The 49,812-nt window shown below is 69.8% G+C and carries 52 protein-coding genes and 1 pseudogene (1 of these 53 running past the window's edge); 39 read left to right on the forward strand and 14 right to left on the reverse strand.

What is annotated here, in order from left to right; translation table 11 throughout:
• Nucleotides 1–12, reverse strand: partial view of an HNH endonuclease gene (locus BIV23_RS33955; protein WP_071377809.1) — the beginning only. The gene continues 525 nt to the left of window position 1, outside the view; 12 of the gene's 537 nt are visible here — the first part of the coding sequence; it begins with the start codon at nucleotides 10–12; its stop codon lies beyond the left edge, outside the window.
• Between the two features lie 334 nt (nucleotides 13–346).
• Here BIV23_RS33955 and BIV23_RS33960 point away from each other — a divergent pair, with 334 nt between their 5' ends.
• The 11 genes from BIV23_RS33960 to BIV23_RS34010 all read left to right on the forward strand — a co-directional run bounded on the left by BIV23_RS33960 (nucleotide 347) and on the right by BIV23_RS34010 (nucleotide 13,095).
• A complete protein-coding gene (locus tag BIV23_RS33960; protein WP_071384825.1) occupies nucleotides 347–1,453 on the forward strand; it encodes a mechanosensitive ion channel family protein in 1,107 nt (368 codons plus the stop codon).
• Between the two features lie 138 nt (nucleotides 1,454–1,591).
• Nucleotides 1,592–2,212: a Uma2 family endonuclease gene (locus BIV23_RS33965; RefSeq protein WP_071384826.1), complete on the forward strand. Its 621-nt coding sequence runs from the start codon at nucleotides 1,592–1,594 to the stop codon at nucleotides 2,210–2,212.
• 203 nt (nucleotides 2,213–2,415) lie between these two features.
• Nucleotides 2,416–3,627 (forward strand): ROK family transcriptional regulator, encoded by a 1,212-nt coding sequence (locus BIV23_RS33970; protein WP_071384827.1) that lies wholly within the window; start codon nucleotides 2,416–2,418, stop codon nucleotides 3,625–3,627.
• A gap of 49 nt (nucleotides 3,628–3,676) precedes the next feature.
• Nucleotides 3,677–5,020, forward strand: a complete 1,344-nt coding sequence (locus tag BIV23_RS33975) for an extracellular solute-binding protein (protein WP_079173581.1) — start codon at nucleotides 3,677–3,679, stop codon at nucleotides 5,018–5,020.
• A gap of 12 nt (nucleotides 5,021–5,032) precedes the next feature.
• Entirely contained in the window at nucleotides 5,033–5,974 is a 942-nt protein-coding gene (locus BIV23_RS33980; protein ID WP_071384828.1) for a carbohydrate ABC transporter permease, read from the forward strand.
• Between the two features lie 2 nt (nucleotides 5,975–5,976).
• Nucleotides 5,977–6,870 carry a carbohydrate ABC transporter permease gene (locus tag BIV23_RS33985; protein WP_071384829.1) on the forward strand — a complete coding sequence of 298 codons (894 nt, stop codon included), beginning with the start codon at nucleotides 5,977–5,979 and terminating at the stop codon, nucleotides 6,868–6,870.
• Between the two features lie 7 nt (nucleotides 6,871–6,877).
• Nucleotides 6,878–8,143, forward strand: coding sequence for a 6-phospho-beta-glucosidase (locus tag BIV23_RS33990; RefSeq protein WP_071384830.1), 1,266 nt, complete (start codon nucleotides 6,878–6,880; stop codon nucleotides 8,141–8,143).
• Entirely contained in the window at nucleotides 8,134–9,117 is a 984-nt protein-coding gene (locus tag BIV23_RS33995) for an N-acetylglucosamine kinase (RefSeq protein WP_071384831.1), read from the forward strand. The genes BIV23_RS33990 and BIV23_RS33995 overlap by 10 nt, the downstream gene beginning before the upstream one ends.
• Before the next feature lie 222 nt (nucleotides 9,118–9,339).
• Nucleotides 9,340–10,722: a hypothetical protein gene (locus BIV23_RS34000; protein WP_245790776.1), complete on the forward strand. Its 1,383-nt coding sequence runs from the start codon at nucleotides 9,340–9,342 to the stop codon at nucleotides 10,720–10,722.
• 14 nt (nucleotides 10,723–10,736) lie between these two features.
• Nucleotides 10,737–11,768: a glutamate ABC transporter substrate-binding protein gene (locus tag BIV23_RS34005; RefSeq protein ID WP_071384832.1), complete on the forward strand. Its 1,032-nt coding sequence runs from the start codon at nucleotides 10,737–10,739 to the stop codon at nucleotides 11,766–11,768.
• Between the two features lie 52 nt (nucleotides 11,769–11,820).
• Entirely contained in the window at nucleotides 11,821–13,095 is a 1,275-nt protein-coding gene (locus BIV23_RS34010; protein ID WP_071384833.1) for a coiled-coil domain-containing protein, read from the forward strand.
• A 19-nt stretch (nucleotides 13,096–13,114) separates the two neighbouring features.
• Here the strand turns inward: BIV23_RS34010 and BIV23_RS54120 are convergent, their stop codons facing one another.
• Nucleotides 13,115–13,501, reverse strand: a complete 387-nt coding sequence (locus tag BIV23_RS54120; RefSeq protein ID WP_425443553.1) for a hypothetical protein — start codon at nucleotides 13,499–13,501, stop codon at nucleotides 13,115–13,117.
• Between BIV23_RS54120 and BIV23_RS34015 the strand changes: the two genes are divergently transcribed.
• From BIV23_RS34015 to BIV23_RS34030, 4 genes are all read left to right on the forward strand, one after another.
• The gene (locus tag BIV23_RS34015; RefSeq protein WP_425443554.1) at nucleotides 13,464–15,569 is read left to right on the forward strand and encodes a serine/threonine-protein kinase; all 2,106 of its coding nucleotides are present in this window, start codon (nucleotides 13,464–13,466) and stop codon (nucleotides 15,567–15,569) included. The genes BIV23_RS54120 and BIV23_RS34015 overlap by 38 nt on opposite strands.
• 3 nt (nucleotides 15,570–15,572) lie before the next feature.
• Nucleotides 15,573–16,904: a PP2C family protein-serine/threonine phosphatase gene (locus tag BIV23_RS34020; RefSeq protein ID WP_071384879.1), complete on the forward strand. Its 1,332-nt coding sequence runs from the start codon at nucleotides 15,573–15,575 to the stop codon at nucleotides 16,902–16,904.
• Between the two features lie 121 nt (nucleotides 16,905–17,025).
• Complete coding sequence (locus BIV23_RS34025) at nucleotides 17,026–18,366, forward strand: vWA domain-containing protein (protein WP_071384835.1); 1,341 nt, start codon at nucleotides 17,026–17,028, stop codon at nucleotides 18,364–18,366.
• 68 nt (nucleotides 18,367–18,434) lie between these two features.
• Nucleotides 18,435–20,039 carry an FHA domain-containing protein gene (locus tag BIV23_RS34030; protein WP_071384836.1) on the forward strand — a complete coding sequence of 535 codons (1,605 nt, stop codon included), beginning with the start codon at nucleotides 18,435–18,437 and terminating at the stop codon, nucleotides 20,037–20,039.
• 21 nt (nucleotides 20,040–20,060) lie between these two features.
• On the opposite strand, the gene BIV23_RS34035 is transcribed toward BIV23_RS34030, so the two are convergent.
• Entirely contained in the window at nucleotides 20,061–21,038 is a 978-nt protein-coding gene (locus BIV23_RS34035; RefSeq protein WP_071384837.1) for a methyltransferase domain-containing protein, read from the reverse strand.
• Between the two features lie 79 nt (nucleotides 21,039–21,117).
• Here BIV23_RS34035 and BIV23_RS34040 point away from each other — a divergent pair, with 79 nt between their 5' ends.
• The gene (locus BIV23_RS34040; protein WP_071384838.1) at nucleotides 21,118–21,522 is read left to right on the forward strand and encodes a globin; all 405 of its coding nucleotides are present in this window, start codon (nucleotides 21,118–21,120) and stop codon (nucleotides 21,520–21,522) included.
• A 19-nt stretch (nucleotides 21,523–21,541) separates the two neighbouring features.
• Here the strand turns inward: BIV23_RS34040 and BIV23_RS34045 are convergent, their stop codons facing one another.
• The 3 genes from BIV23_RS34045 to ettA are packed head-to-tail and all read right to left on the reverse strand — an operon-like array spanning nucleotide 21,542 to nucleotide 24,315.
• Nucleotides 21,542–22,219, reverse strand: a complete 678-nt coding sequence (locus BIV23_RS34045; RefSeq protein WP_071384839.1) for a DUF8185 domain-containing protein — start codon at nucleotides 22,217–22,219, stop codon at nucleotides 21,542–21,544.
• Nucleotides 22,216–22,644, reverse strand: a complete 429-nt coding sequence (locus tag BIV23_RS34050; RefSeq protein WP_071384840.1) for an acyl-CoA thioesterase — start codon at nucleotides 22,642–22,644, stop codon at nucleotides 22,216–22,218. The genes BIV23_RS34045 and BIV23_RS34050 overlap by 4 nt, the downstream gene beginning before the upstream one ends.
• 6 nt (nucleotides 22,645–22,650) lie before the next feature.
• Nucleotides 22,651–24,315, reverse strand: coding sequence for an energy-dependent translational throttle protein EttA (gene ettA / locus BIV23_RS34055; RefSeq protein WP_071384841.1), 1,665 nt, complete (start codon nucleotides 24,313–24,315; stop codon nucleotides 22,651–22,653).
• 241 nt (nucleotides 24,316–24,556) lie between these two features.
• Here ettA and BIV23_RS34060 point away from each other — a divergent pair, with 241 nt between their 5' ends.
• The gene (locus tag BIV23_RS34060; protein ID WP_071384842.1) at nucleotides 24,557–25,051 is read left to right on the forward strand and encodes an HAD domain-containing protein; all 495 of its coding nucleotides are present in this window, start codon (nucleotides 24,557–24,559) and stop codon (nucleotides 25,049–25,051) included.
• Here the strand turns inward: BIV23_RS34060 and BIV23_RS34065 are convergent.
• Complete coding sequence (locus BIV23_RS34065; protein WP_071384843.1) at nucleotides 25,048–25,803, reverse strand: GntR family transcriptional regulator; 756 nt, start codon at nucleotides 25,801–25,803, stop codon at nucleotides 25,048–25,050. The two genes, BIV23_RS34060 and BIV23_RS34065, sit on opposite strands and share 4 nt — an antisense overlap.
• Before the next feature lie 79 nt (nucleotides 25,804–25,882).
• On the opposite strand from BIV23_RS34065, the gene BIV23_RS34070 reads away from it, so the two are divergent.
• From BIV23_RS34070 to BIV23_RS49835, 7 genes are all read left to right on the forward strand, one after another.
• Complete coding sequence (locus BIV23_RS34070) at nucleotides 25,883–26,167, forward strand: hypothetical protein (RefSeq protein ID WP_071384844.1); 285 nt, start codon at nucleotides 25,883–25,885, stop codon at nucleotides 26,165–26,167.
• 516 nt (nucleotides 26,168–26,683) lie between these two features.
• Entirely contained in the window at nucleotides 26,684–26,908 is a 225-nt protein-coding gene (locus tag BIV23_RS34075) for a hypothetical protein (RefSeq protein WP_071384845.1), read from the forward strand.
• A gap of 8 nt (nucleotides 26,909–26,916) precedes the next feature.
• Nucleotides 26,917–27,648, forward strand: a complete 732-nt coding sequence (locus tag BIV23_RS34080; protein WP_071384880.1) for a GntR family transcriptional regulator — start codon at nucleotides 26,917–26,919, stop codon at nucleotides 27,646–27,648.
• Nucleotides 27,645–27,947 carry a hypothetical protein gene (locus tag BIV23_RS52525; RefSeq protein WP_071384846.1) on the forward strand — a complete coding sequence of 101 codons (303 nt, stop codon included), beginning with the start codon at nucleotides 27,645–27,647 and terminating at the stop codon, nucleotides 27,945–27,947. Before BIV23_RS34080 ends, BIV23_RS52525 begins: the two co-directional genes overlap by 4 nt.
• Before the next feature lie 556 nt (nucleotides 27,948–28,503).
• Nucleotides 28,504–29,769 (forward strand): DNA sulfur modification protein DndB, encoded by a 1,266-nt coding sequence (locus BIV23_RS34090; protein ID WP_071384847.1) that lies wholly within the window; start codon nucleotides 28,504–28,506, stop codon nucleotides 29,767–29,769.
• A gap of 349 nt (nucleotides 29,770–30,118) precedes the next feature.
• Nucleotides 30,119–30,721 carry a hypothetical protein gene (locus tag BIV23_RS34095; protein ID WP_071384881.1) on the forward strand — a complete coding sequence of 201 codons (603 nt, stop codon included), beginning with the start codon at nucleotides 30,119–30,121 and terminating at the stop codon, nucleotides 30,719–30,721.
• Nucleotides 30,722–30,932: 211 nt separating this feature from the next.
• Nucleotides 30,933–31,991, forward strand: coding sequence for a HEPN domain-containing protein (locus BIV23_RS49835; protein ID WP_143079165.1), 1,059 nt, complete (start codon nucleotides 30,933–30,935; stop codon nucleotides 31,989–31,991).
• 11 nt (nucleotides 31,992–32,002) lie between these two features.
• On the opposite strand, the gene BIV23_RS49840 is transcribed toward BIV23_RS49835, so the two are convergent.
• Together BIV23_RS49840 and BIV23_RS34100 are read right to left on the reverse strand one after the other, a co-directional pair.
• A complete protein-coding gene (locus BIV23_RS49840) occupies nucleotides 32,003–32,848 on the reverse strand; it encodes a hypothetical protein (RefSeq protein ID WP_143079166.1) in 846 nt (281 codons plus the stop codon).
• 620 nt (nucleotides 32,849–33,468) lie between these two features.
• Nucleotides 33,469–33,933, reverse strand: coding sequence for an NUDIX hydrolase (locus BIV23_RS34100; RefSeq protein WP_071384848.1), 465 nt, complete (start codon nucleotides 33,931–33,933; stop codon nucleotides 33,469–33,471).
• A gap of 18 nt (nucleotides 33,934–33,951) precedes the next feature.
• Between BIV23_RS34100 and BIV23_RS34105 the strand changes: the two genes are divergently transcribed.
• The 13 genes from BIV23_RS34105 (at nucleotide 33,952) to BIV23_RS34160 (ending at nucleotide 42,178) form a co-directional block, all read left to right on the forward strand.
• Nucleotides 33,952–34,731, forward strand: a complete 780-nt coding sequence (locus BIV23_RS34105) for a GntR family transcriptional regulator (RefSeq protein ID WP_071384849.1) — start codon at nucleotides 33,952–33,954, stop codon at nucleotides 34,729–34,731.
• A gap of 138 nt (nucleotides 34,732–34,869) precedes the next feature.
• A complete protein-coding gene (locus tag BIV23_RS34110) occupies nucleotides 34,870–35,226 on the forward strand; it encodes an SCO3933 family regulatory protein (RefSeq protein WP_067121081.1) in 357 nt (118 codons plus the stop codon).
• A 2-nt stretch (nucleotides 35,227–35,228) separates the two neighbouring features.
• Entirely contained in the window at nucleotides 35,229–36,584 is a 1,356-nt protein-coding gene (locus BIV23_RS34115; protein ID WP_071384850.1) for an FtsK/SpoIIIE domain-containing protein, read from the forward strand.
• A gap of 85 nt (nucleotides 36,585–36,669) precedes the next feature.
• Complete coding sequence (locus BIV23_RS34120) at nucleotides 36,670–36,873, forward strand: hypothetical protein (RefSeq protein ID WP_071384851.1); 204 nt, start codon at nucleotides 36,670–36,672, stop codon at nucleotides 36,871–36,873.
• On the forward strand, nucleotides 36,873–37,547 hold the full coding sequence (locus tag BIV23_RS34125; protein ID WP_071384852.1) for a DUF2637 domain-containing protein: 675 nt from the start codon (nucleotides 36,873–36,875) through the stop codon (nucleotides 37,545–37,547). Before BIV23_RS34120 ends, BIV23_RS34125 begins: the two co-directional genes overlap by 1 nt.
• Before the next feature lie 20 nt (nucleotides 37,548–37,567).
• Nucleotides 37,568–37,762 carry a hypothetical protein gene (locus BIV23_RS34130; RefSeq protein WP_071384853.1) on the forward strand — a complete coding sequence of 65 codons (195 nt, stop codon included), beginning with the start codon at nucleotides 37,568–37,570 and terminating at the stop codon, nucleotides 37,760–37,762.
• Nucleotide 37,763: 1 nt separating this feature from the next.
• Entirely contained in the window at nucleotides 37,764–37,955 is a 192-nt protein-coding gene (locus tag BIV23_RS34135; protein WP_071384854.1) for a mobile element transfer protein, read from the forward strand.
• 12 nt (nucleotides 37,956–37,967) lie between these two features.
• Nucleotides 37,968–38,123 carry a hypothetical protein gene (locus BIV23_RS49135; protein ID WP_107069211.1) on the forward strand — a complete coding sequence of 52 codons (156 nt, stop codon included), beginning with the start codon at nucleotides 37,968–37,970 and terminating at the stop codon, nucleotides 38,121–38,123.
• Nucleotides 38,124–38,147: 24 nt separating this feature from the next.
• Nucleotides 38,148–38,465, forward strand: a complete 318-nt coding sequence (locus BIV23_RS34140; protein ID WP_071384855.1) for a SpdD-like protein — start codon at nucleotides 38,148–38,150, stop codon at nucleotides 38,463–38,465.
• A gap of 127 nt (nucleotides 38,466–38,592) precedes the next feature.
• On the forward strand, nucleotides 38,593–39,969 hold the full coding sequence (gene repSA / locus BIV23_RS34145; protein WP_177240134.1) for a replication initiator protein RepSA: 1,377 nt from the start codon (nucleotides 38,593–38,595) through the stop codon (nucleotides 39,967–39,969).
• 2 nt (nucleotides 39,970–39,971) lie between these two features.
• Nucleotides 39,972–40,169, forward strand: coding sequence for a helix-turn-helix transcriptional regulator (locus BIV23_RS34150; protein WP_071384857.1), 198 nt, complete (start codon nucleotides 39,972–39,974; stop codon nucleotides 40,167–40,169).
• A complete protein-coding gene (locus BIV23_RS34155; protein WP_071384858.1) occupies nucleotides 40,169–41,431 on the forward strand; it encodes a tyrosine-type recombinase/integrase in 1,263 nt (420 codons plus the stop codon). The genes BIV23_RS34150 and BIV23_RS34155 overlap by 1 nt, the downstream gene beginning before the upstream one ends.
• A gap of 171 nt (nucleotides 41,432–41,602) precedes the next feature.
• Nucleotides 41,603–42,178, forward strand: a complete 576-nt coding sequence (locus tag BIV23_RS34160; protein ID WP_143079167.1) for a hypothetical protein — start codon at nucleotides 41,603–41,605, stop codon at nucleotides 42,176–42,178.
• 307 nt (nucleotides 42,179–42,485) lie between these two features.
• Here the strand turns inward: BIV23_RS34160 and BIV23_RS34165 are convergent.
• Nucleotides 42,486–42,854 (reverse strand): annotated as a pseudogene (locus tag BIV23_RS34165) (UTRA domain-containing protein); the annotation flags it as partial.
• Between the two features lie 278 nt (nucleotides 42,855–43,132).
• Nucleotides 43,133–43,696: a hypothetical protein gene (locus BIV23_RS49845; protein ID WP_071384860.1), complete on the reverse strand. Its 564-nt coding sequence runs from the start codon at nucleotides 43,694–43,696 to the stop codon at nucleotides 43,133–43,135.
• A gap of 383 nt (nucleotides 43,697–44,079) precedes the next feature.
• On the opposite strand from BIV23_RS49845, the gene BIV23_RS34175 reads away from it, so the two are divergent.
• Nucleotides 44,080–44,565: a hypothetical protein gene (locus tag BIV23_RS34175; RefSeq protein WP_071384861.1), complete on the forward strand. Its 486-nt coding sequence runs from the start codon at nucleotides 44,080–44,082 to the stop codon at nucleotides 44,563–44,565.
• 264 nt (nucleotides 44,566–44,829) lie between these two features.
• Here the strand turns inward: BIV23_RS34175 and BIV23_RS34180 are convergent, their stop codons facing one another.
• Entirely contained in the window at nucleotides 44,830–45,120 is a 291-nt protein-coding gene (locus BIV23_RS34180) for a ribosomal protein L7/L12 (protein WP_071384862.1), read from the reverse strand.
• 138 nt (nucleotides 45,121–45,258) lie between these two features.
• Between BIV23_RS34180 and BIV23_RS34185 the strand changes: the two genes are divergently transcribed.
• The gene (locus tag BIV23_RS34185) at nucleotides 45,259–47,271 is read left to right on the forward strand and encodes a multicopper oxidase family protein (protein ID WP_079173584.1); all 2,013 of its coding nucleotides are present in this window, start codon (nucleotides 45,259–45,261) and stop codon (nucleotides 47,269–47,271) included.
• Here the strand turns inward: BIV23_RS34185 and BIV23_RS34190 are convergent.
• Both BIV23_RS34190 and BIV23_RS34195 read right to left on the reverse strand, forming a co-directional pair.
• Nucleotides 47,266–48,672 carry a Cys-Gln thioester bond-forming surface protein gene (locus tag BIV23_RS34190; protein ID WP_245790777.1) on the reverse strand — a complete coding sequence of 469 codons (1,407 nt, stop codon included), beginning with the start codon at nucleotides 48,670–48,672 and terminating at the stop codon, nucleotides 47,266–47,268. The two genes, BIV23_RS34185 and BIV23_RS34190, sit on opposite strands and share 6 nt — an antisense overlap.
• A 261-nt stretch (nucleotides 48,673–48,933) precedes the next feature.
• Entirely contained in the window at nucleotides 48,934–49,419 is a 486-nt protein-coding gene (locus BIV23_RS34195) for a single-stranded DNA-binding protein (protein ID WP_071384863.1), read from the reverse strand.
• Nucleotides 49,420–49,812: the final 393 nt, after the last annotated feature.

Raw genomic sequence — 49,812 nt, forward strand, 5'->3', positions numbered from 1 at the left:
GACATGCGGCACGGGTGCCTCCTTGGGCGTCGGCGGCGCGTGGCTCGCGCCGGGACGATCTGAGGTCAGTCTCCCCTCATGCCTGGTGAACGCGCCACCATGTCCCGGTAACGGGCTGGGAGTGTTTTCGACCACACCGAATACATCCCCCGGATCATGGCCTGTTCAAGCCAGGGTGAGCCCCGTCTCTCCTGCGGCCCTCCTTGGCGTATTCGCGCGGCGCACACACAATGCCCCGTTAGTGTGGTGGTCAGTCCGTCCGGTGACCTTTTCGTGACCTTGAAAGTCCCTGGAACCCCTGACCGCCCCACCGGTACGGAACCCGCAGCACCTGGAGGTACCTGCCGTGTCGTCCTTGCCCGTCGTCCTCCTGGCCGCCGGTGCGTCGCCGTCCCCCTCCCCTTCCGGGTCGACGGCACCGGCCGTCCCCTCTCTCCAGGACGCCCAGGAGAGCGCGACGAACGCGGCGAGCTGGGTCGAGCAGAACTGGTCGACGTGGCTCGCGATGGGGCTGCAGATCCTGCTGATCGTCGTGATCGCGGTCGCGCTCAGAGCCGTGGTGCGGCGGGCGATCACCAAGCTGATCGAGCGGATGGCCCGGACCGCGCAGGCCGTGGACGGCACCGCGCTGGGCGGGCTGCTGGTGAACACCGAGCGGCGCCGGCAGCGGTCGGCGGCGATCGGTTCCGTGCTCCGCTCGGTGGCGAGCTTCCTGATCATGGGTACGGCGGCGCTGATGGTGCTGTCGACCTTCAAGATCAACCTGGCGCCGCTGCTGGCGTCGGCCGGTGTCGCCGGCGTGGCGATCGGTTTCGGCGCGCGCAACCTGGTCACGGACTTCCTGTCCGGCGTGTTCATGATCCTTGAGGACCAGTACGGCGTCGGTGACGTGATCGACGCGGGTGTGGCCACCGGCGAGGTGATCGAGGTCGGGCTGCGCGTGACCAAGCTGCGCGGCTCGGACGGCGAGATCTGGTACGTCCGCAACGGCGAGGTCAAGCGGATCGGCAACCTCTCGCAGGGCTGGGCGACGGCCGGGGTCGACGTGACGGTGCGATCGAGCGAGGACCTGGACAAGGTCAAGGACACGCTGGACGCGGTCGCCGAGCAGACGAGCAAGGAAGAGCCCTGGAACGAGCTGCTGTGGGGCCCGGTCGAGGTCCTGGGCCTGGACTCGGTCCTGATCGACTCCATGGTCGTCCGGGTCTCGGCGAAGACGATGCCGGGCAAGGCACTGTCGGTAGAGCGCGAGCTGCGCTGGCGGATCAAGCGGGCGTTCGACGCGGCGGACATACGCATCGTGGGCGGCGCGACGGCCGTGGAGGACGCTGGGGACACCCCCGACCCGGCGGCCATGATGGCGGCCCCCTCGGCCTTCTCCAACGCGGACTCCGCGCAGGCGAAGGCGACGACTCCGATAACGCCGGAGCAGCCGACGCCGCCCGGGAAGTAGGGGAACGGCTTCAGCACACTCGTTCGAGTGAACGGATGGGGCATTCCGGCGCCCAAGGGCGTGCGGGGTGCCCCATCGTTCTGCCGGGGCGCCCGAAGCGGGCTTAGCCTGGCATCAGCGCGACAAGGAGAACCAGCGATGAGCGCCGAACCGATCATGGAGCCGGTCATGACGCAGGTGGACCCCGTCGATTTGTTGATCACGTTCGAAGAGGCGTCGCCGATGCCGATTCGGCCGGAATTCGTCGAGGGGTCGGTCATCATGCCGCCGCAGCCGGACTTCAAGCACAGCAATGGCGCTGTCAGGCTCGCTGTCCACTTCCACACCGCCGGAATCGACCTGGCGGGCATGGGCATGGGCTTCCGTGCCGCCCACAAAGACGGCAGCACGATGGCCCTTGTCATCCCCGACTTCTACATCCTCCGCCGCGAGCCGACGGAACTCGACGAGTCGTACCGCAAAGCCAACAAGGGCTGGTACCCCATCGACATGCTCGCCCTCGCCGGCGAAGTCACCTCCACCAACCACGAGACCGACACCGGCCCCAAGCTCCGCACCTACGCCGCCGCCGGCGTCCCCGTCTACGTCCTGATCAACCGCCACTCCCAAACGGCCCACTGCTGCACCGACCCCATCCTCCCCGGCGACGACCCCACCGAGGCGTACTACGACACCGACACCAAGGTGAGCCTCGGCAAACCGCTCCCCCTCCCTGCCCCTTACCCCACCCTCGACACCACCCCCTTCCTCGACAACTGAGCCCCCGGTCCCCACCCCCGAGGTAACGACTCCGTCTCCTCGGGCTCGTTGTCTATTGACGCCCCCTTCATCCCGGGCTTACGTTCCTCCCACCCGAATAGGAAAGTTTCCTAACAGTGATCTTCGGTGGCCGGTGATCGGGACTGGACGTCCGGCCAGGTCACTGAAAAGCTGGGCGGCTGGAGAGGCAGGTGTGGACCCCCATGGCAGGAACCGCCGGTACGCCGGGCACGCCGCGCGTCCTGCGCGCCATGAACGACCGCGCCGCCCTGGACCTCCTGCTGGCGCACGGGCCGCTGTCGCGCACCCGGATCGGCAAGCTCACCGGCCTGTCCAAGCCCACCGCCTCCCAGCTGCTGGCCCGCCTGGAGGCGGCCGGGCTGGTGCGGGTGACCGGGACCAGCGAGGGGCGGCCGGGGCCCAGCGCCCAGCTGTACGCGGTCCATCCCGGTGCCGCGTACGCCGCCGGACTCGACGTCGCCCCGCAGCGCATCCGCGCCGCCGTCGCCGACATCACCGGCCGGACCGTGGGCGAGTACGAGCTGCCCACCCCCGGACGGCATCCCGCCCAGCCGGTCGTCCAGCAGGTCACCGACGCGCTCGACGGGGCCGTGAAGGCGGCCGGGCTCGCGCGGTCCGACGTGCACCGGCTCGTGATCGGTACGCCCGGCGCCTTCGACCCGGGCACCGGGCGGCTGCGCTACGCCTCCCATCTGCCCGGCTGGCACTCCCCCACCCTGCTCGACGAACTCGCCGCCGCCCTGCCGATGCCGGTCGAGTACGAGAACGACGTCAATCTCGTCGCCCTCGCCGAACAGCGGCTCGGCGCCGCCAAGGGTCACGGCGACTTCGTGCTGCTGTGGAGCGAGGAGGGGCTCGGCGCCGCCCTCGTCCTCGGCGGCCGGCTGCACCGGGGCTGGACCGGCGGCGCCGGCGAGGTCGGCTTCCTGCCGGTGCCGGGCACCCCCCTGGTGCGCCAGGTGGCCAAGGCCAACAGCGGCGGCTACCAGGAGCTGGCCGGCTCCCAGTCCGTGTCGAAGCTGGCCCGGGAACTCGGCATCGAGGACCTGCCGACGGGGCCGCACGCCGAGGTCGCCGCCACGCTCGTCGCCCGCGCCGCCGATCACGCCACCGGCCCCTACCGCGAGCTGCTCCGGACCTACGCGACCCGGCTGGCCATCGGTCTCGCCTCGCTCGTCTCCGTCCTCGACCCCGAACTCGTCGTCCTCAGCGGCTCCGCCCTCGCGGCCGGCGGCGAGGTGCTGCGCGCCCTCGTCCAGGCCGAGCTGGAGGAGCTGGCGGCGGCCCGGCCCCGGCTGGTCGTCGGCGACGTACACGAACACCCCGTCCTGCGCGGCGCGTTGGAGTCCGCGCTCGTCACCACCCGCGACGAGGTCTTCGACACCTCGCGCTGAGCCTTCGCAGCACCCTCCTCCGCCCACCCGTTCCCCGGGAGACCTCGCCATGCCCGAAGTCATACCCTGCGCCGCCCGAAAGGCGGCTTTTGCCGCCGTCGCCTCGCTGGCCCTGCTCACCACCGCCTGTACGGGCCAGTCCGGTTCGGGCGCCACGGACGACGCCTCGAAGGACACGACGATCAACTTCTGGCACGCCTGGAGCGCGCCGAACGAGGTCAAGGCGGTCAACACCCTGATCGCCGGGTTCGAGAAGGCGCATCCCAACATCCACGTGCACGTCGTCGGCGACATGACCGACGACAAGATCAACCAGGCGCTGCGCTCGGGCGGCGACACGGCCCCCGACGTCATCTCCTCCTTCACCACGAACAACGTGGGCAAGTTCTGCTCCTCGGGCGCGCTGGTCGATCTGAACCCCTTCTTCAAGAAGTCGGGCATCGACGCCGCCGCGACCTTCCCGAAGACGATGAACGAGTACACCCAGTTCGACGGCGACCGCTGCACGGTGCCGCTGCTCGGTGACGCGTACGGGCTCTACTACAACAAGATGGAGTTCAAGAAGGCGGGCATCACGAGCCCGCCGAAGACCTGGTCCGAGTTCGAGGCCGACGCGAAGAAGCTGACGATCCCGGACGGGGACTCGTACAAACAGCTCGGTTTCATGCCGGACTACCACGGCTGGGAGACCACCACCGAGCACTACTTCGCGCAGTTCTCGCCGACGTACTTCGGCAAGGACGGGAAGTCGGACGTCGCCAAGGACCCGGCCTTCGCGCAGGGGTTCGGTCTGCAGAAGCGGCTCGTGGACGAACTCGGCGGATTCCAGAAGCTGGAGAAGTACCGCTCGACGCTCGGTGACGAGTGGGGCACCAAGCACCCCTTCCACACCGGCCAGGTCGCCATGCAGCTCGACGGCGAGTGGCGGCTCGGGATGGCGCTCGCCGCCCAGCCGAACCTCGACATCGGCGTCGCCCCGCTGCCCGTCCCCGACGACCGGGTGGCGCAGTACGGCAAGGGCTACATCACCGGCACCATCGCGGGCATCGCCGCCGCCGGCCACAAGCAGAACGCGGCCTGGGAGTTCGTCAAGTACATCAGCACGGACACCGACGCGGTGGTCGGCTTCTCCAACGACCTGCACAACGTGCCCTCCACGCTCGCCGCGCTGAAGTCCCCGAAGCTGAGGTACGACCCCCGCTTCAAGACGTTCCTCGACATCGCCGCCGACCCGAACTCGACCACCTCGCCCGCCTCGGTCAACGGCGGCCAGTACCTGGTGACGATCCAGCAGTTCGGCTACGACTACGAGAGCGGCAAGGTCACCGATCTGAAGGCGGGCCTGCGGAAGACGGCCGCGCAGATCGACACGGACATCGCGCAGGCGAAGTAGGCGGCGCGGCCCATGAGTACGCTCACTCCGGCATCCAAGCGCCGCCGCTCGGCGCTGAGGACGCTCGCCTTCATGTCGCCCTGGCTGGTCGGCTTCGCGGTCTTCTTCGCGTACCCGCTGATCTCGACGGTCTACTTCTCCTTCATGCACTACGACGGCTTCCGGCCGCCGACCTGGAGCGGGGGCAAGAACTGGACCTACGTCTTCGAGCACTACCCCCTCTTCTGGCCCGCCCTGCGCAACACCCTGTGGCTGGTCGTGGTGACGGTGAGCCTCCGGGTGGTCTTCGGGCTCGGCATCGGGCTGCTGATCACGAGGATCAAGACGGGTACGGGCGTCTTCCGCACCCTCTTCTACCTGCCCTACCTCGCCCCGCCGGTCGCGGCCACCATGGCCTTCGCGTTCCTGCTCAACCCCGGTACCGGGCCGGTCAACTCGATCCTGGAGAAGACCGGCGTCCCCGCGCCCGGCTGGTTCAACGACCCCACCTGGTCCAAGCCCGCGCTGACCCTGCTCGCGCTGTGGGGCGTCGGCGACCTCATGGTCATCTTCATGGCCGCCCTGCTCGACGTGCCGACGGAGCAGTACGAGGCGGCCGAGCTGGACGGCGCCTCGGCGTGGCAGCGCTTCCGGTACGTGACGCTGCCGAACATCTCGCCGATCATCATGTTCGCCGTCGTCACGGGCGTCATCCAGACGATGCAGTACTACACCCAGCCTCTGATCGCCGGAAAGGTCGCCTCGGGCGTGATCCAGGGCGCGGGCACCCAGTTCGAGCCCGGCTACCCCGACAAGTCCACGCTCACCCTCCCCCAGCTCGTCTACAACCTCGGCTTCCAGCGCTTCGACTACGGCTCCGCGTGTGTCGTCGCCCTCGTCCTCTTCGCCCTGTCGATGGTGTTCACCGCGTTCCTGATGCGGCGCCGGGGCGGTCTCATCCAGGCAGGTGACTGACCATGGCCCACGTACTCGGCAAACCGGTGGAGTTGCCGGCGCCCGCCACGGCCGCCGAGCGCACCGCCCGGCGCAGGGCGCTGCTGGAGTGGGTCGCGGTCCACTCCCTCGGTGTCGCCGCCGCGCTGTTCTTCACGCTGCCCTTCGTCTTCGTGGTCCTCACCTCGCTGATGAGCGACAGCCAGGCGCTGAGCCGCGATCTGGTCCCGCACACCTGGGAGTGGGGGAACTACCGGAAGGTCTTCGACACGCCCGGCTTCCTGACCTGGTGGAAGAACACGCTGATCTACGCCGGCCTCGGCACCGTGCTGACCGTGGTGTCGTCGGTCCCGGTGGCGTACGCGCTCGCCAAGTTCCGCTTCCGGGGCCGCAACCTGTCACTCATGCTGGTGATCTCGATGATGATGCTGCCCCCGCAGGTGGTCATCATCCCGATGTACCTGTTCTGGGCGAAGCAGCTGGACCTGTCGGGCACGTTGTGGCCGCTGATCGTCCCGATGGCGTTCGGCGACGCGTTCTCGATCTTCCTGCTGCGCCAGTTCCTGATGACGATCCCGAACGAGTACCTGGACGCGGCGAAGGTGGACGGCTGCGGGGACCTCAGGACGCTCCTGAAAGTCGTCCTGCCGATGGCGAAGCCGGGCATCGCCGCCGTCGCCCTCTTCCAGTTCTTCTACGCCTGGAACGACTACTTCGGCCCGCAGATCTACGCGTCCGAGAACCCCGGAGCCTGGACCCTGTCCTACGGCCTGGAGTCCTTCAAGGGCGCCCACCACACCGACTGGAACCTCACCATGGCCGCGACCGTGCTGGTCATGGCCCCCGTGATCCTCGTGTTCTTCTTCGCCCAGAAGGCGTTCGTCGAGGGCGTCACGCTCACCGGAGTGAAGGGTTAACCCGGATATGAAACTCACCGTGGTCGGCGGCGGCTCGACCTACACCCCCGAACTCATCGACGGCTTCGCCCGCCTGCGGGACACCCTGCCCATCGAGGAACTGGTGCTGGTGGACCCGGCGGCGGAGCGCCTGGAACTGGTCGGCGGCCTGGCCCGCCGGATCTTCGCCAGGCAGGGACACGACGGGCGGATCGTCACCACCCACGATCTGGACGCGGGCGTCGACGGCGCCGACGCCGTGCTGCTCCAGCTGCGCGTCGGCGGTCAGGCGGCCCGCGAGCAGGACGAGACCTGGCCGCTGGAGTGCGGCTGCGTCGGCCAGGAGACCACCGGCGCGGGCGGGCTGGCCAAGGCGCTGCGCACGGTCCCGGTGGTGCTGGACATCGCCGAACGGGTCCGCCGCGCCAACCCCCGTGCGTGGATCATCGACTTCACCAACCCGGTCGGCATCGTCACCCGCGCCCTGCTCCAGGCCGGGCACCGGGCGGTCGGGCTGTGCAACGTGGCGATCGGCTTCCAGCGTAGATTCGCGAACCTGCTGGGCGTCGCCCCGGCCGACGTCCACCTCGGCCACGTCGGCCTGAACCACCTCACCTGGGAGACGGCCGTCCGGCTCGGCGGCCCGGAGGGCGAGAACGTGCTGCCCGGGCTGCTGGCCGAACACGGCGACGCGATCTGCGACGACGTCCGCCTGCCCCGCCCTCTCGTGGACCGCCTGGGCGTCGTCCCGTCCTACTACCTGCGCTACTACTACGCCCACGACGAGGTCGTCGGCGAGCTGCGCACGAAGCCGTCCCGGGCCTCCGAAGTGGCCGCCATGGAGCGGGAGTTGCTGAGAATGTACGGCGACCCCGCCCTGGACGAGAAGCCCGCGCTGCTCGCCAGGCGGGGCGGCGCCTTCTACTCGGAGGCAGCAGTGGACCTCGCGGCGGCGCTGCTCGGCGGGGGAGGCAGCCCGTACCAGGTGGTGAACACCCTCAACAAGGGCACGCTGCCGTTCCTGCCGGACGACGCCGTGATCGAGGTCCAGGCGGCCGTCGGCCCGCACGGCCCGGCCCCGCTGCCGGTACCGGACCTGGACCCGGTCCTCGCCGGTCTGGTCGCGAACGTGACGGCGTACGAGGAACTGGCCCTCCACGCGGCGCTGCGCGGCGGCCGCGACCGGGTCTTCCGCGCGCTGCTCGCCCACCCCCTGATCGGCCAGTACGCGTACGCCGACACCCTCACCGACCAGCTCGTCGCACACAACCGGGAGCACCTCGCGTGGGCCTGACCGCACCCCGGACCCCGACCGTCCTCGCCATCGACGCGGGCAACAGCAAGACCGACGTGGCCGTGGTCACCGCCGCCGGGGAGGTCCTCGCCACCGCCCGGGGCGGCGGCTTCCGGCCGCCCGTGGTGGGCGTGCCGGCCGCGCTGGACGCGCTGGCCGGGCCGGTCGGGCTGGCCTTCGCCGAGGCGGGCGTGAGCTCCGTCGCGCACGTCTCGGCGTGCCTCGCCAACGCCGATCTCCCGGTGGAGGAGGCGCAGTTGGCGGCCGCGCTGGAGGCGCGCGGGTGGGGGGCGACGGTGGAGGTCCGCAACGACACCTTCGCGATCCTGCGGGCCGGTGTGGCCGAGCCCCGGGGCGTCGCGGTGGTGTGCGGCGCGGGCATCAACTGCGTCGGCATGCGACCCGACGGCCGTACCGCCCGCTTCCCGGCCGTCGGACGGATCTCCGGCGACTGGGGCGGGGGGTGGGCGCTGGCCGAGGAGGCCCTGTGGCACGCGGCCCGCGCGGAGGACGGCCGGGGCGGGGCGACGGCCCTGGCCCGCGCGCTCCCCGCGCACTTCGGGCTGCCGACGATGTACGCGCTCATCGAGGCCCTGCACCTGGACCGGCTCGACGGCGACCGCCGGCACGAGCTGACCCCGGTGCTGTTCGCGACGGCCGCCGAGGGCGACCCGGTGGCCCGCGCGATCGTCACCCGGCTCGCCGAGGAGGTGGCCGTGCTGGCGACGGTCGCGCTGACGCGCCTGGACCTCCTCGGCGAGCAGACCCCGGTGCTGCTCGGCGGCAGCGTCCTCAGGGCCGGTCACGCCCTGCTGGACGACGGCATCCGCGATCTGCTGTCCGCCCGCGCCCCCAAGGCCGACGTCCGGGTCGTGGCGGCGAGCCCGGTCCTGGGCGCGGCACTGCTGGGACTGGACCGGCTGGGGGCGGATCCGCGGGCGCGGGAGCGGGCACGGACCTACTGGGAGTCGTGACCGGCCCCACCCGACGGAACCGAACAGCTGCACAGGGCGTATTCATGGTGGGCGCACTCCCCTGTTCATGTGGGGCACACTGCGATCCGATCAAGATCCAGTGAAGGCCGGTGCGGATGCCGGTGCGTGCCGCGATACTGGGCGGCGACGAAGGACCCTGGGGGAGGTCGAGTGACACACCCGCCGAGAAGCAGCACGGCGCCGCCACCGGTGGGCCCCGGCATGCCCGCCGCCGCCCCGGGCGTTCCCCCGCAGCCCGGCCGGCCCGCGTCCGTACCCGACGCGCCCGCCCGGCGCACCGCCTTCGCCGAGGGGGTCGACCGGGTGCGCGCCGCGGCCACCACCGAGCCGGGCCGGCTGCGGATCATCGGGGCCGTACTGGCGCTGCTGGTCGTGGCGTTCGGGGCGAGCGCCGCCTGGCAGGCCGACGCGCGCTCGGCCGCCGCCCACGACGTGCTGCACCGCAGCCAGCCGCTCAGCTCGGGCGCGGCGGACATCTACCGGTCGCTCGCCGACGCCAACACCGCCGCCTCCAGCGGGTTCCTGGCGGGCGGTCAGGAGACGCCGCAGTCCCGCACGCGGTACGAGAACGACATCAGCACGGCCGCGAAGGGCCTGGTCACGGCCGCCGCGAACGCCGAGCCCGGCTCGGCCTCCGAGGCCACGATCGCCAAGCTGAACGGTCTGCTGCCCGAGTACAAGGGGCTCGTGGAACGGGCCCGGACCTACAACCGGCAGGGCTATCCGGTCGGCGGCGCGTACCTGCGCTACGCCAACGAGAAGATGCAGCAGGAGATGCTCCCGGCGGCGGAGGACCTCTACACCACCGAGAACGCCCGGCTCGACGCCGACTACGGCGACGCGACGCCGTACCCCTGGCTCGCGATCGGGCTCGGCGTGCTCGCCCTGGCCGGGCTCGGCTGGGCCCAGCACCGCACCTACCGGCGCACCAACCGCGTCCTCAACCACGGCCTGGTCGCCGCCTCCGCCGCCACCACGGTCGCCCTGCTGTGGCTGGTCGTCGGGCACGCGGTGGCCCGCGCCGAGCTGAACGGCTCGTACGACCACGGGATCCGCTCGCTGACCGTGCTGCACGACGCCCGGATCGCCTCCCTGAAGGCGCGCGGCAACGAGAACCTGAGCCTGGTGGCGCGCGGCGCCGACACCCTCACGGTGGACGGACAGCAGTACGACACCTACTACTACGACTTCGACAAGGACATGGCCTCCCTCGGCAAGGGCCTGACCCGGGCGGCGCAGCTCGCCGACGACCAGGGCGGCAGCGCCCCGGTGAAGACGGCCGAGAGCAACATGGCGGTGTGGAAGCAGCGCCACGGCGCGGTCCGCGACGACGACGAGAACGGCAACTACCAGCAGGCGCTGGACAAGGTCATCGGCGCCAAGGGCACCACCGGCGAGTGCTTCGACGGCGTCGACACCTCGCTCGCCCGGGCCATCGACCACGAGCAGGGCGAGTTCCAGCGGGCCGCCACCGACGGCCAGGACGCCCTGACTCCACTGTCGGCGGGCGCGGCCGTCCTCGCGCTGATCGGCGCGGCCGGTGCGGTGGCCGGCATCGGGCGCAGACTCTCGGAGTACCGGTGACAGGGGGCGGGACGATGTACGCGAGCCGTGTACGGGCCGCCCTGCGGGGCTGGGGCGGGGTCGGCGCGATGGCGGTGCTGTGCGCGCTGGCGCTGGGCTTCGTCCTGCTGCTGCCGTGCACCCAGCGGGCGCCTCAGCGGGCGCAGCCGGGCGGCCCGTCCGTGGCCCACGGCATCCAGGCCCGCGCCGGGTCGTGCGAGGACTCCGGGGCGCAGGACCAGACCCTGTCGCCGTCCGGCGCGGACGGGCCGACGATCGACGCGATCAAGGCCCGTACCGGCGAGCGGCGCAAGCTGATCGTCGGCGTCGACCAGAACAGCTACCGCTGGGGCTACCGCAACCCGAACACCGAGGGCGCGGAGCTGGAGGGCTTCGACATCGACCTGGTGCACCGGATCGCGCAGGACATCCTCGGCGACCCGGACGCGGTGCAGTTCAAGGCGATCCCGACCAACCAGCGGATCTCCGCGATCCAGGACGGGCGGGTCGACATGGTCGTGCGCACCATGACGATCACCTGCGAGCGGCTGGGCCAGGTCGCGTTCTCCGCGCCCTACTTCAAGACCGGCCAGCAGGTCCTCGCGCCCAAGTCGTCGTCCATCACCGGCTACAACTCCTCCCTGGCCCACAAGAGGGTGTGCACGGCGTCGGGTTCGACGGCGTACACCAAGCTGACCGACGACAGGAAGTCCGGCGCCCTGCCCGCCTCCACCGACATCTCCGCCACCGTCCCCAACCAGCTGGACTGCCTGGTCCGGCTGCAACTGGGCGAGGCGGACGCGGTGGTGACCGACGGCGCCCTCGCCGCCAGCCAGGCCGCGCAGGACCCGACCGTCGAGCTCAAGGGTGCGCCGTTCACGACCGAGTACTACGGAGTGGCGATGAAGAAGGACGCGGTCGATCTGGTGCGCCGGGTCAACCGCGTGCTCGTGGACTACCGCGCGAACGGCTGGCAGAACTCGTACGACACCTGGCTGTCGGCGACACTGGGTAAGGACTCGACGGCGTCGAAACCGCCCGCACCGCGCTACCTGCGCACCGGTTGACCCTGTTCGACCCCCTACCCGACTTGGACCCCACAGCAGCGAGAGGTGATCGATGGGCGTCACGGACCCCGCCGGGCCGGTGATGGACCGGGACGAGGTGGACCGTGCGCTGGCGCGGCTCGGCCAGGAGCACGAGGCGATCGAGACCTCGCTGCTGGCCCTGCAGGACCACGCGGGCCGCAGACTCCTCGAGGGCGCCGAGCTGACCGGTGTCACGAAGGAGCGCTGGCAGGGCGCCGAGGACCGGATCACCCGGCTGTGGACGTACTTCGACGCCTACGCGGCCGCGCTGCGCTCCGCCCACGACATCCGCGGACGGCGCCGCTGGTCCAGCCGGGAGGACCTGGCCGAGCTGACCGAACTGCTGCGCGGCGAGGGCGTGACGGTCGCCGGGGAGAAAACGCTGAGCGAGTCCTTCTCGCTGGCCGCCCTGGTGGACCGGATGAACGAGCTGTACGCGACGAGCCTGGACCTGGTCGTCGCCGCCGACGCGGTGTGGTCGGCGCTGCCCGCCCGGATCGATTTACTCGCCGCCGAGCTCCGGCGCACCCGCGAGCTCGCGCACTCCGTCGGCGTGCGCCCGGGCGAGCATCCGGCGGGCGACGACCTGGAGCGGATCACCCGCATACTGACGAAGCTGCGCGAGGACGTCGTCTCCGACCCGCTCGCGTTCTGGCTGCCGACCGAGGGCAGTTCCGCGCCCGGCGGCGGCCGTCCGGACACCACGGTGTACGACCGTGAGGCGCGCGCCCTGGAGGACGTGCGCCGGGAGATCGACGCCGTGCTGACGGTCCGGCAGGACGCCGAGCAGCGGCTGATCCGGCTGCGGGACGTGCTCTCGCGCGCCGACCGCACGCTCGCCGAGGCCCGTACGGCGCGCGGCGAGGTGCTGGCGAAGATCGCGGCGACCGAGGTGCCGGTGGTCAGCGGCCCGCCGACGGTGCTGCAGGAGCAGCTGGCGGCGGCCGCCGAGTACCGCAGGCAGGCGCAGTGGCACCGGCTCTCTCCGCTGCTGGAGTCGCTGGAGGAGAAGGCCGAGGACGAACTGCTGCGCGCCCGCGAGTCGTTGACGGCGGTCACCGCGCCGCTCGCGGTCCGCGCCGAGCTGCGCGGCCGGCTCGACGCCTACCGGGCGAAGGTGGCCCGGCACGGGCTGGCCGAGGACCCGTTCCTGATCGAGCGGTACGACGCGGCCCGCCGCATGCTGTGGAGCGCGCCCTGCGATCTGCGGGTCGCCGAACAGGCCGTGCTGCGCTACCAGCGGCTGGCCGCCGATCTGCTGGGCGGGCCGGGCGCGCCGCAGGACCGTGAGGGGGACCAGTCATGAGTCAGCCGGGGCAGAGCTGTCAGCGGCCGGGCTGCGAGGGGTCGTACGACGACGTCGGCGGCGGCGAGCTGTACTGCGACACGTGCGGGCTCGCGCCCGTCGTCTCCGCGCGCGGCATGGTCGGCTCGACGCCCACCGGGGTCACCAAGGGCGCGGTGGACAGCGGCAGTTCGCGCTCGTCGTCCCAGTCGTCCCGGTCGTCCCGCTCGTCCCGGTCGTCGAGGTCGCGCCGCTCGGTGTCCGGGCGGCTGTCGCGGTCCTCGTCGGGCCGCTCCACCGGCCGCTCGGTGTCGGTGCGCAGCTCCGGTTCCGCGTCGGGGACGCCGACGCGCGGGCGCCTGGGCGCCGGGCTGGTCAGCGTGCCGCAGGTGCCGCGCCCCGACCCGCGCGCGATGGTGCTGGACAACCCGGAGGTGCCCGAGCGCAAGCGGTTCTGCTCGCGGGCGGACTGCGGGGTGCCGGTCGGGCGGGCCCGGGGCGATCGGCCGGGCCGCACGGAAGGTTTCTGCACCAAGTGCGGGCACCCGTACTCCTTCGTGCCGAAGCTGAAGGCCGGGGACGTGGTGCACGGCCAGTACGAGGTCGCGGGCTGTCTCGCGCACGGCGGGCTCGGCTGGATCTACCTCGCCGTGGACCGGGCGGTGTCCGACCGCTGGGTGGTGCTCAAGGGCCTGCTGGACACCGGCGACCAGGACGCGATGGCGGCGGCGATCTCCGAGCGGCGCTTCCTCGCGGAGATCGAGCACGCCAACATCGTGCGGATCTACAACTTCGTCGAGCACCTCGACCAGCGCACCGGCTCCCTCGACGGCTACATCGTCATGGAGTACGTCGGCGGCAAGTCCCTGAAGGAGATCGCCAACGCCCGCCGCACCCCGGAGGGCCGCCGCGACCCGCTGCCGGTGGAGCAGGCCTGCGCCTACGGCATCGAGGCCCTCGAAGCCCTCGGCCATCTGCACAGCCGCCACCTCCTCTACTGCGACTTCAAGGTCGACAACGCCATCCAGTCCGAGGACCAGCTCAAGCTGATCGACATGGGCGCGGTGCGCAGGATGGACGACGAGGAGTCGGCCATCTACGGCACGGTCGGCTACCAGGCGCCGGAGGTCGCCGAGGTCGGCCCGTCGGTCGCCTCCGACCTCTACACGGTCGGCCGCACCCTCGCCGTGCTCACCTTCGACTTCCAGGGCTACACGAACGTCTATGCCGACTCCCTGCCCGACCCGGAGACCATCGACGTCTTCCGCCACTACGAGTCCTTCTACCGGCTCCTGGTCCGCGCCACCGACCCCGACCCGGCCCGCCGCTTCGGCTCCGCCCAGGAGATGGCCGAGCAGCTGACCGGGGTGCTGCGCGAGGTCGTCTCCCTCCAGACCGGCCAGGCCCGGCCCGCGCTGTCGACCCTGTTCGGGCCCGAAGTGAAGGTCACGGACCGGGAGTTGTTCCCCCGGCTGGACGAGAACGTGTCCCGGCTCGGCGCGCGGCAGGTGCGCAGGGCCGCTCCCGCGGCCCCCGCGCTGCCCCCGGCCTCCCTGGTGAAGCCCGTCGACACCCCCGCCGGCGCGCTCGCGCTGCCGGTGCCGCTGGTCGATCCCGGCGACCCCAACGCCGGTTTCCTGGCGGGCCTCATGACCTCCGCGCCCGCCGAGCTGCTCGGCGCCCTCGACACGGCGCCGGCGCAGACCGCGGAGACCCGGCTGCGCCGGATCCGCGCGCTGCTGGAGAGCGGCGAGCGGCACAGCGCGCTGACGAGTCTGACGGAGCTCGAGGCGGAGCGGCCGGACGACTGGCGGGTGGTCTGGTGCCGGGGGCTGGCCGCGCTGGTCACCGGCGACTTCGAGGGCGCCGCGCTCGCCATCGACGCGATCTACGACGCCTTCCCCGGCGAGGCCGCGCCGAAGCTGGCGCTCGGCCTGTGCGCGGAGGTGCTGGGCCAGCTGGACAACGCGGCCGAGTACTACCGGCTGGTGTGGGCGACCGACCCGAGCTTCGTCAGCGCCGCCTTCGGGCTCGCCCGGGTGCGGCTCGCGGCCGGGGACCGGCACGGCGCCGTGCGGACCCTGGAGTCGGTCCCGGAGTCCTCCATCCACTTCACGGCCGCCCGGGTCGCCGCCGTCCGGGCCCGTCTCAGACATCGCACGGCGGGCGCGGGCGACGTACCGTTCCTGGACGACCTGACCGCCGCCGCCGGGCAGGTCGAGGCGCTCGACGCGTACGGACTGGATCCGGCGCGGCGCGAGCAGTTGGCGGCGGAAGTCCTCGGCTCGGCGCTGGACTGGATACTCTCCGGAGGCCAGGGCACCGTGCCGGCCGCCGGCGGGCGGGTGCTGCTGGGCAGCGGTCTGGACGAGCGGGGCCTCCGCTTCGGCCTGGAGCGCGCCTACCGCACGCTGGCCCGGCTGGCGCCCGGCGGCGAGGAGAGGATCGAACTGGTGGAACGGGCCAACCGTTACCGCCCCCGGACGTGGGTGTAGTTGATGTCGCAGATGCCCCAGCAGGCCGCACTGTCGAAGTGCCCGAGCTGCGCGGAGCCCGTGGAGCCGGGTGACCACTTCTGCGGAGCGTGCGGGTACGACCTCTCCGTCGTACCGGCGCCGCCGCAGGACCAGCCGACGCTGGCCATGACCGGCGCCGCCGAGCACGGCACAGACGCGGGGGACGGTGTCGACTGGCCCGCCCCCGAGCCCGAGGGCGCCGGCGCCCCGGACACAGTGCATCTGCCGAGTGATCTGCCGGGCACGGACTCCGGTGACACGCCCCTGCCCGAGCACGGCGCCGAGGAGGCGCGGCCCGGTTCCGGGGTGCGCTTCGACCGGCCCGCCGAGCCCGAGGAGTACCCGTTGCAGGCGCCCGACCCGCGCGTGGCCGCCGAGGCCGCTCCGGAGGAGGAGCCCGCGCAGGTGTGCGTGGCCTGCCGGGCGGGCCGGGTGGACAGCGACGGCTACTGCGAGAACTGCGGGCACGCCCAGCCCCGCGAACGCGACCACGTGGAGCGGGAGTCGGGCCCCATCGCCGCCGTCAGCGACCGCGGTCTGCGCCACCACCGCAACGAGGACGCCTTCTCCGTCGGCCGCACCGCGCTGCCCGACGGCACCCCGGCCGGCGTCGCGATCGTCTGCGACGGCGTCTCCTCGGCCACCCGCCCCGACGACGCCTCGCTGGCCGCCGCCGAGACGGCCGGGGACCTGCTGCTGGCCGCCCTGCCGCGCGGCACGCATCCGCAGGCGGCCATGCACGAGGCGATCGTCGCGGCCGCGCAGGCCGTCGACGCGCTCGCCGAGGAACCGGCCACGGCCCGCGAGCACGCCCCGCACCAGAACGCGCCCGCCTGCACGATCGTCGGCGCGGTGGTCACCCCCGGGCTGCTGGTGGTCGGCTGGGTCGGCGACAGCCGCGCCTACTGGGTGCCGGACGACCGCAGCGCGCCCCCGGCCCGGCTCACCGAGGACGACTCCTGGGCCGCGCAGATGGTCGCCGCCGGGCTGATGAGCGAGGCCGAGGCGTACGCCGACGAGCGCGCCCACGCGATCACCGGGTGGCTCGGCGCTGACGCCTACGAGCTGGAGCCGCACACCGCGTCCTTCAAGCCGGACCGGCCCGGTGTCGTCATCGTGTGCACCGACGGCCTGTGGAACTACGCCGAGACGGCCGGGGAGATGGCCGAGGCCGTGCCCGCGGACGCGGCCGAGCGCCCGCTGCACAGCGCCCGGGTACTGGTCGGCCACGCGCTGGACGGCGGGGGCCACGACAACGTAACAGTGGCCGTCGTACCGTTCCCGGCACCGGCCCAGGGGGCAGGATCGGCCTGAGGCCGCGGGACCGGGGCCACCGGCCTGGGCCACGGACCGGAGGGGACCGGCCGGAGGGGACCGGCCCGTTCACAGCCATCGCCCTGCGTCAGCAGGGCGTTCAAGGGGGATTTGAGTACGTATGGCCAATTTCTCGAAGTCGAACGTGCCGCAGTTCTCCATGGACGTCTACCAGAACGAGTACCTGCCGGAGGGCGGGCGCGAGGTCAACGCCATCGTCACCGTGACCGCGACCGGCGGCGGCACGGTCGGCGGCGCCGCGGCCCCGGCGTACCCGCGAGGCGGCGGCCCGTCCGCCGCCGTGGCGCTCATGGTCGACTGCTCGGGCTCCATGGACTATCCGCCGACCAAGATGCGGGGCGCCCGCGACGCCACGGCCGCCGCGATCGACACCCTGCGCGACGGCACGCACTTCGCGGTGATCGGCGGCACGCATGTCGCGCAGGAGGTCTATCCGGGCGGCGGGCGGCTCGCGGTGGCCGACCGCGCCACCCGCGAGCAGGCCAAGCAGGCGCTGCGCAAGCTGAGCGCGGGCGGCGGTACGGCGATCGGCAGCTGGCTGCGGCTCGCCGACCGGCTGCTGAACTCGGCGGACGTCACGATCCGGCACGGCATCCTGCTCACCGACGGCCGTAACGAGCACGAGTCCCCGCAGGACCTGCGGGCGACCCTGGAGGCCTGTGCCGGACGGTTCACCTGTGACGCGCGGGGCGTGGGCACCGACTGGGAAGTGAAAGAAGTCACAGGGATCGCCTCCGCGCTCCTCGGCGGCGCCGACATCGTCGCCGACCCGGCGGGCCTGACCGCCGACTTCACGCGGATGATGGAGGCGGCGATGGGCAAGGAGGTCGCCGACGTCTGCCTGCGGGTGTGGACGCCGGTCGGCACGACCATCCGGTTCGTCAAGCAAGTCGCGCCCGCCGTCGAGGACTTGACCGCCCGCCGCACCGAGGCGGGCCCGCGCGCCGGGGACTATCCGACCGGCTCCTGGGGCGACGAGTCCCGCGACTACCACCTGTGTGTCGAGGTCCCGGCGGCCGGCCTCGGCCAGGAGATGCTCGCCGCCCGGGTCTCGCTGGTCGCGCCACAAGGGGACAGTTCGGCACAGAACCTCGGGGCACAGGGTCTCGTACGGGCCGTGTGGACCGACGACATGGCGGCCTCCACCTCGATCAACCCCCAAGTCGCCCACTACACCGGGCAGGCCGAACTGGCACACGTCATCCAGAAGGGTCTCGATCTCCGCAAAGCGGGCGATTTCGATGGCGCAACGGCCAAACTGGGACGTGCCGTTCAGCTCGCCAGCGTCTCCGGAAACGCGGATACTGCGAAACTGCTTGCGAAGGTGGTGGACGTGGTCGACGCCGCGACAGGTACTGTGCGGTTGAAGACGAGGGTTGCCGAGGCCGACGAGATGACTCTGGAAACCCGGTCCACAAAGACTGTTCGTGTAAAGAAGTAGCCCTGTCAGACCCGTCAGACCTGTCAGGGAAACAGCCCTGGAAACGTAGGAGAAGGGGAAGCGCCGACATGCCGACCTGCCCGAACGGACACCAGTCGGGTTCCGACGACTGGTGCGAGGTCTGCGGTCACCGCATGGCCGGTGCCGTACCTCCGCCCCCGCCCCCGCCGCCGCCCGCCGGCGGCTACGGCTTCCCGCCGCCGCAGGGCGGCCCGGCCGGCGGCCGGCCGGCGGCCCCGGAGCCCGAGCTGTGCCCGCAGTGCCGTACACCCCGCGAGGGCGGCGCGCCCTTCTGCGAGGAGTGCCGGTGGAACTTCCTCACCAACACGGCCACCTCGTACACCCCGGCCGCCCCGCGCCCGCCCCAGCCCCGCTTCGAGCCGCCGAGCGCGACGTACGGCGGCGGTGACGGGTACGAGTACCAGGGCTCGCGGCCCTCGCAGGTGAACCGGCCCGCCGAGCCGATCCCGTCGTTCGGCAGCGAGCCGTCGGGACCGACGCCGTTCGGCGGCGAGCGCACACCGCCCGGCCCGCCCGCGTTCGGCGGCGGGCAGCTTCCGGGCCAGAGCCAGGGTCCGGGCCAGGGTGCCGGTGGCCCCGGCGGTCCGGCCGCCCCGTCCGGTCCGCCCGGGTTCGGTGCCGGTCCCGGTCAGGTGCCGGGTCAGCGTCACGGCGGCCCCCAGAGCGGCCCCGGCGGCTCGGGGGGTCCGTCCGGTCCGGCCGGTGCTCCCGGTTTCGGCGGCGGTCAGGTGCCCGGGCCCGCCGGCCCGTCCGGCTTCGGTGCCGGCCCGGGTCAGGGCCCCAGTGGTCACGGCGGCCCCGGTGGTCCTGCGGGTGCGCCGTCGTTCGGCGGTGGTCCCTCCGTTCCCGGTGCCCCCACTCCTCCCGGCGGCCCCCAGGGCGCGCCCGGCCCCTCGGGCTTCGGCGCCGACCCCTCGCGTCCGGTGCCCCCGCCGCCCGGTCCGACCCCGCCCGCCGGTCCCGGCGGGGCCCCGCAGGCGTTCCAGCAGTCCGGCCCGCCCGCGCCGCCCGCGTTCCCCGGCGAGACCACCCGCCCCCCGGCCGGCGGCCCGGGCGGCGGCCCCTCCTTCGGCGGCGGTGAGGACGACTGGGTGCTCTCCCCGCCCTCGTCCGCCGGTCCGGGCGGGCCGGGACAGGGCTCGGCGCCCGGCGGTCCCCAGGGCGGCCCCGGCGGCGGCTACGGCTACCCGCAGCCCGGCACCCAGCCGCCCGCGCCCGGCGCCGGCTTCCCGCCGCCCGCCGGTCCGGCGACCTGGACGGCGACCATCGGCCCGGACCGCGAGTACTTCATGGCGATGATGCAGCGCTCGGGCCCCGAGGCCGCGGGGCTCAACCTGCCCGCGTACTCGCCCGAGCAGCAGCGCACGCTCAGCGGCAACCAGGTCACCATCGGCCGCCGCCGGCACTCCACCGGCGACACCCCCGACATCGACCTCGCGGTGCCCCCGGAGGACCCGGGCGTCTCGCACCAGCACGCGGTACTGGTGCAGCAGCCGGACGGCACCTGGGCGGTCGTCGACCAGAACTCGACGAACGGCACCACGGTCAACCTCTCCGAGGAACCGATCCAGCCGTTCGTGCCGGTCCCGTTGCAGGACGGCGACCGGGTGCACGTGGGCGCCTGGACGACGATCACCGTCCGCCGCGGCTGAGCCGGGCGCAGCCGGCCCGCGTCACGGCAGGGGCCAGCCGTACGGCCCCCGCGGGTCGTCCAGCCACGCCCAGGCGCGCTCGGCGCCGACCGTGACGCCGTAGCGCTCACGCCCCGGCATGCCCTCGCGCTCCCACAGCGCGCAGGCCTCCCGCGGCTCCAGGACGCACCGGGTCAGGGCGAGCAGGAAGCGGAACGTGTCCTGCTCGCGGACCCGGCCCGGCAGCCCGGCGAGCGATGCCCCCCGCGGCCGTGCCCACCGCTCGCCGCGCAGCGGTACGAAGAAGGCGGCCGACGGCAGGAAACGGCCCTCGGCGTGGGTGCGGTCCCGGACCGTGAGCATCAGCAGTCCGGTGGCCAGCGGGGTCAGGACACGGGCCCCGGGACGGCACTGGGCGAGCCAGGCGCGCGGGATCGTGGGCAGCGCGCAGGTGGCGATGATCCGGTCGAAGGGGGCGCGTTCGGGTACGCCGCGCGCGCCGTCGCCGGTGGCGACGAACGGACGGTGCCCGGCCGCCGCCAGATGCCGGCGGGCCGACTCGGCGATCTCCGGTTCCAGGTCGATGGTGGTGACGAGGTCGTCGTCGCCGAGCCGGTGGGCCAGCAGGGCCGCGTTGTACCCCGTGCCGGCGCCCACCTCCAGCACCCGGTTCCCGTCCACGACGCGCAGCGCGGCCAGCATCCGGGCCATCAGGGAGGGCCGGCTGCTGGAGGAGACCAGTTCGCCGTCGCGGAGCCGGGTGGCGAGCGGGGCGTCCGCGTAGACGCCGCGCAGCCACTCCTCGCGGGCCCGCGGATCGGGGCTCTCGCCCCAGCGGCGCCGGTGACCGCCGCGTCCGGCGACGTAGTAGTACGGCACGAACAGATGCCGGGGCACGGCGGCGAACGCCGCCCGCCACACCGGGTCCTCGGCGAAGGCCCCGTCGGCGTCGATCTCCCGCACCAGCGCGGCCCGCGCGGCGGCGGCCGGAGCGGCGGTCTCGGTGTCGTACGCGCCCATGCGACCACAGTAGGTGTGGAATGCCCGGGGCGGTCCTAAGCCTTGAGTCCTCGGTCACCGGGTCTGAGACGATGTACGGGTGAATGAGATTCGGCGCGGCACGCTTCAGGAGCAGACCTTCTACGAGCAGGTCGGCGGGGAGGAGACCTTCCGTCGGCTCGTCCACCGTTTCTACGCGGGAGTCGCCGAGGACCCGCAGCTCCGGGCGATGTACCCGGAGGAGGACCTGGGCCCCGCCGAGGAGCGGCTCACGCTGTTCCTGATGCAGTACTGGGGCGGCCCCACGACGTACAGCGAGAACCGCGGCCACCCCCGGCTGCGCATGCGCCACGCGCCGTTCCAGGTGGACCGCGCGGCGCACGACGCGTGGCTGCGGCACATGAGGGTGGCCGTCGACGAGCTCGGGCTGTCCGAGGAGCACGAGCGGACGCTGTGGAACTACCTGACGTACGCCGCCCAGTCCATGGTCAACACCCCGGACTGAGCCCGCTGATCGCGTGGGTTCAGCGGACGCTGACGCCGAGCGGGCCGAGCCCGGTCCTGCGGACGGCGACGGAGCCGTACGGCGTACGCAGCCGCAGCCACGCCCCGGACGAGAACAGCCCGGTGTCGGCGGCCTCGGTGCCCGGCCGCAGGAAGCCCAGGGAGTGGGCGGCGTGCACGGCCCGCACCGGGAGACCGGCCGGGCCGATCTCCCGGGACCAGATGTCCCGCCCGATCCGGTCCAGCTCCGCGCGGGTACGCCCCTCGGGCCCCAACTCCTCGGTACGGGAGCGGAATTCGCCGACCGCGGCGGCGACGGTGGCCCGCAGCGCGTCCGGGGCGGGCAGCCCCGGCTCGGGCCGCCAGCCGCCGCGCGGCGGCAGCACCCCGGCCCACGGCGGACCGGTGACCGCGGCCGGTACGGCGGCGGTGGCCGCGCGCTCGTCCACGGACTCCAGCAGCTCACCGGCGGAGACGGTCACGTCGAGGGTGACCTCCAGCCCGTCCTCGTACGGCTTCGCCAGCCGCACCGCGCGCACGGCCAGCACCTCGAAGGACGGCGGACGGCCGAAGACGGCGAGCGCCGTGCCGGCCGCCTGGAGGCGCACCGCGGCTCCACGGTCGTAGTGGAGCAGCCGGGAGAGGAAGGCGGCGAGGTCCGCCGCCTCCGTCTCGTCGGCGAGGTGCAGCACGTTCATGCCGCGACGGCCTCCCCGCCATCACCGGTCTCGTCCGTGTCGTCCGTGTACTTCTTCAGGAACTCGCGCTCCTGCGGGGTGATCCGGCGCGGAACCTGGTTCTCGAAGTCGAACGGGACGATCACGGTCGAGGCCTGGACGTAGACCGTGTCCGCGTCCTTCACCTCGTAGGCGACGGTGAAGGACGCGGCCCGGATGTGCGTGACCCACAGCTCGATGTCCACCGGCGTGGGCCGGTGGACGAGCTGGCGGCGGTAGTCGATCTCATGGCGTGCCACCACCGACCCGTCCTTCGACTCGGCGTCCCTGCGGGACATGAAGTCGATGCGGGCCTCCTCCAGATAGCGGAGGAAGACGGCGTTGTTGACATGGCCGTAGGCGTCCATGTCAGACCAGCGCAACGGGCAGCGGTAGATGTGCCGCACGACCGATCAGCCCCGGGTCAGCTTCTTGTAGGTGGCGCGGTGCGGACGCGCGGCGTCCGGGCCGAGCCGCTCGACCTTGTTCTTCTCGTACGACTCGAAGTTGCCCTCGAACCAGAACCACTTCGACTCGCCCTCGTACGCGAGGATGTGCGTGGCGACCCGGTCCAGGAACCAGCGGTCGTGGGAGACGACCACGGCGCAGCCGGGGAACTCCAGCAGCGCGTTCTCCAGGGAGGACAGGGTCTCCACGTCGAGGTCGTTGGTGGGCTCGTCGAGGAGCAGCAGGTTGCCGCCCTGCTTCAGGGTCAGCGCCAGGTTGAGCCGGTTGCGCTCACCGCCGGAGAGGACACCGGTCGGCTTCTGCTGGTCCGGGCCCTTGAAGCCGAAGGCCGACACATACGCGCGGCTCGGCATCTCGACCTGGCCGACGTTGATGTAGTCGAGCCCGTCGGACACGACCTCCCACAGCGTCTTCTTGGGGTCGAGGTTCTCGCGGCTCTGGTCGACGTACGAGATCTTGACGGTCTCGCCGACCTTGATGTCGCCGGAGTCCGGGGTCTCGAGTCCCTGGATCATCTTGAACAGCGTGGTCTTGCCGGCGCCGTTCGGGCCGATGACACCGACGATGCCGTTGCGCGGCAGCGTGAAGGAGAGCCCGTCGACGAGGACCTTCTCCCCGAAGGCCTTGTTGAGCTTGTCGACCTCGACGACGATGTTGCCCAGCCGCGGGCCCGGCGGGATCTGGATCTCCTCGAAGTCCAGCTTCCGCATCTTGTCGGCCTCGGCGGCCATCTCCTCGTAGCGCGCGAGGCGGGCCTTGGACTTGGCCTGACGCCCCTTGGCGTTCGACCGCACCCAGTCCAGCTCTTCCTTGAGCCGCTTCTGCCGCTTGGCGTCCTTCTGGCCCTCGACCTTGAGGCGGGTGGCCTTGGTCTCCAGGTACTTGGAGTAGTTGCCCTCGTAGCCGTGCAGGCGGCCGCGGTCGACCTCGCAGATCCAGCCGGCGACGTTGTCGAGGAAGTACCGGTCGTGGGTGACGGCCACGACGGTGCCCTCGTACTTGGCGAGGTGCTGCTCCAGCCAGTTCACGGACTCGGCGTCGAGGTGGTTGGTGGGCTCGTCGAGGAGCAGCAGGTCGGGCTGCTCCAGCAACAGCTTGCAGAGCGCGACGCGGCGCTTCTCACCACCGGAGAGGTTGGTGACGGGCCAGTCGCCGGGCGGGCAGCCCAGCGCGTCCATGGCCTGCTCGAGCTGGGCGTCGAGGTCCCAGGCATTGGCGTGGTCGAGCTCCTCCTGGAGCTTGCCCATCTCGTCCATGAGGGCGTCGGTGTACTCGACCGCCATCTGCTCGGCGATCTCGTTGAACCGGTCGAGCTTGCCCTTGACCTCGGCGACACCGTCCTGGACGTTCTCCAGGACCGTCTTCCCCTCGTCGAGCGGGGGCTCCTGGAGCAGGATGCCGACGCTGTAGCCCGGCGACAGGAAGGCGTCGCCGTTGGAGGGCTGCTCCAGCCCGGCCATGATCTTCAGCACGGTCGACTTACCGGCACCGTTCGGACCGACGACGCCGATCTTCGCCCCCGGCAGGAAGTTCAGGGTGACATCATCGAGGATCACCTTGTCGCCGTGCGCCTTGCGCGCCTTGCGCATGGTGTAAATGAACTCAGCCAAGAGAAACCGTCCGGCAGCTTGAAATCTGGCAGTGGGCAGATACACCCCATCTTGCCTGACTGCCAGCCCTGGGTGTTAACCCGTTTGGTCCGGGCCGTCTGACCTGGGGTTTCTGTGGTGGCGACTGTAGCTCGTCTGTCACTGTCGGTCGCTGCCGAGTGCCCTCGGGCACCCTCGCACGGCCCAGGGACGGCCCGGGAAGTCGGGTCCCCTCGCTGCTCCGCAGGGCTATCGTGCCGCTGTGACCGACGCTGCGGAGCGCTCCATCCTCTTCCTCGACGTCGACGGCCCACTCATCCCGTTCGGGGCGTCGTACGCCTCCTCGACGTCGGTCGACCAGGGGAACCCGCTGCTTAATCGGCTCGATCCCGGGATCGGACCGCGTCTGCTGGCCTTGGGTTGTCGTCTCGCTTGGGCCACGACGTGGATGGAGGAAGCGAACGAAGTCGTCGCCCCGCGCCTCGGACTGCCGAAGCTGCCTGTGGTGGAGTGGCCGGACACCGGCGCCGACGAGGGACCGCGCGGCCTGCACTGGAAGACTCGCCCCTTGGTCGAGTGGGCGGACGGTCGACCGTTCATCTGGGTCGACGACGAGATCAGCGCCATGGATCGCGTCTGGGTCGCTGCTCAGCACCCTGGGCCGTCGCTGCTTCATCGTGTCGACCCGGCCAAAGGACTCGTAGAAGCCGACTTCTCCGCGCTCGCCGAGTGGCTCGCTGGCGAGGGCGCCGGCTAACGGTTGATCGGGATCTCGTACACGATCTCGCAGTGAGCAGCGGGCACCACGATGTCCGCCGTCTCAACGGGCCGTCCCTGATCGCTGTAGTACGTCCGCCGGATGTGCGTGACGAGCGCGGCCTTCTGGATGCCGAGTATCGACGCCTCCTCGGCGGTCGCCTGCCGCGGCTCGGGCTGCTCCACGGCGTGGCTGACGGTGACACCGATCGCATCCATGCGGTTCACGACACCCGCCCCGGCGTGCGGCCCACCCTCGGGGAGGACGACAAGCGTGCCGGCGGTGAGGTCGTACGGCTCCCAACTCGTCGACAGCTGCACGGGCCTCCCGTCGGCGAGGAACTCGTACGTCGTCCGTACGCACAGGTCGCCTTCGACGATCCCGAGCCGCACCGCGATGTCCGCCGGCGCCGGGACCTTGGCATCGGTCCGACTCTCCCAATCGCCTTGCTTGCCCACGGCCTTCATATCGGCGCGGAACGGCGATCCACTGGGCTGCTCCCGGGCTGACGACCGCACGACCCGGACCCGCTGACGGGGCTCGGCGACGTACGTGCCCGATCCGGCCCGCCCCTCCAACACACCCTGTGAGATCAGCAGTTCCTGCGCCCGTCGGACCACGTTCTCGCCCACGCCGCACTCCTGGCCGATCTGAGCGCGGGAGGGCAGACGGTCCCCCGGCTCCCATACGTGCTCCGCGATCCGCCGCCTGAGTTCGTCGGCGATACGGAGATAGGGCGGCTGCTCAGGCATATGGAAAATCTAGTCCACTAGCTCTAACCTAGTTAACTAGCTTCACTGAAAGTGATTCGCCGGTGACGGAGGCTGCCCTGTGCCCGCTTCGGGAGTTAGCGCGGCGGCCATCGCTGCCCGGCTGTCCGCCGTCGGGCTCGTCGCGCGGGTGGAGGAGCACGACCGGTACGCGTCGGTCGAAGCGGAGGTGCCGGACTCGCTCTCCGCCGATTTATGGCGGGAGGTCCTGGAAGCAGTGGCAGAAGCCGATCGGTTCGGCCTCGTCGCCACCAGCCTGAACGGCCGCACCCTCTGGGCGGTCGTACGCAAAGCGGTCCCCACGACGGGCGATGTCGGGGGACCTGCCATCAGCGATAGGAGCTGAGTAGCGTGCTCAACCGTATCCGCCGTGCCGTCTCGCTCACCAGAGCGCGGTACGCCCCAAGGGGCAAGCACCGCCGCCCCTTAACGCCCTCCCAGCCGACGGCTGCCTCCGCCTTCCCTGCGTCCACTGATGCGTCGACGGTCTTCCTGGGGCGGACTTCCAACACCGCGAACCACCGATACCAGCTCGCAGGAGAGGACAACGCGCTCGTCCGCCCGTACCTGCTGGCTTGGGAGGGACGAGTACGGCCGCGCCCTGTGGTCATCGCTTCCCATCTGCCTGCTGAGGCCTGGTCGGCCCTGGCGGAGGTCCACTGATGCCTTCCCGCCAACAGCCCCGCATCCAGGATGCCTCGACCGACTCCTACCGATCGACCGCCTGCCGGATCGGCACGCACCCCGCTTGCGCGGAGTCCTCCCCCGCCTCGGCACCGGTCAACGTACCGGTGATCTACGAGGCGTGCGGCTGCCCATGCCACTCGACGAATGGCCAGTCCACGCCCAGTGAGGTGGAACGGTGAACGCCCCCCTCCCCGGCGGCGCGCTGGCATCCAACATCGAGGTCACCGCGAACACCGTTCAGCGCGGCGACATCATCCAGGTCGGCGGTCGGGCATGCCGCGTGGGCAACCTCTTCCAACTGCCCAACGGTGCCAAGCAGCTCTTCTTCGAGTCGGGTGAGCTGCTGACCATACACACGCGAACCCGGCTCACCGCGGTACGGATGATGAGAAGGCGGTGATCGGGTCCATGGCCTCACGCCATCACGACATCGCTGACGACCTCCGGCACCAGATCACGGCCGGTCGTATCGAGCCAGGCGAACGCCTTCCGTCCGAGTCCGGACTGGCCGGCCAATACAAGGTCAGTACGGCGACCCTGCGGCGCGCCCTCGGGGTACTTCAGAGCGAGGGACTCGTCGAGAAAATCCACGGCAAGGGCAACTTCATTCGCCGCCCCCTCCGCAAGATCACCTATGTCGGCGGATGGGGCACGCTGGACCCCCGGACTGCTGCCGACGCAGACCTGCGCGTCACGATCCGGACCACCGCGATCGGCGCGCGCGGAGATCTGACAGCCCTGTTGCGGGTCCCAATCGGCAGCCCACTGACCGAATTCCTTTGCCTCAGCTATGAGGGAGACTCCCCGCACAGCCTGGCCCGCATCTACGTCCCGCACGACCTGGCGTCGCCCGCGGTGCTCGGCGACAGATTCACACGCGGGCGGGCGGAAGCAAGCTTCCCTGTGCTGAACCCTCCGCCGGCAGAAGTCCGGGAGACGGTCTCCGCTCGCCTCCCGACACCAGATGAGGCGTCAACCCTCCGGATCAACTCAGCCTCGGCGGTCCTCGCGATCACACGCGTTGCAGCCGACACGGCCGGGCGAGCCGTCGAAGCCGCGCTTCTCGTGTTCCCAGGGGATCGCGTCGACGCGGTCTTCACCACCCACCACGTGATCGATGAGAGAAGGACGCAAGGATGACGGCACGAAACGAACTGCGTCTTCTGCCGTGGTCAGGGAGGGAGGGCAAACCCTGCTACCTCAGCACCGATGACAGAGCCGGCCATATGTCCCGCCTGGCGGACAACGTCGAGGCAGTGCAACTCGGCATGGCGGCTGGTCTGTTGGACCAGGCCTCAAAAACCCTCGGCAACACAAACTCGACCCCGGAGGATGTGCGCCTCTTGGCGGACAAGCTGACCGGATCTCTGCGAGACGTGCTCCGCGTAGCGATCAGCCGCGGTCACCTCCTGACAGCGAGCGAACCTCACTGTTTCTAAAGGGGACGGTGGGCGACGACGGCTGACGGTTGCAGCATTCTCGTCAGCGCTCGCAGGGAGAGAAGCCCGGGCAACGCCCCCGGCTTCTCTCCCTGTCGTGTCGCCTACTGGTCGTGATCGACACGCCGCGGTCACATGCGCCGATAGGACTCGGTTCGGACTGGCGAGACCAGTAGCGCGCACGGATACCTCCGGTGATCGGTGAATTGGCATTCGCATTAGCGCTGTTGATGCAGATACTGCGCTTGCCGTACTGGGCCTTAGGCGGTGGCGTCGGCCTGCTGGGGGCCCGATCGGGGCAGCTCACCACTGAGGGCAGGCCCCCACGGTGGGCTCCGCGACGCCTATGGTTCTGACCGCCGAGCGACCGGTGTAGGCGATTTAAAAAAACGGTCACCTGCGGTCACTTTCGACCACATATTAAACACTTACAGTCGACCATTGCTAACTTATCTTGCGAATTAAGAACTTATTTTCCGCTACGGGCTACTATTCCCTACAGTTCACTTGTTGCCACACCAACCAAGCGCGTGGCTGATCCCATGGGGGGATTCTCGTGAGCATTTCCGTCGACCCTCTACGCCTCTCCAAGCCGCAGGACTCCAGCACCTATCTCGCCATCAAGACGCCTCAGGGCGGTCGCACCGTCTACAGCGTGCGCGTCCCTCTCCTCGACCTCCCGACCATCCTTCCGGTCCCCGACCCGAACAACGTCGACAAGGACAATCGCAAGGTCGACCGCCTCCATGCCAAGCACTTCGGCGAGTACCTCGACACCAAGCAGGACTGGGTCGCCCCTGCCCTCCTGGCTCGGGACGGCGGCGGCTGCACCTTCGAGAAGGTGGACGACCAGGGTGCCGTCGGCTACCTCACCGTCCCCTGGGCGATCGGCGGCATCTCCTCTCTGCGGACCATCGACGGCCAGCATCGTGTGCTCGGCGTCGCCATCGAGAAGCAGCGCATCACCGACGCCATCTCCGCCGTCGACCGCGAGATGGCCCGCAAGGTCAGCCCGGAAAAGACAACGAAGCTCGAGGCCGAACGCGAGAAGCTCATCGGCCAGATGAACCGTTTGAAGGCCGAGTACGTCGGCCTGGACATCTACGTCGAGCCGGATCCGATCAAGTCCCAGCAAATGTTCGTCGACGTCGCCGACAACGCCAAGGGCATCAGCAGCGCCGTCCGAGCTCGCTTCGACAGCTACAAGGTCGCCAACCGCACCCTGTCCGATGTCATCGACCACCCGCTGCTGAAGGGACGAGTTGACGCGGAGCAGGACCGAATGACGCTCAAGAACCCCAACTTCATGGGCGCCAAGCACGTCGCTGACATCACGCGCGCTGTCATCGCCGGCGCCGGCGGTCGAATCAGCAAGAAGGCTGAACAGACCCTCACCGACGGCGAGGTGATCGAGCAAGTCAAGGACTTCCTTGACGTCCTTTCCAACGCCTTCACCGATCTCGCCGCCCTCACCGAGGACGATCCCGAGGCGGAGCGTCAGCCGGGTGACCTCACCATGGCCCAGGAGGTACGCCGTACGTCGCTCCTCGGCTCGGTGGGCATGCTCCGCGTTCTCGGCGGCGTGTTCCGCGAGCTGCGAGCGGGCGACAACCCGGTCGAGCTCGACGACATCACCGCCTTCTTCAAGCGTCTTGACCCGCACATGGCCGCACCGGTCACCGAGACCAGCATCTGGCGCACCACTGCGGCGAACGATGACTTCGAGCCGAACGCCGCCGCACCGATCATGCGGACCCAAAACATCGTCCACCTCGTCGGCGTCATCACCACCTGGTACAAGAAGGCCCCCACAGCCCTGTAATCGCAACGGCACTACGAGGAAGGCGTTCACGTTGTCGTCGGATCAGACGCGCTTCTGTATGTAACGGGGGCGGGATACCAGCTCGAAATCCGCGGCGGTTGCTGTACTCCACTGCTGTACGCACGACAGAGGCCCATTCACGACCATGCGAATGGGCCTCTGTTGTTGGTGGTCCCGGCGGCATCGAACATGGCCGTTCACCTGGGTTCATGGGCGGCCGCTCGTGAGGTGGCGAGCGCCGTAGGTCTCGTCTGAACGGCCGTGAACGGCGCTGAATGAGACGGAAACTGAGACGGACCCGCGCGTAACCCGGGTGACGGTGGGCTGCGATCGGCGCTACCGTGCGGCGGTGATCAGCAATGAGGGCGTACGTCTGGGCGCAGAGGCCGCACGGCGCTTGGCGCAGACAGGGCTCTATGAGTTCGAGTCAGGACTGACGGATGTCGAGTTCGAGCGCATCGAGCAGGAGTTCGGGTTCGAGTTCGCGGACGATCACCGCGCGTTCCTTGCGGCGGGCCTTCCAGTCAACGTGCCTCCCGAGGAGGGGCAGACCTGGTCCAAGCCCTGGCCCGAGTGGCGCAGCGGCGATCCGGAAAGGTTGCGCGATCAGCTCGGCTGGCCGGTCGAGGGCGTTCTCTTCGACGTCGAGCGCAACGCATTCTGGTACGAGGCATGGGGTGAGCGTCCGGCTGATGCCGCGGCTGCCCTGGCCACTGCACAGCGTCGTCTTCCAGATGTGCCGCTGCTTGTGCCGGTGTACGGCCACCGGTACCTTCCTGCCGGCCGGGGAAGCTTCGGGCATCCGGTGCTCTCGGTGTGGCAGACCGACATCATCTACTACGGGCTGGACCTGGTCGACTACATGCACCAGGAGTTCGACGAGGCACGAAGCGATGTCGACGAGACCTGGGGCCCGAGAGCAACAGTCCCCTTCTGGCGCGACCTTCTCTGAGACCTGCGGGTGCCCTTAGCTTGGGAAGCTAAGGGCACCTCGGGCTTGCTCCGGTGCTGACCTGCGGGGGAGCAGCGTCGGGGCCTAGTAGGCGGTCGACTGGTTCCCCGGTGTTCCCCGCGGTTCCCCGTACGATCTGGCATGCTTCTGGCACGGTCGTACCGTAGAGAATCTCGTGTGCGCCCTCCTCGGAACTGGCTACGATCTCTGCATGTCTAGCACTCGTGGGACCATCGATGCGGACATGTTCCTTGCATCGTCGCGGCGTTGGATGCATGAAGCCATGCGGCATGCCGCCGCCGAGCCACCTGCATACGACCTTGCTGTTCACCATGCACAAGTTGCCGCAGAGCACCTTCTTAAAGGCTTTCTATTCAGCGTGGAGCCCGCAATCATCGCAGATAACACAACAATGTTGCTGCATCTGACAGGGGCGATTCACCAGCGAACACAGCATGCCGCAGAGCGCCGGCTGGAGAACGGCGCATCGATTAGTGCAAGAGATGCCCTTGAGCTCGCGCGAGAGTTTACAAAGCGTCTCGACCGTGTCAGTAACCAACGTTGGGCGGCTGCTCTAAGTGCACGCAATGGCGTAGCCCATCTCGGCATCGTTGATGCTTCCATGGCCGAGAGTAATATCGTTACGTGCTTCGATGTCGTGGATGCGCTCCTGAAGGAGCTTGGGGAGTCACACGAAGCCTATTGGGGTACTTGGGCTGGTGTCCGCGAGAGTCTCGGGAAAGCGCATCTCGATGATGTCACCCGACGCATGCGTGTACGGCTTGCGAAAGCGCGCGCTTATATTGCGGAAAAATATGGGGAACTAAATTCCTCTATTCCGCCAGGGCCAATCCTGTGGAGCTATCGAGGGATGTTCGGTCCCGGGAGGTCCGGGTTCGAGGTGCCATGCCCGGTCGAGGGGCACTCTGGGATGCTGGTTGGATACTCCACAGCCAGGGATGAACGCGGGGTCAATATATTCGTGGCGCACTCATTTTTCTGTCAGGTCTGTGGACTTAAGGCGGATGTAGATGAATTCGAACCGCTTGGTATCCCGGAAAGTCTCGATATAGGTGAGAAAGGGCCGGTCGCCCCTCCTGTGGACCGTGACCCAATCGAATGGCAAGATTACTTGGCATCTGAGAGGGAGTCCGAAAAGATCACTCTCCAGCAGGAGATTGCTGAAGGCCGATGGTGCGGTTTTCCTGGGATCGAATGCCCGTGCGATCGAGGTGAGCCCAGGCCGACTTTGTGTCATCAATACCAATAAGTCAGGCGTGACTACTTAGTAAGAATTGTGATCCAGTCAACTGCCCGATTCCCTGCACTCAGGTAAGCGTAAACCGTACGTTGCCGTTCTCGGGAAGTCACATCGAGAAGGCGCCGAGTCATCGAACCAGTATGGATAAGCCTATTGCGCTCGCGATACATCTCTTCGATAAGCGCAAATCCGGAGGGATCTTCTTGCTTAAAAGACCTCTGCGAGAAATGGCTCGGCGCTTGATCGTAGAATTTCGAAGCAAAACTTCCTTGAAGACCCTTCTCGAAGGATGCAGTCTGACTGCCAGTATTGCGGCTGATATAGGTCTTGGCGGCAACCTCGCAAGCTGACGCGATTGCCAGGATGGCCTCACGAAGAGTCAACGCTTCTACGGCCTCCTCGGCATCTAGGAGCATGGCGATAGGTAGCGACGCATTCCCAAGGCGAAGTGAATCTTCGATCATAGCGATGGGAATTGAGCCAGTCTCGGGCGCGCGGAGCGCTCCTGGGGAAGCCATTCCGTTGACGCCGGCGAACACTGGAATCGGTGCACCAGTGTTCGCATCAAATGCCGAAATGGTCCAGGGCGTGAGAAGGTAGTACTGACCATCTTGTGGCCGCCATGCGCGCCTAACTCGCGGGACCCATGCCGCATGCGCCGCAATCCTAATGTGTTCGATGAAGAAGTTAACGGCCTCAACAGCTCGATCTTGAGTAAGTTCCAGGTCGAACGGGATATTGTCGGAGCCTGAAGGCGCTTGCTCTTCCCACCGCAAGGTTACCTGAATGCGATCGATTACCGTGTCAGCGACTGTCTTTCGAATTGACCCGCCAGGAATGCCGACAGGGGTCAGAGTCAGTGACATGCCAGACAGGGACCTGTCGATTTCTTCAGGGAACAATTCCTGCGTCGACGGATCCCAGGGGAGTACATGTGCGCTGAATTCTGGCGCGTTTAGGCTAACTCCTTTCCAAGGTGACCAAGTTGTGTCACGCGGAAACCGCGTTTCGAAATAGAACTGCATAATTGCGGCTATTTTCAAGTCATCCCCCAGGTGTGGCATCTCGAATTGAGGTATTCTGGATCGGCTCCATTAGTGTAATCCTCGACCTCGCGATGTTCGGGGACGACCACTGTAGCTTTCGTTCCAAGGTCGGCGGAGCGATTTTGGCCTGGAGCTGCTTTGGCGCGAGTGATCATGGCCCCGTAAGCTTGCGGCGCGTCGGGCATGTGGTGGACCTGCCCGGTAAAGCACGACGTTGGGGCCATGATCTTCGAGGCTCGCGCCAAAGTGGCTGGCTAAAATCGCGGAGCCGACCGCCCCAGCCACGACGTACCCCTTCTACGGCAAGCGGCTGACTGCTGTGCGCGCGGCACGGGCGCCGGCCGGGCTGGAGCGGGGCGGAGACAGGAGCGCAGGCCCGGCCGGGGGCCGGGCCGCGCGCGGTGAGCGGAGCGAGCCGCCTTGATGAAGGAGAGAAGGTTTTATCCCGCTGGGATGAGGCGCTTGCCGTCGTGGCTGCGTACGTGGGGGCCGTTGCCGTCCAGGGCGTCCAGGAGTCTGACCGCGAAGACCTCGGCCATGCGCTCGCTGACCTCGTCGGGCGTGAGCCAGGAGACGGCTGTGGACTCGGTTGAGGTGCGTTCGGTGCCGCCGGAGGGTTTGCAGCGGAAGACCAGGGCCACGATGCCGCGGGTCAAGTTCTTGTAGACGCCGGTCAGTTCGTCGACCTCGATGTGGATGCCTGTCTCCTCCAGGACCTCGCGGGCTACGCCGGCCTCGGGGGTCTCGTTGAGTTCGAGGATGCCACCGGGGAGTTCCCAGGTGCCGTTGTCGGCTCGGCGGATCGCCAGGAGGCGGCCGTCCTCGCGCACTACTACTCCGGCTACGGATACGGAGTGCAGGGGGGACGGTGGCGCTTCCTGTGCTTGACTCATGTAGAGGAGCATAGGAGGCAGAGAAGGACTATGGGAACTGCGGCTGGAGGGGTCGGATCCGGGCCTCGGTACGTGCAGATCGCGGACGAGATCGTGCAGCAGATCCGGGCGGGGGTTCTCAAGCCTGGTGACATGGTGCCGAGTGAGTCTGAGCTGGTGGACCGCTATGGCGTGTCCGGCGGAACGATTCGTAAGGCCATGGTCGAGGTGCGGGCGAGTGGGCTGGTCGAGACCCGGCACGGCAAGGGCTCGATCGTGAAGAGCCGGCCTCCGGTGCGGCACCGATCCTCTGATCGTTTCCGGCGTTCGCTCCGGCAGGGTGGGCAGGCGGCCTACCTCGCGGAGTCCGCGCAGTCCGGTGCGGCTGCCAAGGTCAGCGTTCTCTACATCGGGCCCATGGAGGCGCCCGAGGATGCCGCCCAGCGCCTGGGCGTCCCGGTCGGTGCGCAGGTGCTGGCCCGCCGGCGCCTCTACTTCCGTAATGGCACCCCGGTCGAGACGGCGACGTCGTACCTGCCGTGGGGCGTCGTGAAGGAGATTCCGGAGCTGTTCGCCGAGAACCCCGGCGGCGGTGGCATCTACGCCCGACTCGAAGACCACGGGCATGAGTTCGTGGAGTTCGTCGAGACGTTGCAGGCGCGGCCGGCCTCGAAGGCGGAGGCCTCGGAGCTGGCGCTGAGTCCGGGTGCGCCGGTGGTTCATCTGATCCGGGAGGCCCGTACGACCGAGGGTCTCGTGGTCGAGGTGTGCGACACGCTCATGGCCGCTGACCAGTTCGTTTTCGAGTACAGGATCCCCGCCTCCGACTGACGCCCGCTCAACTTCCTGCAACCCGTCGCGAGTTCTTCTTCGCGGCGGGTTGACTCATGTACAGGAGTGAGGCACTCTTCTTCATGTCACTCATATACATGAGTGACGGAGTCCAGCATCTATAGAGGAGTGATCTCTGTGCGTCAGATTCCCGTCGACACCGCCGGCGCGGTCGTGATGGTCGCCAAGTCCCCGCAGGTCAAGGTCCGTGACCGCCGTACAGGCGAGATCGCCACCGACACCGAGACCGGGGCGAAGCTGATGACGGTCGACGTGATGTTCGCGGCGAACGAGGAGGTGGAGATCCTCTCCATCACCGTCCCGGAGCCCGGCATCACCGGCGAGCTGGCCATGGGCACGCCGGTCGCGCTCACCGGCCTGATCGCTCGGCCCTGGGAGAACGACTTCAACGGCCAGAAGCGGCACGGCATCGCGTTCCGCGCGGTCGCGGTCACCTCGCTCGCCGACGCCGCCGCAGGGCCCAAGGCGGCCTGATCATGACCGGTTTCACGGTCGCCCTGGTGCTGGTCGTCGTCGCCGTGGGTCTCCTGCGGTGGCGGCGTCCCGCCTGGTACTGGTTGACCTTCGGGGTCACGCTGGCCGTCGTGCGGGTCCTGGTCCGGTACCGCTCCGTCATGGACGCGTGCGGGTTAACCGTGCCGCCCCCGCGGTGGCGACTCGCTCTCGCCCGTGCCACCAACCGGCCGATACCGGAGCCCCGTGCCCCGCGCATCCTGCGGCTGCGCCCGACTCGTACCGGCCTGGTCCTGCGGCTCAAGCTCCGCCCCGGACAGGACGCCTTCGATGTCGCCGCCGCCTCGGACCGGCTCCGGCACTCGTTCTCGATGTACGGCGTGACCTCGCGAGAGCTGCGCTCGGGTGTCGTAGAGGTGCGGATGACCGGCTACGACGTGCTCAAGCGGGTGCAGATGCCGGCCAAGACCGACACCCGGCCGATGCGGGTACCGGTCGCCCTGCGGCAGGACGGCTCGGTGCACTACCGCGACTACCGGGCGATACCCCACGCGCTCACCCTCGGGGCCACGGAGTCCGGCAAGTCCGTCTACCAGCGCAACCTGGTCGCCGGGCTCGCGCCGATGGACGTCGCCCTTGTCGGCATCGACTGCAAGCAGGGGGTTGAACTGTTCCCGCTGGCCCGCCGGTTCTCCGCGCTGGCCGACGATCCCGACACCGCCGCCGAAGTGCTCGACGCGCTCGTGGTCCGGATGGAGCGCACCTATCAGGTCATCCGGGCTCAGCAGCGGATCACCGCCGACGTGCCGGACGCGGAGATCGCCGCCGACATCTGGGACCTGCCCGATCACCTACGTCCGGTCCCGGTCGTGGTCCTGGTCGACGAGGTCGCCGAACTCGCCCTGTACGCCAACAAGGAGGAGGAGAAGCGCCGGGACCGCATCATCACCGCCCTGGTCCGCCTCGCCCAGCTCGGCCGCGCGGCCGGCATCTACCTCGAAATCTGCGGGCAGCGCTTCGGCTCCGAACTCGGCAAGGGCATCACCATGCTCCGCGCCCAGCTCACCGGCCGCACCGCCCACCGCGTCAACGACGAGTCATCCGCCAACATGGCCTTCGGCGACATCGCCCCGGACGCCGTCCTCGCAGCCATCCAGATCCCGGCCGAAATGCGGGGACTCGCCATCTCGGGCGACTCCTCTGGAGGGTGGCACCGCATCCGTGCTCCGCACACCTCGCTCCGCCAGGCCGTGAACATCTGCAACCGGCACGCCGACCGGACCCCGGACCTGCCCGAGCTGGCTCCGTTCCGGCCGGTCCTCTCCGCCACGGCTGCCGCTCCCGTGTCGCTGGCCAAGGCTTCCTCAGCCGCCGTCTGACCTCTCTCGGATCCCCACCGGTCGGCGCGACCGCCTTCGCGCCAGGTCCCTACCCCCGCCATGCCCAAGGAAGGGAGACCCCGCCGTGTGCCCGAACTGCGAGGACTTCGCTCGAACCGTGCTCCTGCTCGGCCAACTCGCCTTGTACGCCGACATGGCCGGCGCCGACCTCGACTTCGTGGAAGCCGTCAGCGCGTCCCTCGCCGTCTCGCTGCCCGAGCCGCCGCCCGGCACGTTCCCGGATGACTACGACCCCGACGGCGGCCCCGCCTACCCCGGTGACTCCTGATGGGTGCCCGTCACGGCCTCCGCGTCGACGCGGTCTTGGTTCAGGCCGTCATCGCCGGTGCCCTGTCCTTCGCTCACCTGCATGACCTGGCCTCCGCTGCCGGTCAGAACGGGTGGAAGGCCTGGGCCTACCCGGTCAGTGTCGACCTGCTCATGGTCGCGGCTTGGCGGCGGCTGCGCAGTGAGGGACCGTCCCGGCTGGCCTGGTGCTGGTTCGTCGTCGCGCTGTTCGCCTCGCTCGGCGCCAACGTCGCCACGGCCGGGTTCCTCGACCTGGCCGACCCGCCCGCCCTGCTCCGCCTCGGCATCGCCGGATGGCCCGCGCTCGCCTTCCTCGGCGGGACCCTCCTCGCGCACTCGTCGGCTGCGGAGTCGGGGCCGGTACCGCCGGCATCTGTCGCGGACGCGGAAGAGGTCGTGGCTCCGGTCGAGCAACCAGTCCAGGACGCCGAACGCGCATCGGCAACTGAGCCGGTGCCCGAGTCTGACGCAGCCCCCGCATCTCCGGCCCCGGCTCCCGCTCCTCCGGTCCCCGCCGTACTGATCGACCACGCCCGCAAGGTCGCCGACGAGTACCGCACCCGCACCGGATCCCCGATCGACCCCGACACCTTGCGCTCCCGCCTCGGCGTCCCGCCCCACCTCGCCGACGCCATCGCCGCCCACCTCGCCTGACCAGCACGAGAGGAAGACCGGTGACCCATGACCCGGCCGACCTGACCGCCTCCGACTACCTCGACGGCGCCCGCGAGATGGCCGCCGCCAACCGGCCCTTCCTCGCTCACCTGCTCGCCGAGGAAGCCGCCCAGCGCACCGCTGACCCGGCCACCGCCGCCGGTATCCGCGCCAGCTTCCCCGCCCCGGCCACGACCCGAGAGGAGACCGACTGACATGCCCGCCCGCGACCACTTCCACTCCGTGATGCGCATCGGCCCGGTGCAGATCGGCACGCACCGCGACCGCCACGGCCGGACCAAGCACGCCGCCGTGTGCACCTCCGACGGCTGCGGCTGGTCCGCCGACTACTCCAGCCAGTCCGCCGCGCAGCTCGCCGCCCGCACGCACCGCTGCCGCATCCGCTAGGAGGTCACCGCCATGCAGGTCCCGCTCTGGTTCGCGCTGCTCGTCGTCGGCTACCTCGGCGTCAAGCTCATCCGCCCGCCCGCCTGGCTCATCGCCGTACTCCTGCTCGGCGGCTTCCTCCTCGCCGACAGCGTCCTCGCCCCGGCCATCAACGCCCTCGTCAAGTAGCCCGCCCGCGAGAGGAGACCACCCATGTTCCGCCCGAAGATCCCCACCATGCCCATGCCGACGGGCCTCACCACCCCTCCCGCCGTCATCGAGCCGACCGCCGTCACCCGGCACACAGAGACTCCGCCGGCCGCCACGCCTACTCCGGCGCCGTCCCGGCCCACGGTCCAGCTCACCCCTGGCACCGCCCTCGCCCTCGTCGGCGGCGGCACGGCCGTCGTCCTGGTCCTCGGCGCCGTCCTGGTCTCGCTACTCCTGGCGGTCGCCATCACCGGCGCCTCGGTCGCCGTCTGCGCGGTCGTCCTGCGCTCCCTGCTCGCCTCCGACGCCAAGCGCCGCTGACCGGCACCCGGGCGGCCTCGATACCGCCAAGCATCCGCCGCCCGGGCGCCGTCCCTATCCGATCTCGCAACCGGAAGGAACCCCCAGCATGGCCCACCGCGCCTCACCCGCGACACCGAGTGCGCCCATGCCCGACACATTGCTCGACCCGATCACCCTCGGGGACGTGCTCCGGGTGGCCTCGGCCTCCGACTACGCCCGCTGGGAGGACCAGATCCGCCGCACCGGCGGCTGCTCCGACCCGATCCACCTCACCGGCTGGGTCCTCCACAAGGACAAGACCAGCGGCGAGACCCTGCACCACTACTCCACCGAGACCGAGCCGGGCGGACGCCTCCGCCTCGCCTGCGGCAACCGTCGCGCCTCCCGCTGCCCGTCCTGCGCCTGGACCTACGCGGGCGACACGTACCACCTGATCCGCGCCGGCCTGGCCGGAGACGACCGCCGCGACGTCCCCGCCACCGTCCGCGATCACCCCCGCGTCTTCGCCACCCTCACGGCCCCCTCGTTCGGCCCGGTCCACAACCGCCCCGACCACGGCTCCTGCCGCTGCGGCACCCCGCACGCCCCCGACGCCCCGGAACTGGGCACCGCCCTCGACCCGGACACCTACGACTACGCAGGCGCCGTGCTGTTCAACAACCACGCCGGTCAGCTCTGGCAGCGCTTCACCACGCGACTCCGCCGCGAAATCGCCGCCCGCGCCGGCCTGCCCCGCCGGGAACTCGCCGAACACCTTCGAGTCTCGTATGGCAAGGTCGCCGAGTTCCAGAAGCGCGGGGCGCTGCACTTCCATGCCCTCGTACGCCTCGACGGCCCGGAGGGGCCCGGGACACCCCCGCCCGCCTGGGCCACGGTCGACCTCCTCACCGACGCCGTACGTGCCGCCGCAGCCCACTCGTACACGTCCGTCTCGGTCCCCGCTGCCGGTGACGAGCCCACCCGTACCTTCCGCTGGGGCCGACAGCTCGACGTCCGCCCGGTCAAGGCCTTCGGCGACGGCTCCGACATCACGGAACAGGCCGTCGCCTCGTACGTGGCCAAGTACGCCACCAAAGCCGCAGAGAACACTGGCACCCTGGACCGCCGCATCGGCGAACTCGCCGAACTCGACCGCCACCAGGTCCCCGACCACACCCGACGACTCATCACCGAGTGCCGCGACCTGGACAGCCTGTACCCGGACCGGCGCCTCTGGGCCTGGGCGCACATGCTCGGCTTCCGCGGGCACTTCTCGTCCAAGTCGCGCACCTACTCCACCACCCTCGGCGCCCTCCGTCAGGAACGCGCCGACTACCGCGCCGCCCAGGAAGCATCCGCCCTCGGCCTCGACGACCGCGAGCCGGACACCGTCCTCGTCCTGGCCGACTGGCAGTACGCCGGCCACGGCCACACGCCGGGTGAGGCCGCTCTCGCCGCGACCATCGCCCGCGACCTCCAGACCAACCGCGAGACCGCCCGCGACGCCTTTGCCGACCAGCTGAACGCCGAAAGGGAGTGCTGACCATGGCCGCAGAGCTTCCGAACCGGTTCCTGACCCCCGATGACCTGGTCGAGATGTTCGAGCTACCCAGCGTCGAGACGGTCTACCAGTGGCGCCGCAAGCACACCGGCCCGCGCGGCTTCCGTGTCGGTCGGCACCTCCGCTTCGACCCGACCGACGTACGGGCCTGGGTCGACACCCAGCTCGGGGAGGCTGCCTGATGGCTGGGCACATCCAAGACCGCTGGTACAGGACCGAGGCCGACGCGAACGGCAAGCCACACAGGGTCAAGACCGAGCGCTACGGCACCGGCATGCGCTACCGGGCCCGCTACATCGGCCCGGACGGCACGGAGAAGTCCAAGAGCTTCCCTGACAAGCAGAAGAGGTTGGCAGAGAAGTGGCTGACCAACATCGAAGCCGACATGGCGCGCGGGCAGTACATCGACCCGCAAGCGGCTCGGACAACGTTCCGGGAGTACACGGATCGCTGGCTCGGGTCGCTCACGACCGATCTGACGAGCCGGGCTGCCGTCGAGGGTCGGCTGCGCCTGCACGCTCTGCCCTACCTCGGCACCCGCCCCATCGGCTCGTTCCAGCCCGAGCACATCCGCGACTGGAACCGCCAGCTCGAAGACGCCGTGGCGTCAGCCCAGTACCGGCGCCTCATCTTCGACGCCGTCTCCTCCGTACTGAACGCGGCCGTGGATGACCGCCTGCTGGCCTCGAACCCCTGCCGGGCCCGATCAGTCAAGGCGCCCCGTCCGACGCCGACACGCGTGCACCCGTGGTCTGCTGAACAGGTCTTCGGCGTACGGGCTGGCCTCCCCGAGCGATACATGGCCATGGTCGACCTCGGCGCCGGATGCGGTCTTCGACAGGGCGAGATCTTCGGCCTGGCCGTCGACAACATCGGGGACCTCGGCTGGCTGTACGTCCGGCAGCAAGTGAAGAAGGTTCGCGGCACGCTCGTCTTCGCCCCGCCCAAGCGCGGCAAACTCCGTGACGTCCCCCTCGACCCCGAGGTGTCGGCCGCCCTCCGCGAGCACATGGAGCGCTTCCCTCCCGTCGAGGTGACCTTGCCCTGGCTGACACCGACCGGCCCCAAGGTCACACACCGCCTCGTCTTCACGAGCGGCATCGGCTCAGCGATCTGGAGCCAGGGGTTCAACGACCAGGCATGGAAGCCTGCGCTGGCCTCCGCCGGCATCATCCCGACCCCGCAGAAGGGTGAGCGCTACGCGGCGGCCCGCGAGCACGGCATGCACGCCCTCCGCCACTTCTACGCCTCGGTTCTCCTGGACGCCGGTGAGAACATCAAGGCGCTGAGCCTCTACCTCGGTCATGGCGACCCAGGGTTCACCCTCCGCGTCTACACGCACCTCATGCCGTCCAGCGAGACGCGGACCCGAAAAGCCATCTCCACGATGTACCGGGCCGCCGGTCACGCCCATGACGGCCTGGAGACGGCACAGGCAGCCTGAGACAGCCCCTCATTGGCGGGAAGCCCGCTGGTGAGGGGCCGCTTTGTGCCCTCACGCGGCGAACCCGTAAGTAGCGAGAGGCCATGCCACTAGGACGCAAAAGGTCGTCCACAACCGCCGCACTGCGGGCAGGATGCCGCTGACGTATTTCTGTCCCAGTCAGGGGGTCAAATGGGAAGCGCGCTCATCGGCTTAGCCGCTGCGGTGGTTGGCGTCACAGGCACCCTCGTTGCCTCTGTCCTGTCGCAACGTCTCCTGGCTCGCGATCAATCGGAACAGTTTCAGCGTCAGCAGCAGGCGGTTGAAGCTCAGTGGCACCGTGAGCAGCAAGTAGCTGAGCTGAACCGCCGACGCGAAGGCTACATGCAAGTCAACGCGTCCTTCCGGCGCTACCGAACCCAGCTGATCAACTTCCTGTGGACTGTGCACAAGGGAGCTGTCACACCGGACGAACGCGAGCTGGTTGAGGAGGCCCGACGCGACCATCACTCCGTCCTCGCTGAGGCTCAGATGGTCGCGTCCGCAGCGGTTTTGGTCGAGCTGGACGGGATGACGACCGCGCTGTCCAGGGTCTACCGGCGGATCATGTTCCTGGAAGAAGGGAATCCGGATCCGGATGGATCATTCAACGAAATACGGACGGACTTCGTTCAGCTTTGGGAGCGTTGGGAGGGCATGCGCGCCGTGATGCGCGCTGACCTCGGCCTCGGAAGTGTCGCGGGCGAGTCACCCGCAATCGGCCCCTGAAGCGCCACTCCCCCGCCGACGGCCCACAGACGGCCCAGGCTGCCCAACATGGCCCCTCATCGGCAAGGAAACCGCTGGTGAGGGGCCCTTTCATGCCCTCCCCTGGCAAGTAACACCCCATCTTGCCTGAACGCCAGGCTTGGGTGTTAACCCGTTTGGCGCGGGGGCTCTGACCTGGGATTTCTTGGTCGGCGTCTCCGCCTCATCTGTCGCCGCCGGTCGGGGCGACCGGCCTCGGGCACCCTCGGACGGCGCGGAGACGGCCCGGTGTCGCCGTGGGAGTGATCGTCTGCCTGAGCGAGCGCCAACGGTTGATCGGGATCTCGTACACGATCTCGCAGTGAGCGGCGGGCACGACGATGTCCGCCGTCTCCACGGGACGCCCCTGGTCGCTGTAGTCCGTCCGCCGGATGTGCGTGACGAGCGCGGCCATCTGGATGCCGAGTATCGACGCCTCCTCGGCGGTCGCCCGGCGAGGCTCTGGCTGCTCGACGGCGTGGCCGACGGTGACCCCGATCGCGGCCATGCGGTTCACGACGCCCGCCCCGGCGTGCGGCCCGCCCTCGGGGAGGACGACGAGAGTGCCGGCGGTGAGGTCGTACGGCTCCCAGCTCGTGGACAGCTGCACGGGCCTGCCGTCGGCCAGGAACTCGTACGTCGTCCGGACGCACAGGTCAGGTGATCGAGCAGGTCAAGGACTTCCTTGACGTCCTTTCCAACAGGCCCAGGAGGTACGCCGTACATCGCTCCTCGGCTCGGTGGGCATGCTCCGCGTTCTCGGCGGCGTGTTCCGCGAGCTGCGAGCGCCGCCGCACCGATCATGCTGTACTCCGCTGCTGTACGCACGACAGAGACCCGTTCACGACCATGCGAATGGGCCTCTGCCCTGTGTCGTCGTGGCGGGGTTTGAACCCACGACCTCTTCGCCCCGAAGCAACCGGGGTAGGCGCTCGACTACCGTGGCTCGTACGCCGTGGATACCGGGAACGCTCCCAACAACTGAGATTCGCATGACTTCGCTCCCGCCAGAACGGTCCCCGCGTAGAAGCCCCGCGTCGCGCCCGACGGGTAGTCGACAGTCATCTCCAACGTGCGGGTGGTGTTGCCGGGAAGGTTGCCGAGGACGCCATCACCGCCCTCCCACTGCGCGGTAGACGCCTTCGTCGCCGGGTACCAGGTCATGATCATGTGGTGCCACGACCCGCCGTTGAACTTCCACCAGACGGTTGGCGCCGCGCCCTTGTGGTTGCTGGGCGCCGCCATCTGATAGTCGAAGAACACCCCCGACAGCGGCGCTGGCTCGGCGTTGCGCACGGTGGTGTAGGTGACCAGGTTCTGCCCGGCCTTCCTGGATTCCGGTGCATTGGACAGGTTGCCCGAACCGGTGATCTCGCGAAACGCACAGGTCGGCTTGACGCTGACGGACGCTGTCGGCTCGGCCTGAGCTGTGCCGGGCAGCATGGCCAGCACGCTCATCCCCGTCGCCACAGCCGCGATTCCCCACCTGAAGAGCTTCACGAATCCCCTCCGCTTCACGCCGTGCCCTCACGAGCGCGAGCAGATCCTACGATCATTCACAGCTGTGCCGGCACCCGTCTTCGGCGCCTGTGCTCTCAGCTTGGGAAGCTCGGGTGATCCCCGTCTTGCCCGGCTACAAGTGCGGGGCAACGATCAGGACAGTGAAGAGCAGCGTTGGCCAGAAGACGGCCGGCAGACATATGAGACACCCGAAGGGAAGGGCTTTACGCGGTCGCATCCCCTTGGACACTGCGACCGCCGTGGCGACGACCGCCAGGACAGACGACGTGCCGACCACCGCAGCCACGGCTCCGTGGGCGTCACAGCAGAATGATCAGTTCAGATGCTGCTGTATAACGGCAGTGCCATAAGGGGGAGTTGACATGCAGAACACGAATGGCGGGGCGGCCCTCGTCTTAGCCGTGGTAGTTGTGGGCCTGGTGGTGCGTGGGCAGCTGCGTACCCGTCCTGTGCGGCCTACCGGCTCGCTGATCGCTCCTCTGGTCCTCGGTGTCCTTGGCACTGCCGGGATCGCCTTCGGTATCGCCTCGGTCGTCAAGTACCACCCGCTGACCACGCAGCCCGTCGTCCTCTTGGTGACGAGCCTGGCGGTCGCGGCATCATTTGGCGTGGCCAGGGCCCGGACCGTACAGGTTTGGCGTGGGCCCCAGAGCGAGGTGCTGCGAAAGGGGACCGCAGCGACGACCGGACTGTGGCTCGCCTCGGTCGGTGTACACATCGGGCTGGCGCTGTGGATCGACCGGGCGGCCGGGGCCGGATTGCTGGGGACCGCGTCGCTCTACGCATACCTGGCGATCGGCCTGGGAACGCAAAATCTTCTGGTGCGTAGGCGCGCCGCCGCGCTGTGACCCCGAGGCCAGTACTCGCTCCGGCGAAGACGGGCCTTGATCTCATCGCCGCAGCGGTGGTCGTCGTCCCGAGTGCTGTCGCTTGTCGTGAACGGAGCCAGGAGCAGGTCGATAGCCGGTTCCTGCGCGAGGTAGCCAGGCGACCTTCTACGATCCTGCGATGTCAAGCGGCCTCGGGCACCCTCGCACGGGCCGAGGGGCGTCGTTCGGCTCCTCGACATCGGTCGCCCAGGGGAACCCACTGCTCGACCGGCTCGAGTACAGCTAGAGGCCGGCCATGCGGTCCACCGCGTCCTTGGCTTCCTTCAGGTCGGCGCCGGTCATCTCGCGGTACGCCTTGATGGCCGCGACCTGCTTGCCCTCGCGAACCAGCGCCTCGACCCGCTCGCGTTGCGCGCGCTCCTCGTCCGACTCGTCCAGCCCCAACCGGTCGGCGACCAGGGCGAGTCGGCGCTCGATGCGCACCAGTCGCTTGTCCATGCCGGAGAGACGGCTCTGGACGCTCGCGATTCCGGCGAAGAGGCCCAGTACGAGGAGGATTTCCACTATGTCCATGACAGATAATCCTAGATCGCTCCGGGAAGCGCGGGCGGCCGGGCGACACGCGGGAATCAGATCATTACGTCATGTATGCGCTGCATAGCATTGCGTGAGTAATGGGTCGGCGTCTTCGAACCCCAGAAGGCGAGAGAAATGATCGGACGAAGAAGCCTGCTCCTGGCCGGGTCCGTCGGCGGGGCGGCCGCGCTGTTTCCGGCACCCGACGGGGCGGTGGCGCTGTCGGACGAAAGCGCGGGGGCCCGGAGGGTCGCGAGCGGCGGCGGTACCCCGGCTCCCGCCCTGGATCCCAGCACCATCCCGAAATACGTCACGGAGCTGGTGATCCCGCCGGCAATACCGCAGGCCCGCCGCCCGGAAGGGCCCGGCATCGGCGCGATGGACACCTACGTCATCGGCGTCCGGCAGTTCGCCCAGCAGGTCCTGCCGCCCCCTCTGCCGCCCACCACCGTGTGGGGATACGGCTCGCTCGACGACGAAAGGACGTTCCACTACCCGTCGTTCACCATCGAAGCCACGGCCGACCGGCCTGTCCGCGTCACGTGGGTGAACGATCTCGTCGACGGTGCGGGCCGTTTCCGTCCGCACCTGCTGGCGGTCGATCCCACCCTGCACTGGGCGAACCCGCCGGGCGGCAGGACCGGGCGTGATTCCCGGCCGGTGTTCACCTCGACGCCGGGGGTCTATACCGGCCCCGTGCCGATCGTCACTCATCTGCACGGCGGGCATTCCCCCGAGGAGAGCGACGGCTACACCGAGGCGTGGTACTTGCCTCGCGCGAACGACATTCCGTCCGGATTCGGCACCGTGGGCTCGTTCTACGACGAATTCCGCGAGAAGTCCGCCCGTGAGCACGGTGTGGAATGGGAGCCGGGCACCGCGACCTCCCATTACGCCAACGACCAACGGGCGACGACTCTCTGGTTCCACGATCACGCCCTGGGGATGACCCGGCTCAACGTCTACTCCGGACTCGCCGGGTTCTATCTCCTGCGCGACGGTGAGTGCGACCTGCCCGAGGGGGTCCTGCCCGGACCGGCTCCCGCCGTCGGTGATCCACCGGGTACCCGCTACCACGAGATCCCCCTCGCCATCCAGGACCGTTCGTTCCACTCGGACGGCTCGCTGTTCTACCCCGCGAGCCGGGAGTTCTTCGACGGGTTCGCGGGGCCGTACCTCCCCGCCACTGATGTGTCCCCCGTCTGGAACCCCGAGTTCTTCGCCGACACCATGGTGGTCAACGGCCGCACCTGGCCGAAGCTCACGGTCGAGCCTCGTCGTTACAGGCTGCGCCTCCTCAACGGCTGCAACGCCCGGTTCCTGATCCTGAAGATCGCGGACAGTCCGGCCGCCCGGCCGGCGCGCTCGGCCCTGCCGTTCTGGCAGATCGGCAGCGACGGAGGGTTCCTGCCCGCACCGGTACGGCTGGAGCGGCTGCTGTTGGCCAACGCGGAGCGGGCCGACGTCGTCGTCGACTTCACCGGGATCCCGGAGGGCACCGAGCTGTACCTCGTCAACGAGGGCGCGGACCAGCCCTTCGGACGGGGTGAGCCGGGAGTGGACTTCCCCGTGGCGGATCCGGCCACGACCGGGCAGGTGATGAAGTTCGTGGTCGGCCCGGCGGCGAGCAGGGACAGGAGCGTCCCACCCGACCGGCTCAGGCTGCCCGGGCGCAGGCCGCTCGGCCGGGCGGGCGTGACCCGTCGGCTGTCCCTCAACGAAGTGACCTCCGGCAACCCGCAGGTGCCGCCGGACTCGCCGGTCCACACCCTGCTCGGCACGCTCGACTCCGCCGGCCGTCCGGCGCCGCTCGGCTGGGCGGACCCGGTCACGGAGAACCCGAGGCTGAACGCGACCGAGATCTGGGAGCTGCACAACTTCACCGAGGACGCCCACCCGATCCACATCCACCAGGTGGCGTTCGAGGTGGTGAACCGCCAGCCCTTCGACGGATCACCGGTGCCGCCGGAGAGCTGGGAGCGCGGCGCCAAGGACACCGTGATCGCATATCCGGGAGAAATCACCCGGGTGAAGGCCCGGTTCGACCTTCCTGGTCGCTTCGTCTGGCACTGCCACCTCGCGGAGCACGAGGACAACGAGATGATGCGGCCGTTCCACGTCGGAGGCGCGGGGCGGCGGCGGTCATGAGCCGTCGGTCTGTTCCCGCTTGCGCAGGACGACCAGGACCGCGCCCCCGATGACGACCAGGCCGATGGCCGCGCCGGCGATCAGCGGGGTGATCGCCGAACCGCCCGTCGCGGCCAGGTTGGTGTCGGGGGCCGCGGTGCCCCCCACCGTGGCCGGGCGGGGGTCGTTGTGGGCCTTGGCCTGCCGGGTCGTGATCGCGCCCTGGGTCTTGCAGTCGAGGACGCCGGTGAAGCGGTGGCTGAAGCCGTTCGGGCCGGTGATCGTGAAGTCGTAGGCCTGGTCCTCCTGGAGCGGGACCGACACCGTACGGGTGGTGCCCGCGGGGATGGTGTGCTCGGCGCCCATCAGCTCGAAGGTGAAGGGCTTGTCGCCGTTGTTGGACGTGACGATGTCCACGGCGCTCCGGGCGCAGTTCTTGTGCGCCGACACCGCCGGTATGGCACCCTCGGCCGCCCACGTGGCACTCGCGGTCGCCGAGACCGTGGACTCGCTGGAGCCGGCCAGGATCTGGGTCTGGCTACGGCTGTCGGAGGCGAAGGCGCGGCCCACCGGCACGGTGGTCGACGCCTGCACGGTCAGCTGGGCGGTGCCGTTCGCAGCGGACCTGGGGACGTCGAAGTACAGCCGGGTGCCGTTCTTCGCGGTGGTGATCGCCTTGCCGGTCTTGTCGGTGATCCGCACCCCGCTGATGGCCGCGTCGGCCGGCGGGCTGACCGCGACACCGGTCGCGTCGGTGTGCACGGTCACCGGTCCCAGCGGAGCACCCGGCCGGCCGGAGACGGCGGGCGGATCCAGGGTGAGCGAGGCCTGCGGCTCGGCGAGGCCGCGGGCGCTCCTCTCCAGGTAGTCGGCGAGCTTCTCGGCCTGCGGGTCGACGGCGTCGACCTTCGCGCCGTCGGAGTACCGCCAGATGGCCACCTGGGTGCCGGCCGCCGCGTCCTGCTCGGTGAGGTTGCCCGCACCCGCCTTGCGGGCGAGCGCGACCAGGTCGTTGACCTGGGGATAGGAGTGCTGGAGGATCCAGCGGACCTTGCCCGCGTTCTTGTTGGTGCCCAGCGAGGTGCTGCTCCAGGACGTCTCCTGGTACGGGGCGTCGCGCTGGGTCGGGGTGCGCAGGTCGACGCAGTACGTCTGCAGGGTGCCGCCGCCGTCGACGGACATCTCGAACAGGCCCGCCTCCACCCGCTGGTCGCCGCCGGCGTCGTGGACCACGGCCTCGCCGTACGTCTTGAGGCCGTTGATCGTGGCCGTCGCGCCGCCCTGGGCCTGCGGTCTCCCCTCGGCCACGGCCGTGCCGGCACCGGACAGCACACCGGCCGCCACGATGCCGGACACCGTCGCGGCGGCGGCCAGGCGCTCCGCGAGGGCGGACCGGCGGAACCCAGAGAACGCAACAAGCACAGAATTCCCCTTCGAGCAGGACCCGTTGGACGTGGGGGACGGTCCCACCAGCAGAATCGGCGCCCCGGGGGGCATGCCCGGCATCCTATGGATCACGTGGGCCCTCTCCCGCCGGTCGGATGTTCCGATGGTCGATCCGATCCGTAATCGTTATCGCCGGGACCCTCCATGAGCTGGGCATATCGACAAATCCACCGGTTCGTACGGGGTGTTGGGTGACCGGACGGCACTGGCCCGCGCGACCCGTTTCGGCCACTGATGTCATGTCACCATGGCTGGTTCCTGGGCCTGTTGGGACTTTTCCTGCCCCTCGGCGGCCGGGGCGTCGGCGGGACGCGGTGTCTCCCAGTTCGGCTCCGGCCTCGTCACCGCCGGCTGTGCCTCGGGCTTGGCCGCGCGCACGAAGGCCGCCGTACCACGCGTGAGGTCGTGGCCGATCGTCATGGCGTCGATGTCGGCCGAGGCCCACTGCTGCTGACCGTCGCGCACCTCCGTGCGCACCTTCAGCCGGCCCTGGACGACGACGGGCTGGCCCACCTCCACCGACGCGACCACGTTGACCGCGAGCTGGCGGTTGGCCCACACCGTGAAGAAGTTGGTGTGCCCGTCCGTCCAGGCGCTCTTTTCCCGGTCCCAGTAGCGCGAGGTCACCGCCAGCCGGAACCGGACCGACGGACCCGACGCAGGCTCCCGGTACACCGGCTGGGTCGCCACGTTGCCCACCACGCAGACCACGGTCTCGTTCATGTCCTCGCTCCCCTCCCCCGACCGGCCTCCTGCGGCCGGCGGGCAGCACGCGTACGGGCCCGTCCCGTACGGCTGTGTCACGGCGACCGCGCTGCGAACCGCGATCGCCGAGACCCCAGACTGCCGCCGCCGGGCCGGGCCCGCTGAGCGCTGTGGACGACCTCCCCGCCTGTGGAAATCTCCGCCACCCACACGAGTGACCCCACCCGCCGGACCCCACCTCACCGGCCCACCGCCCCCCTACTCGGCACCCCTGTCACCCCCCGGCGCCCAAGCCCCCCTCGCTCACCTTCTGGCCCGTGCCACCCGCCCGTACTGCTCCCGGACCTCCCGGTACCGCAACAGCTCGGCCGCCACCGGATCGAGCACCCGGCCCCGCCCGCAGCTCGCGGC

The sequence above is a fragment of the Streptomyces monashensis genome (assembly GCF_001866665.1).
GTDB classification, from domain to species: Bacteria; Actinomycetota; Actinomycetes; order Streptomycetales; family Streptomycetaceae; genus Streptomyces; species Streptomyces monashensis.

Bases quoted from the DNA above. Each gene is read 5' to 3' on its own strand.
- BIV23_RS34140 (WP_071384855.1), top strand. From the start codon at position 38,148: ATGTTCCGCCCGAAGATCCCCACCATGCCCATGCCGACGGGCCTCACC.
- repSA (WP_177240134.1), top strand. From the start codon at position 38,593: ATGCCCGACACATTGCTCGACCCGATCACCCTCGGGGACGTGCTCCGG.
- BIV23_RS34080 (WP_071384880.1), top strand. From the start codon at position 26,917: ATGGCCTCACGCCATCACGACATCGCTGACGACCTCCGGCACCAGATC.
- BIV23_RS49840 (WP_143079166.1), bottom strand. From the start codon at position 32,848: ATGTCACTGACTCTGACCCCTGTCGGCATTCCTGGCGGGTCAATTCGA.
- BIV23_RS34160 (WP_143079167.1), top strand. From the start codon at position 41,603: ATGGGAAGCGCGCTCATCGGCTTAGCCGCTGCGGTGGTTGGCGTCACA.
- BIV23_RS33970 (WP_071384827.1), top strand. From the start codon at position 2,416: ATGGCAGGAACCGCCGGTACGCCGGGCACGCCGCGCGTCCTGCGCGCC.
- BIV23_RS34005 (WP_071384832.1), top strand. From the start codon at position 10,737: ATGTACGCGAGCCGTGTACGGGCCGCCCTGCGGGGCTGGGGCGGGGTC.
- BIV23_RS34025 (WP_071384835.1), top strand. From the start codon at position 17,026: ATGGCCAATTTCTCGAAGTCGAACGTGCCGCAGTTCTCCATGGACGTC.
- BIV23_RS34020 (WP_071384879.1), top strand. From the start codon at position 15,573: ATGTCGCAGATGCCCCAGCAGGCCGCACTGTCGAAGTGCCCGAGCTGC.
- BIV23_RS34065 (WP_071384843.1), bottom strand. From the start codon at position 25,803: ATGCCTGAGCAGCCGCCCTATCTCCGTATCGCCGACGAACTCAGGCGG.
- BIV23_RS33980 (WP_071384828.1), top strand. From the start codon at position 5,033: ATGAGTACGCTCACTCCGGCATCCAAGCGCCGCCGCTCGGCGCTGAGG.
- BIV23_RS49135 (WP_107069211.1), top strand. From the start codon at position 37,968: ATGCAGGTCCCGCTCTGGTTCGCGCTGCTCGTCGTCGGCTACCTCGGC.
- BIV23_RS34185 (WP_079173584.1), top strand. From the start codon at position 45,259: ATGATCGGACGAAGAAGCCTGCTCCTGGCCGGGTCCGTCGGCGGGGCG.
- BIV23_RS34155 (WP_071384858.1), top strand. From the start codon at position 40,169: ATGGCTGGGCACATCCAAGACCGCTGGTACAGGACCGAGGCCGACGCG.
- BIV23_RS52525 (WP_071384846.1), top strand. From the start codon at position 27,645: ATGACGGCACGAAACGAACTGCGTCTTCTGCCGTGGTCAGGGAGGGAG.
- BIV23_RS34135 (WP_071384854.1), top strand. From the start codon at position 37,764: ATGCCCGCCCGCGACCACTTCCACTCCGTGATGCGCATCGGCCCGGTG.
- BIV23_RS34000 (WP_245790776.1), top strand. From the start codon at position 9,340: ATGCCCGCCGCCGCCCCGGGCGTTCCCCCGCAGCCCGGCCGGCCCGCG.
- BIV23_RS34100 (WP_071384848.1), bottom strand. From the start codon at position 33,933: ATGCTCCTCTACATGAGTCAAGCACAGGAAGCGCCACCGTCCCCCCTG.
- BIV23_RS34035 (WP_071384837.1), bottom strand. From the start codon at position 21,038: ATGGGCGCGTACGACACCGAGACCGCCGCTCCGGCCGCCGCCGCGCGG.
- BIV23_RS34125 (WP_071384852.1), top strand. From the start codon at position 36,873: ATGGGTGCCCGTCACGGCCTCCGCGTCGACGCGGTCTTGGTTCAGGCC.
- BIV23_RS34010 (WP_071384833.1), top strand. From the start codon at position 11,821: ATGGGCGTCACGGACCCCGCCGGGCCGGTGATGGACCGGGACGAGGTG.
- BIV23_RS34180 (WP_071384862.1), bottom strand. From the start codon at position 45,120: ATGGACATAGTGGAAATCCTCCTCGTACTGGGCCTCTTCGCCGGAATC.
- BIV23_RS34150 (WP_071384857.1), top strand. From the start codon at position 39,972: ATGGCCGCAGAGCTTCCGAACCGGTTCCTGACCCCCGATGACCTGGTC.
- BIV23_RS33975 (WP_079173581.1), top strand. From the start codon at position 3,677: ATGCCCGAAGTCATACCCTGCGCCGCCCGAAAGGCGGCTTTTGCCGCC.
- BIV23_RS34175 (WP_071384861.1), top strand. From the start codon at position 44,080: ATGCAGAACACGAATGGCGGGGCGGCCCTCGTCTTAGCCGTGGTAGTT.
- BIV23_RS34195 (WP_071384863.1), bottom strand. From the start codon at position 49,419: ATGAACGAGACCGTGGTCTGCGTGGTGGGCAACGTGGCGACCCAGCCG.
- BIV23_RS33985 (WP_071384829.1), top strand. From the start codon at position 5,977: ATGGCCCACGTACTCGGCAAACCGGTGGAGTTGCCGGCGCCCGCCACG.
- BIV23_RS33965 (WP_071384826.1), top strand. From the start codon at position 1,592: ATGAGCGCCGAACCGATCATGGAGCCGGTCATGACGCAGGTGGACCCC.
- BIV23_RS34030 (WP_071384836.1), top strand. From the start codon at position 18,435: ATGCCGACCTGCCCGAACGGACACCAGTCGGGTTCCGACGACTGGTGC.
- BIV23_RS33990 (WP_071384830.1), top strand. From the start codon at position 6,878: ATGAAACTCACCGTGGTCGGCGGCGGCTCGACCTACACCCCCGAACTC.
- BIV23_RS34105 (WP_071384849.1), top strand. From the start codon at position 33,952: ATGGGAACTGCGGCTGGAGGGGTCGGATCCGGGCCTCGGTACGTGCAG.
- BIV23_RS34115 (WP_071384850.1), top strand. From the start codon at position 35,229: ATGACCGGTTTCACGGTCGCCCTGGTGCTGGTCGTCGTCGCCGTGGGT.
- BIV23_RS34045 (WP_071384839.1), bottom strand. From the start codon at position 22,219: ATGAACGTGCTGCACCTCGCCGACGAGACGGAGGCGGCGGACCTCGCC.
- BIV23_RS49835 (WP_143079165.1), top strand. From the start codon at position 30,933: ATGTCTAGCACTCGTGGGACCATCGATGCGGACATGTTCCTTGCATCG.